Genomic DNA, 56028 nt, shown 5'->3' on the forward strand with positions numbered 1-56028 from the left:
CATCGGCCGCCGCCGGAAACGCCGCCACAACCTGCGCCTGCGGGCGGCCCGGCCGGCCGCGACGGCCTGCTCAGTCATGGGAGCCTCCCGACAGCCTGATCCGCGGGTTGAGGAAGGCGTAGGCGATGTCGACCAGCAGGTTGACGACGACGTAGCCGATCACCGTGATCAGCACGACGGCCTGGATGACCGGGTAGTTCCTGGTCAGCACCGCGTCCACGGTCAGCTTGCCGAACCCGGGGATCACGAAGATCTGCTCGGTCACCACGGCGCCGCTGATCAGGGCGCCGAGCTGGAGGCCGAGCACGGTGACGACGGTCGTCAGGCTGTTGCGCAGCGCGTGCGCGCCGACGACCTTGGCCTCCGACAGGCCCTTGGACCGCGCGGTCCTGACGTAGTCGGCCGACAGCGCGCCCAGCATGGCAGAGCGGGTCTGCCGCATCAGGATGGCCGCGAAGCCGGTGCCGAGCACGAGGGCGGGCAGGATCATGCGCTGCAGGTTCTGGGCCGGGTCCTGGGTGAAGGGCACGTATCCGGAGGCGGGCAGCACCCGCCAGGTGACCGCGAACAGCAGGATGGCGAGCAGGCCCAGCCAGAAGTGCGGCACCGACAACCCGGCCAGGCCGAAGCCGGTGGCGACGTAGTCGGCGATTTTGCCGCGGCGCACCGCCGCGACGATGCCCGCGCCCACGCCGATGACGATCGCGACCAGCATGGCCAGGGCGGACAGCTCCAGCGTCACCGGCAGCCGTTCGGCGATGATGTCGATCACCGGGAGCTGGTCCTGCGTGGAACGGCCGAGGTTGCCGGTCAGGGTCTGGCCGATGTAGTCGACGTACTGTGCGGGCAGCGGCTTGTCCAGGCCGAACTCCTGCCGGATGGCCTCGACCACCTCGGGCGAGGCCTCCTGTCCTGCCATGACGGTGGCCGGGTCGCCGGGCAGCGCCCTGATCCCCAGGAAGATCAGGACACTGCCCAGGAACATGACGATCACCGCGGATCCGCAGCGCCGGAGGATGAACCAGACCATCAGGCGGTGAACCCGGCGGTGACGAAGCGCGGCAGGCCGTCCTTGAAGTACTGGACTCCGGCGACGTTCTTGTTCATGCCCAGGTAGTACTTGTTGTGGTAGAGGTACACGATCCCGCGCAGCTCGGCGATCTTCTTCGTCGCGCTGCTGTAGAGCTCCGCCCGCTTGGCGGTGTCCGACTCGGCGGCCGCCTCCTTGACCGGGTCGTCGATGCCCGGGTCGGACATGCCGCTGTAGTTGTTGGCACCGCGGCTGGTGACCATGCCGGTGAGGTTGCCGTCCGGGTCCACCCGGCCCGACCAGCCGACCAGCATGGCGTCGAAGTCGCCGGCCTTGCCCTGCTCCAGGTTGCTGACGAACTCGCCCGTCTTCACGCTCACGTTGAAGCCCGCCTCCTTGGCCATCTGCTGGATGACCTGCGCCAGGCGGATGTTGGTGGCGTCGTTGGGCGTGTTGAGGCTGACGGGGACCGGCGTCGGCACGCCGGAGGCCTGGACGAGCTGCTTGGCCCTGGCCAGGTCGCGCTTCGAGCACTGCAGGTCCTGCGCCCGGTAGGGGCTGTCCAGCGGCAGGGGGGAGCAGTCGGCCTCGTACAGGCTGTTGTAGACGGTCTTGTTGATCAGCTCGCGGTCGAGGGACAGCTCGAACGCCTCACGCAGCTGCGGGCTCTTGCCCAGCGCCGTGTCCACCTCGCCGGCCTTCTCCGTGGCCCCGTCGGCGTTGCCGACGTTGATCGTGACGCCGTAGTAGCCGAGGCCGCCGCCCGCCACGACCTTCAGGTTGGGGTCGGCCTGCACACCCTTGACCGTGGTGGTGGCGAGCTGGTCGGCCACCTGAACGTCGCCGGACTTCAGGTTGGCGGCCCGTACGTTGGGGTCGATGATGATCTTGTAGACGAGCTTGTCGAGCTTGACCTTGGCCGCGTCGTAGTAGTCGGGCGCCTTCTCCAGCACGATCTGGCTGCCGGAGGTGCGGCCGGCGAACTTGAACGGTCCCACGCACACCGGGCTCGCGCCGAAGTTGTCGCCCGCCTCGTCCAGTGCCTTGGGCGACATGATCATTCCAGCGCGGTCGGCGAGTTGCGCGGTCAGCGGGGTGAAAGCCTGCGAGAGCGTGAGCCTGACCGTGGCGGGGTCGACCACGGTGACCTTGTCGACCGGGGCGAGGTCGGCCTGGCGCGCCGACTTCTTCCAGGTGCGGTGCCGGTCGAGCGATTTCTTGACGGCCTCGGCGTCGAGCGGTGTCCCGTCGTTGAACTTCACGCCCTCGCGCAGCTTGATCGTCACCTCCTTGCCGTCGTCGGAGACCTCCGGCAGCGCGGCGGCCAGTTGCGGCACCAGAGCCGAGGCCGCGTCGATGTCGTAGAGCTTCTCGCACATGTTCGCGAAGACCTCGCGGCCCACCAGCGTGGTCGCGGAGCTCGGGTCGAGTGCGTCGGGGTCGGCGTTGAGGGCGATGTTGAGCGTGCCGCCCGCCTTGACCGGCCGGTTGTCGGTGGTGGCGTCGGCGATGGATGGAGGTGCGGCGGGCGTGCCGGTGGATCCGCCTCCGCCGCATGCCGCCAGGGCCACGGGGAGAACGGCGAGTGCCGCGACGAGCCTGGGGGACGGTCTCATGGGGCCTCCGTAGAACCTTTTAGGAGACTGTATACAAGACCTGACATTTCATAAGTGTTTCATAACGCTGTGTTGTTATCTGACCGTTTTCTAATCGTTCGGGTGTTTCGTTGTGCGGCCCACGGCCACCAGGAACGACCTCCTGGCCGCGGCCACGTGCGCGACCGCCCTGGCCTGCGCCTCGTCCTCGTCGCCCGCGGCGATGGCCTCGTACAGGCTCACGTGTTCTGACCAGGAGTGCGGCCCCCGCGCGGCGGCGGTCTGGCTGAAGACCCACTGCGCCCGCTGGAGCATCGGCTTCATCATCAGGCTCAGGTAGGAGTTGCCCGCGGCTTCGCCCACGGCCAGGTGGAAGGCGGTGTTGAGGTCGGCCACCTGCTCCAGGCGCCCGGCTTCCACCGCCTCCCTGGCCTGCTCGAGCACCTGCCGGAGTCGCTCGGCGGCGGCCGGGTCGCGCTTGCGCGCCGCCAGCCGGGCCGCGAGCCCCTCGATCGCCATGCGCACGTCGAAGAGCTCCTCGCCCTCTTCGGCGGACAGGCGGGCGACCGTGGCGCCGAGCCGGGGGACGACCTCGATGAAGCCCTCGGCGGCCAGCACCCGGATGGACTCGCGTACCGGGTTGCGCGAGACGCCGAGCGCGGCGGCCAGCCGGTCCTCGACCAGCCGTTCGCCCTGGGCGAGCTCGCCGGAGAGTATGCGACGCCGCAGCTCCTCGGTGACCTCGTCGCGTAATGTCTGATGGGCCGCGCCCAGCGTGATACCACTCATTTGACGACTTATCGTATACAGCTCCCTTGCGGGTCAGGCTTCCCCGCGTGGACTCCAGTCCGCCTCCTCCGCCACCCGGCTGACCTCCCACATGCGCTCGAACTCTCCCTTGAAGTGCTCGTACCAGAAGTGGTCGCGGCGCGGGGTGAGCGTGAAGACGGGATCGCGGCCCGCCGACCGGTGAGTCCCGAGCTCGACGTGGATCACCCCGTCGTCGTCGCCGGCGTCCAGGACCACCAGCCCGAACGCGGGCACGAACGGCAGGAACCGCACCTCGACGTCGCCCTTGGCGATCAGATCGCGCAGCAGGTACATCGTGGACCTGACCCGGTGCTCGAAGACGTCGGACCGGCCGGGGATCGTGCTCCTCCTGGCCGCCTCCTCCGGCACCGTGCCCCGCGGATCGATCAGCAGGACCTTGACCGACCCGCCACGCGCCAGGCACTTCTGCAGGTCGTCGACCAGGCCCCGGACGGTGCGGTTGAGCGTCACGCCCGCCAGGCGGACGTCGTCCGCCCGGCGGACCCGCTCGTCGAGCCCCTTCTTGGCGGTGGTCAGGAAGGCGTCGGCGGCCAGCTTCTCCTCGACCAGGCGGTTGAGAGTGACGACCCGCGACTCGAGATCGGTCACCTGGTGCCTCGGGCCCAGCGCGTTCACCGCCACCAGCGCCAGCGTGGCCAGCGTGGCGGCGGCCACGACCTGCGCGTTGACGACGCTGAAGACGCCGAGCACGCCCACCGCCAGCGCGATGAGTGCCGTCAGGTAGATCTCGAGGTTCCTGCCCGTGCTGAGATCGGTGCGTAAACGTTTCAGAGGCCCCATGCGACCCATCTTCCCGGCCCGCGCGAGGCGGGCGGAAGCCTCCCTACCCGGTGACCGTGCCCGCGCGGCGTTTGGCGCGGTAGGAGAGCCACAGGCCCGTCCCGTACAGGGCCACGCCGAGGACGATCATGGCTGCGACGGTCGGCACGCGCAGCCCCGGCGGCATGTACGTGGCCAGGAACCACGAGTGCTCCAGCATGCCGTTGTTCACGAAGATGCCGGCCACGATCCCCTGCGGGAACAGCGGGATGGCGCCGAGCGACCAGCAGGTCATGACGATCACTCGCTGGGCCCTGGGCATGTCCGGCAGTTTGAACGCCGTGCCGGCTCCGCCGTCGGGGCGGCGGCCCGTACGCATCATGTGCAGCAACTCGGGGCCCCGGGCGGCCAGCCGCCGCTCGGCCAGCAGCCCCAGCCCCCAGTGACACAGGACACCGGTGGCCACCCCGGCCGCCACGCCCCACCAGCCGTACAACACCGCCACCACGATGGCGGGCGCGCCCGTCAGCGCGACGAGGGCCATCGCCAGGTACGCCAGGCCGGTCAGCGCGCCGTCGTCCTCGCTCGTCCGCAGGGGATTGCCGCCGCGCTTCTGGGGGTCGGTGCCGGGCACCAGCGCGAACACCGAGAGGAGCGGCACCAGCCCGGCCGCGCCACCGAGCAGCGCGGCCGTGGCCGCCAAGATCAGCGGCATCGTGCCGTCCACGACCAGGGAGAGCGCCACCGCCGCCACCACCGCCACCGGGCCCACGGCCACCAGCCAGGCCCACTGCCGCCCGCGCACGTCGGACCCGCCCGGCGCCATCAGCGACAACCAGAGCGCGGTGCCGTCGGTGCCGTAGAGGTTGGACGTCATCGAGGCCGCCATCACGATGAAGATCGGCGCCGCCCACGGCAACATTTCCGTCCAGCCGAGCACGAGGGGCGCCCCCGCGAAGAACACCGCGTACGCCAGCGCGAACGTCAGCTGGTGGTTGCGCACCAGGTCGCGCGACCACGTACGCAGCTCCTTGGCGACCACCGCCGAGCCCGCCGTGCCCGCCCGCATCGGCCGGCGGCTGCGCGCCGACGGCCGGGTCGCGCCCGCCCGCCGGGTCAGCAGCGCCGCCCACGCGCCGAGCAGCAGCACGATCAGCACCGCCATCGCGGCCAGCGCCCAATAGTCACCGCGTACCGCCAGCAACCCCCACCCCGACGGCAGGTAACGCACGAACTCGGGAATCCGCCCACCCTGCCCGAACGCCACCGCGAACACCCACGCCTGCCCCAGGAACGCCAGCACCGCGCCGTTGACCACCCCCGCGCCGATCGCCCCAACGCGCGAGCGCAGCGCGATGCCCAGCAGCGCCACGGCCACCTTCGACAGCAGCACGAACATCGCCAGCTGCAACACCATCGCGGGCGCCGCCACCAGCGCCGCCACGGCGCTCTCCCGCGCGCCCGCCACCACGAGCCCCGACAGGGCGATCAGGCTGATCGCCGGCGCGACGCCCACGAACGCCGACACCAGCAGCCCGCCCGCCAGCCGCGCCGGCGGCAACCCCACCAGCGAGAAGAACTCGGGCCGCAGCGTCTCGTCGCCGCCGCCGGAGAAGACGGGGCCGATGATCCAGCCGAGCATCCACACGGCGTAGGCGGCGGCCGCCCAGTCGCCGTCAAGGAAGGTCAGATAGATCGTGCCCGCCGCGAGCACCAGCCCGAGCACGCCGCCCGTCGCCATCGTGCCGCCGCGCTGCCCCGTGACCGAATGGCGGAGGATCGCGACCTTCATCCGGACCAGAGTGACGGCTACAACCATGACAATCCCTTGGTGCCGGTGGAGCCCGCGCCGACCAGCTCCACGAACCGGTCCTCCAGCGTCGCCGCGCCGCGCACCTCGTGCAGCGGGCCCGCCGCCGCCACCCGGCCCTTGTCGATCACGCACACGTGGTCGCAGAGCTGCTCGACCAGCGCCATCACATGGCTCGACAACACGATCGAACCGCCGCCCGCCACGAACCCGCGCAGGATCATCTTGATCGTGGCAGCCGACACCGGGTCCACCGCCTCGAACGGCTCATCCAGCACCAGCAGCTTGGGAGCGTGCAACAACGCCGTGGCCAGGCCGATCTTCTTACGCATGCCGGTCGAGTATTCGATCACCAGCGTCTTCTCAGCCTCGTCCAGCTCCAGCACCGACAGCAACTCCTCGGCCCGCTCGGCCACCACCTCCTTGCCCAGCCCGCGCAGCAGCCCGAGATAGGTGAGAACCTCGCGGCCGGTGAGCCGCTCCGGCATGGCCAGCCCGTCGGGGAGCACGCCCACCAGCTGCTTGGCCCGGCCGGGATCGGACCACACGTCGGCGCCCAGGATCCGCGCCGTTCCGGCGTCCGGCCTGAGCAGGCCGACCGCCATGGACAGCGTGGTCGTCTTGCCCGCGCCGTTCTGCCCGACGAGGCCGTAGAACGACCCCTGGGGAACGGTCAGGTCGACGTGGTCGACGGCGACGTTCTCGCCGAACGTCTTGGCCAACCCCTTGATCTCCAAGGCGGCTGTCATGGGTCTCTCCTGGTGGCGAGGGTGAACAAGGTGACGAGTTCGCGGGTGTGCAGGTCGAGGTCGAAGCCCGGATCGTGCAGGAGGCGGCCGGGCACCGCGTCGATCGCGCCGCGAATGCTGATGGCCATGCTGCGCTGGTCGAAGTCGCGGAACTCGCCCGTCCGCTTGCCCCAGCCGAGCACCTTCTCCAGGTCGGCGATCGCCACCTCGGCCTGCGCCGCGTACGGCCCGGGGCCGCCCTCCTCGCCCGGGGTGTGCGTGATCACCTCCACCAGCGCCAGCAGGGGCTTGCGGTGCAGCCGCATGAACTCCATGTTGCCCTCGATGTAGGCGCGCAGGCCGTCGCTCGCCGTGGACTGGGCGAGGATGCGGGGGACCATCAGGTCGGTCGCCACCCTGGCGACCTCCGCGACGACCGCCTCGATGAGCTGCTTCTTGCCGCCGAAGTGGTACGAGATCACGCCGGTGCTGATCTTCGCCTGCTCGGCGATCCTGGCCAGGGTCGTGTGGGCGTACCCCTGGTCGGCGAGCACCTCGACGGCGCACGCGATGATCTGGGCCCGGCGCGCCTGTTCAATGAACGTGCGACTTTTTGGCGACACGACCAGAATTTTAAACGACCATTCAACCGTCGCCTGGCCGTCACCAGGGGCGCTGCGCCCGAAGGATGCCGGAGCTCGGTCAGGCGCGCAGGCGCAGGCCACGGGGTGTCGGGTGGAAACCGGCCGCCTCCAGCGCGGCCGCCAGCGGTGAGTCGACGATGGAGGCCCCGTCGGCCCGTTCCACGGTCAGCTTGCCCAGCGCGCCGTCGCGTACGGCCAGTGCCAGGGCGTCGACGGCCGGTTGCAGGCGCGTGTCGTCGGCGAACGACAGCAGGGTCTTGCCACCCCGCTCGACGTAGAGCACCAGATGGCCGTCGACCAGGACCACCAGGGACCCGGCCTTCCTGCCCGGCTTGTGCCCGACGTCGCCGGGGTGTTGCGGCCAGGGGAGCGCGGCGCCGTACGGGCTGGCCGGGTCGGCGGCGGCGAGCACCACGGCCCGCCGCCCAGAGCCGCCAGACCGCCCGGAACCCGCAGAAGCGCCCTCGTATCCGGCCCTCGGCGCGACACCGGCTCCTGGCGCGACCCCGGCTCCCGGTCCGAATCCAGCGCCTGGCCCCGGTTCGGTACCGGGCCCGAGCCCGGTTTCCGGCGCGAAGCCGGACGCCCCCGGGGCGATGCCCGGTGCCATGGCGCGCATCCGGTCGACCGCCCCGGGCAGCGCGAACTGGGCGCCGCCCAGCCCTTCGACGAAGTAGCCCCGCCGGCAGCGCCCGCTCTCCTCGTACGCCCGCAACACCTGATAGATCGGCGTGAACCCACCGGGCAAGCGCTCCGAGGTCACCGCCCCGCGCGTCACCACCCCGTGCCGTTCGAGCAGCACTTCGGCCTGGGCGTTGGCCCGCTGCGTCGCGTCGGGCGCGGGGCCGGGCAGCATCCACCACCGCCCGGCCACCGTGGGCGGCCCGCTCCTGCTCGGCAGCACCGCCCGGCGCCGCCGCGTGGTGGCGGGCCGGTGCGCGGGCCGTCCGGTGCCGAGGGTGGCCCGCAGCGGCGCGAGCGTGTCACCCGACACTCGCCCCGCCCACGCCAGGTCCCACAACGCGGCGACGAGCGTCGTGTCGTCGAGCGAGCCGAGCTGGTCGGAGATCCCGCGAAAGAACAGCGCGCCACCTCCGCCCAGCAGCTCCAGCACGCTCTCGTGGACGGGCGTCATGGTGATCTCGGCGGGTTCGGGCAGCAGCAGCGGCGCGGTGTCGGTGAAGTAGAGGGACACCCAGCCGTCACCGCCGGGCAGCGAGCCCTGCCCCGCCCACATCACCTCGCCGGACGACGTCAGCTCGTCGAGCAGCGCCGGATGGTAGCCGGGCACCCGCGCCGGCAGCACCAGCGTCTCCAGCGCGGACGCGGGCACGGCCGCCCCCTGGAGCTGCTCGATGGAGCGGACCAGGGAGTCCATCGCCCTGGCTGCCCCGGCCCGCTCGGCCGAGGCGGGCCCCGAGCCGGTGATGCCGTGCCAGGCCGGGAGAAACACGGCCAGCGTCTCCGGCGCGACCGGCTCGACCTCCTTGCGGAGCCTTGCCAGCGACCGGCGGCGCAACATCCGCAGCACCCCGGCGTCGCACCACTCCTCGCCCCGCCCGCCGGGCCGGAACTCGCCGCTGACGACGCGCCCGGTCACCGCCAGCCGCCGCAGCGCGTCCGTCACCACGGCGACGCCCAGCCCGAACCTCGCCGCGGCCGTGCCGGCGTGGAAGGGCCCGCGCGTGCGGGCGTGCCGCGCGACCAGGTCGGCCAGCGGGTCGGCGACCGGCTCCAGGAACACGTGCGGCACCCCCACCGGCAGGGGCACGCCGAGCGCGTCACGCAACCGCGCCGCGTCCTCGATGGCCGCCCACTGCTCCTCGCCCGCGACCCGTACTCTGATCGCCCGCCGCGCGCGCTCCAGCTCCCCCAGCCAGGCCGGGTCGCCGCCACGCACGCTCACGTCGGGCGCCAGCAGCGGGCCGTGCGAGCGCAGCAGGTCGGCGAGGTCTTCCGCGTCGCGCAGCGGCCGGTCGAGCCGGGCCAGCTCGCGCTCGCTGTCGGAGATCACGTCGGGGTCGAGCAGCTCGCGCAGGTCGGCCTGCCCGAGCAGCTCGGACAGCAGCGTGGTGTCGAGGGCCAGGGCCTGCGCCCGCCGCTCGGCCAGCGGCGCGTCGCCTTCGTACATGAACGCGCCCACGTAGTGGAACAACAACGACGCCGCGAACGGGGAGGCCTGCGAGGTCTCCACCTCCACCAGCCGCACCCTGCGCGCCGCGATGTCGCGCATGAGCTGGACGAGGCCGGGCACGTCGAAGACGTCCTGCAGGCACTCGCGCATCGTCTCCAGCACGATCGGGAACGAGGCGTATCGGGAGGCCACGCCCAGCAGGTGGGCGGCCCGCTGGCGCTGCTGCCACAGCGGGCTGCGCCTGCCCGGCGTGCGGCGCGGCAGCAGCAGCGCCCGCCCCGCACACTCCCTGAACCGGGAGGCGAACATGGCCGACCCGCCCAGCTCCTCGGTGACGATCTGCTCGATCTCCTCGGCGTCGAACGCCGCAACGTCGGTGGGAGGCTCGGCCAGCGTGTCGGGGATGCGCAGCACGATGCCGTCGTCGGAGTGCACGGCCTGCACGTCGACGCCGTAACGCTCGCGCAGCCGCCGGTTGACGGCCAGCGCCCACGGCGCGTGCACCCGCGCGCCGTAGGGGGAGTGGATCACCACCCGCCAGTCGCCCAGCTCGTCGTGGAAGCGCTCCACCAGCAGTGTGCGGTCGTCGGGGACGTAGCCGGTGGCCTCGCGCTGCTCGTTGAGGTAGGCCAGCAGGTTGCCCGAGGCGTAGGCGTCGAGCCCCGCCGCCCGCATCCGGTCGGTCGAGCCCTGCTGGGCCTGCTCGCGCAGGAACCGCCCGATCGCCCGGCCCAGCTCGGCCGGACGGCCGGGCGCGTCGCCGTGCCAGAACGGCAGCTTGCCCGGCTGCCCCGGCGCCGGTGAGACGAGCACCCGGTCGGCCGTGATGTCCTCGATCCGCCAGGACGTCGCGCCCAGCACGAACACGTCGCCCACCCGCGACTCGTAGACCATCTCCTCGTCGAGCTCGCCCACCCTGGAGGAGCGCTCGCCCACCAGGAACACCCCGAACAGGCCGCGGTCGGGGATGGTGCCGCCGTTGGTGACCGCCAGCCGCTGCGCCCCTGGACGCCCCTGCAGGGTGCCGGTCACGCGGTCCCACACGATGCGGGGGCGCAGCTCGGCGAACTCCTCACTCGGATAGCGGCCGGCCAGCATGTCGAGCGTGGCCTCCAGCGCGCCGCGCGGCAGCGTGGCGTAGGGGGCGGCGCGCCTGACCACGGACTCCAGCTCGTCGACCGTCCACTCGTCGAGCGCCGTCATGGCGACGATCTGCTGGGCCAGCACGTCGAGCGGGTTGCGCGGATAGCGCAGCTCCTCGATCTCGCCGCTCTTCATCCGCTCGGCCACCACGGCCGTCTGCACCAGATCGCCGCGGTATTTCGGGAAGATCACTCCTTTGGACACCGCCCCCACCTGGTGGCCCGCCCGGCCGATGCGCTGCAGCCCGCTGGCCACGCTCGGCGGCGCCTCCACGCACGCGACCAGGTCGACCGCGCCCATGTCGATGCCCAGCTCCAAGCTGGAGGTGGCGACCACGGCGGGCAGCCGGCCCGACTTGAGCGCCTCCTCGATCTGCGCCCGCTCCTCCTTGGAGACCGAGCCGTGGTGAGCGCGTACGATCTCCGTCACGACGCCCTTGGCGGATCCGGCCTGCGCCATCATCTCGGCGGGCGTGCGCTGGGCGGACCCGGCCTCGGCGGGCGGCCGATCGGGCGGACCCGTCTCCCAGATGGACAGATCGACGGTCTCCGTGCCGTGCTCGCGCTCGTATGCCAGCTCGTTGAGCCGGGTGCACAGCCGCTCGGCCAGCCGCCGCGAGTTGGCGAAGACGATCGTCGAGCTGTGCGCCCCGATCAGGTCGAAGAGCCGGTCTTCGACATGCGGCCAGATCGACCTGCCGCTCGGCTCGGGCGCGAACTCCTCGCCCTCCTGCGGCTTGCCGCCCTCCATCTCCGTCATGTCCTCGACCGGGACGACGACCTCGACCTCGATCTGCTTGTCCGACGGCGGCTGCACCACGGTGGCCGGGCGAACCCCGCCCAGGAACGTCGCCACCTCGCTCACCGGGCGCACGGTCGCCGACAACCCGATGCGCTGCGCGGGCCGCTCGAGCAGGGCGTCGAGCCGCTCCAGGGTGAGCGCCAGATGCGCCCCGCGCTTGGTGGCCGCGACCGCGTGCACCTCGTCGACGATCACCGTCTCGACCTCGCGCAACGCCTCGCGAGCCTGGCTGGTGAGCAGCAGGAACAGCGACTCGGGCGTCGTGATCAGGATGTCGGACGGCCTGGCGGCGAACCGCCTGCGGTCTTCCGCCGGGGTGTCGCCCGAGCGGATCGCCACCGAGATCTCCGGCACCGGCAGCCCCAGCCGCCGCGCCGTCTGCCTGATGCCCGCCAGCGGCGCGCGCAGGTTGCGCTCGACGTCGACGGCCAGCGCCTTGAGCGGCGACACGTAGAGCACGCGCGTGCCCTTGCGCCCGGCCTGCTCCCGGGCCCGCTCCCTGGTCCGCTTGTGAGCCCGCTCCTGGGCCCGCTCATCGACCGGCGTCGCGGCGAGCCGGTCGAGCGACCACAGGAACGCCGCCAGCGTCTTGCCCGACCCGGTGGGCGCGACGACCAGGGTGTTGTCGCCGCGCGCGATCGACTCCCACGCCCCCTCCTGGGCGGCGGTGGGATCCTGGAATGCTCCGGCGAACCATTGCCTGGTCACCTGGCTGAAGTGGTCTAGCGAGCTCACCAGCACATACTGCCTCGCGTCACCGACAGAAACCGCATTCGCACGACAGCGCGTGATTGAGCGGGCGCCATGGCGGACATACAGCGACCGTGACCATTGACTACGCGTCCATCGAAGCCCGCCGTGCGGAGCTCAGGCGGCGTCACGTCTTACCGCACCGGCCGTCCAGCAGCGCGCGGGGCCTGCACCACGTGGCCCTGCTGTCGTCCGACGTGGAACGGACCATAACGTTCTACCAGGAACTCCTGGAGTTCCCGCTCACCGAGATCATCGAAAACCGCGACTACAAGGGCTCCAGCCACTTCTTCTTCGACATCGGCAACGGCAACCTGCTCGCCTTCTTCGACTTCCCCGGCCTCGACCTCGGGCCGTACCAGGAAGTGCTCGGCGGGCTGCACCACATCGCGATCTCCGTCGATCCCGCCACGTGGGAACGACTGCGCGGGAAGCTGGAGATGGCCGGCGTGCCGCACCAGATCAGAGCGGCGCCTCCATCTACTTCAAGGACCCCGACGGCGCCCGCCTGGAGCTGCTCGCCGACCATCTCGGTGAGATGTACGGCGCGCGGGTGATGTGACCTAGCGGCGCGACGCCCTGCGCGTTCGCGGCCTGCCCGCACGCGGTAACCGCCTGATGCCCGCGTGCCCTCGGCGCGCTCCTCCTTCTCCTTCCGTACGGCGAGGCGCAGCGCGAGCTGCAACCGGCGGCGCCTGGCCCTGTTGGCCCTGGCGACGGCTGACTTCGGGGGTGAAGACTTGGGGGTCTTTGGCATGGGGATGTCCTACCCACCCGTGGCGGGCTTCCATACTTGAGTGCATGCGCCTGACCGAGTTCTGGAGACGGATGAACGCTCACTTCGGTGAGACCTACGCCGAGTCATGGGCGCGCGACTACGTGCTCGCCCCGCTCGGCGGGCGCACGGTGACGCAGGCGCTGGCCGACGGTGAGAGCGCCAAGACCGTCTGGCGCGCCGTGTGCCAGGTGGAGGACGTCTCGCCCAAGCTGCGCTGAAGCGGCTAGGGCTGGGCCGCGTCCAGCGCCCGGCGCAGCGCGGCGGCCGTGCTCTCCAGGTCGTCGGCGCTGCCCAGCCCGCCGGGAGACCACAGGAAGAGCCAGCCCTGGCCGGACGGCGTCGCGAAGATCATCGTCTGGCGGCCGGTGTGCGGATGCCACACCCACAACACCGGATCGTCCTCGCCGACCAACCGGCTGACCAGGCCCACGTCGGGCAGCAGTTCGGCGAGCGACTCCAGACGGACGCGCCGTTCCCCGGTGAAGCCGCTCGCCACGTCGCCGCCTCCAAGCCCTCGCCCTGCAGTGAGTCTCCCCAGCTCACCGCGCATGACAACACGCCGGGACCGACCTTCGTGAACATCACGTGGCGAGATCGCGGAGTCACGCGGAGCGCGTGCTTCCAGCGCTCTGGATCCACGAGGATCCGGGTGGGCAGAGCCGAGGTCGCCTCTTCGACGATCCAGTCCTGGCGGACTCCCCGCGGCGATGCTGGAAACCCTGCCACCGCCGGAACGTCCTGGCGTACCTTGGGTCACCTGTGCTGATCGACTTCACAGCGGGCGCGGCTCGTGGCGTGTTCCCGCTGTGCTCGAACAGTCGTTCGGCTACGATGGAAGCGCGCCGAGCCACGTCTTCCCCGGCAGTCCCAGAAAATGTCGGTGGCAGGCCGTAGCTTTCACTCGACTGACCGGACCACGATCCTCCAGGGGGAGTTCCATGGCTATCAACGACCGCGAGAAGGCCCTCGAGACCGCGCTCGCTCAGATCGAGCGGCAGTTCGGCAAGGGCTCAGTGATGCGCCTGGGCGACGACGCCCGAGCTCCCATCGAGGTGGTCCCTACCGGGTCGATCTCCCTCGACGTGGCCCTCGGCATCGGCGGCCTGCCGCGCGGCCGCATCGTCGAGGTCTACGGCCCCGAGTCCTCGGGCAAGACGACCATCGCCCTGCACGCGGTGGCCAACGCCCAGCGGGCCGGCGGCATCGCGGCGTTCGTCGACGCCGAGCACGCCCTCGACCCCGAATACGCCAAGAAGCTCGGCGTCGACACCGACGCCCTGCTGGTCTCCCAGCCCGACACCGGTGAGCAGGCGCTCGAGATCGCCGACATGCTCATCAGGTCCGGCGCCGTCGACATCATCGTCATCGACTCGGTGGCCGCGCTCGTGCCCAAGGCCGAGATCGAGGGCGAGATGGGCGACAGCCACGTCGGCCTCCAGGCCCGCCTCATGTCCCAGGCGCTGCGCAAGATCGCCGGTGCCCTGAGCAGCACCGGCACCACCGCGATCTTCATCAACCAGCTCCGCGAGAAGATCGGTGTGATGTTCGGCTGCATGTCGTACGGCACGCGCGTCACGCTCGCCGACGGCACACAGGAGAAAATCGGCAAGATCGTCAATCAGAAGATGGACGTCGAGGTTCTCTCCTACGACCCGGAGACCGACAAGCTCGTTCCCCGCCGCATCGTCAACTGGTTCGACAACGGCAACGCCGAGCGGTTCCTGCAGTTCACTGTGGCCAAGTCGGGCGGAAACGGAAAGGCCCAGTTCGCTGCGACGGAGAACCACCAGATCCGCACCCCGGGCGGCTGGCGTGACGCTGGTGAGCTGATCGCGGGAGATCGCGTCATGCTCACGGAGACCCACCGCCTGAGCGACAAGCAGTGGCAGGTCATCCTGGGGTCGCTGATGGGAGATGGAAACCTGTCGCCCAATCGCCGTGGCCGCACCGGCGTTCGCTTCCGCATGGGGCATGGCGCCAAGCAGGAGGATTATCTGTCCTGGAAGTGCTCGATGCTGGGCAACATCACCCACAGCCGCAGCACCAATGCCAAGGGCGCGGTCTTCGCCGACTTCACTCCTCTTCCCGAGCTTGAAGAGCTGCGCCAGGTGGTCTATCTCGGTGGCGGCAAGAAGCACATCACCTCGGAATACCTCAAGGCGCTGACACCGCTGGCTCTGGCGGTGTGGTACATGGACGATGGCTCGTTCACGCTCCGTTCGAAGGGGCTCCAGCAGCGCACCGAAGGCGGTTCCGGTCGCATCGAGATCTGCGTCGAGGCGATGAGCCAGGGCTCCCAGGAGCGTCTTCGTGACTACCTGTGTGACACCTATGGCCTCAACGTGAAGGTTCAGCATCGCGGGGCCCGAGGTGTGGCCGTCCTGCAGTTCGACACGGAATCGTCGGCCACGTTCCAGAAGCTGGTGGCGCCCTACGTCCACCCCTCGATGGCCTACAAGCTCCTGCCTCGCTACCGCGGCCAGTTCGCGGTCGAGCCGGAGTTCACCGACCCCGAGCCGCGGCTTGTGCCCTCACGGATCCTCGACATTCGCATCAAGCCGAAGACCCGCTCGATGAGGAAGTTCGACCTCGAGATCGAGGGGACGCACAACTACTTCGTCGACGGTGTCATGGCCCACAACAGCCCCGAGACGACGACGGGTGGCAAGGCGCTCAAGTTCTACGCCTCGGTCCGGATGGACATTCGCCGCATCGAGACGCTCAAGGACGGCACGGAGGCGGTCGGCAACCGCACCAGGGTCAAGGTCGTGAAGAACAAGATGGCCCCGCCCTTCCGGGTCGCCGACTTCGACATCCTCTACGGCGTGGGCATCTCCCGCGAGGGCGGCCTCATCGACATGGGCGTGGAGCACGGCTTCGTGCGCAAGTCCGGCGCCTGGTACACCTACGAAGGCGACCAGCTCGGCCAGGGCAAGGAGAACGCGCGCAACTTCCTGCGCAACCACCCCGACATGGCCAACGAGATCGAGAAGAAGATCAAGGACAAGCTGGGTGTCGGTCCACGCCTCGACACTCCGGCCGAGCCCGCCGCTCCGGCCCCGGCGGCCGCTCCTTCCGGCCGGGGTTCCAAGTCCACCCCCAAGCCGGGTGACGTCTGATCGTTGACCTATGAATAACCCCGACCGGTCGCAGGCGCCCCAGCCGGGCAACCGGGGCGCCTGGCCGAACACCACCTCGCCGCGCGGTCGCGACCTCGCTCTCTCGGCGGCGGACGGCTGGCCGTCGCTCGACCAATGGCGCAACCGCCTGCGCACCCCCGACACCGAGCCCGGCAACGCCCCTACGGGTTCCGGGAGCCCGGCTGCGGATTCCACCGTGCCCGGATCCCCGCCTCCGCCGCCGGGCTGCTCCCGCCCGGACGGCGATGGTCCGGGGCGTGATGACCAGCGTGTCCGGGATGCCCCGGAAGAGCCGGGGCGAGGTGCGACCCCGCCTCCGGGACCTGACGGCTCTGGTGCGCGTGATGGCGGTCGGGCGGAGCAACCTTCGCCCTCCGGCGACGGAGACGGCGGATGGCATTCCGAGGTGCTGGCCGGGAGCAGTTGGTTCGCCGGGGAGCAGGCCGAGGGCGGTAAGAAACGATCGGGCGGGGAGCGCCGGTCCAGCAGGTCCGGCAGGCGCGGTGAGAAGAGGGCGAAAGGATGGTTGCCCGAGGGCCCTGACGCCGAGAGCCCGGCCGGTGCCGCTCCGGCCGCCGACCCGGAGTCGGTGGCCCGGGCCATCTGCCTGCGCCTTCTCACCATGGCTCCCAAGACCCGAGCCCAGCTCGCCGAAGCTCTGCGCAAGCGGGAAGTGCCGGACGACGCCGCGGAGGCGGTGCTCAGCCGGTTCTCAGAGCTGGGGCTGATCGACGACGAGGCGTTCGCCGCGGCCTGGGTCGACTCCAGGCACCACGGTCGGGGCCTGGCCAAGCGCGCCCTGGCCGCCGAGCTGCGCCATCGGGGCGTCGACACCGACACGGTCAAGGAAGCCGTCGACCGCCTCGAGCCCGACCAGGAGGCGGAGACCGCTCGCCGGCTGGTGGAGCGCAAGCTGGCCGCGACCCGATCCCTCGACCCGCGCGCCCGCACCCGCCGCCTCGCCGGCATGCTCGCCCGCAAGGGCTACTCCTCGGGCCTGGCCTTCCGGGTCATCCGGGAAGCCCTGGAACAGGAGGGCATCGACATGGAAGAAGACTTCCCCTGACGTGACCCGCCGTCAGCCTGGCGGAGTGCCGGGCGCCGTCAACCGGTCCACCTGAGGGACGTCCGCTCCCGGCACGGGGAGGCTCCCGGATTCCGGCGGTTTCCGGGAGCAATGGCGGATCTTGTGGTGGATGTGGCGATGCGGGTCGGTAAGACACGCTTGGAGACGCGTTTGCTTGCTCGTGACCTGTTCGACGCATAACCTCGACGGCAGTGAGGAGTTACTCCGCGCAGTGCGGATTGCCATACCGGTGAACGACGGACGAGCGAGCTTGGGCGATCGAGGCGGGCGAGGTGTCGGCTTTCCGAGCCGACGCCCGGTCAGCCTTGGCTGGGCATCGACCCAGGTGATGACCGGGCTGTCCGTGGCGTGCTTGTGACCCCTCCCGTTTTGTGGCCGCGTTATGAGGTGTTGACGACGCGAGGAGGGCGGGGCGCACATGGGGCCGCTGGTCGTGGTGCTGATGGTGGCGGTGCTCGTGCTCGCGTTCGGGATGATCGTCGCGCTCCTCGTCGTCATACGCCGCACGTCCGGCCCGCTGCCACGTTCCGGCAAGCCGAGCTCCGAGCAGATGCAGGCCGTTCACGAGGAGCTCGAGCAGGCGCGTGAGGAGGCGCAGGAGATCCGCCACAAGGCGGAGACCGACGCCGAGGAGATTCTGCGCAGGTCGGAGAGCGCTGCCGAGAGCGCGGCGCAGATGCGGCGGGAGGTCGAGGAGGAGGCCCGGATCCTCAAGTCCGAGCTCAAAGAGCTACGGGCCGATCTGGAGCGCAGGGAGGCCAGGCTGGCCGAGCGCGAGCAGCGGCTGGACGAGGAGGCCAGACGGCAGTCCGAGCGTGACAGGAAGCTCGCCGAGACCGAGGTCGAGCTGGCCGACCGGCGTGAGGAGCTGCTCCAGGTCGAGCAGGAGCGGCGGGTCATCCTGGAGCGGGTCGCCGGGTTGACCGGCGCGCAGGCCAAGGCGGAGCTGGTCAGGGAGATCGAGAACCAAGCCAAGCGCGAGGCCGCCCTGATCGTGAGGGAGATCGAGGGGGCCGCCCGCAAGGAGGGCGAGAAGCGGGCCACCAAGATTGTGACGCTGGCCGTGCAGCGGGTGGCGGCGGAGCAGACGGCGGAGTCGGTCGTCAGCGTGTTGCACCTGCCGGGCGATGAGATGAAGGGCCGGATCATCGGGCGCGAGGGGCGTAACATCCGCGCCTTCGAGTCCACGACCGGGGTCAACCTGATCATCGACGACACGCCCGAGGCGGTGTTGCTGTCGTGCTTCGACCCGGTGCGGAGGGAGACCGCCAGGCTGACGCTGGAGAAGCTGGTGCTGGACGGCCGCATCCATCCCCAGCGCATCGAGGAGGCCCATGACCGCAGCCGCCAGGAGGTCCAGGACCTGTGCGCGCGGGCCGGCGAGGACGCCCTGGTCGAGCTGGGCATCACCGACATGCATCCCGAGCTGACGCTGCTGCTCGGGCAGTTGCGCTACCGCACCTCTTATGGACAGAACGTCCTCAAGCACCTGATCGAGTCCGCGCACATCGCCGGCATCATGGCCGCGGAGCTGAAGATGAACCAGCGGCTGATGAAGCGTTGCGCCCTGCTCCACGACATCGGCAAGGCTCTCACGCACGAGGTCGAGGGCAGCCACGCGCTGATCGGCGCGGAGATCGCCCGCCGTTACGGCGAGGAGGAGGACGTGGTGCACGCCATCGAGGCGCACCACAACGAGGTCGAGGTCCGCACCGTCGAGGCGGTGCTCACGCAGGCCGCCGACGCGATCAGCGGCAGCCGTCCAGGGGCCCGCCGTGAGTCCCTGGAGGCGTACGTCAAGCGGCTGGAGCGGCTGGAGGAGATCGCGCAGTCGCACGACGGGGTGGAGAAGGTCTTCGCCATGCAGGCCGGCCGGGAGATCCGTGTCATGGTCAAGCCCGACGCGGTCGACGACATCCAGGCGCAGGTGATCGCCCGCGACGTGGCCAAGCAGGTGGAGGAGGAGCTGACCTACCCGGGGCAGATCCGCATCAGCGTGGTCAGGGAGTCGAGGGCCACAGAGTTCGCCCGTTAGGCGAAGAGCTGCTGGTAGAAGGCGAGCTCGGCGGCGAGCGCCGCGGCCCGCGTCTCGGTGCGGCGGAAGCCGTGCGACTCCCCGTCGAAGGAGAGATAGGTGCACGGGATGCCGCGTTCGGAGAGCGCGTCGGCGAAGGCCACCGACTGCTGGGGCGGCACCACGGGGTCGTCGAGCCCCTGCAGGAGCAGCATGGGGCAGGTCACGCCGTCGACGAGTCCGAGCGGCTCGCGGGCGGCGTAGACCTGCGGGTCTTCCGGCCCCACCAGCCACTCCACATAGCGTGACTCGAAGTCGTGGGTGTGCTCGGAGAGGGGCGCGAGCGCGCTGATGCCGTAGTAGGAGACGCCGCCCGCGAACACGTCGGACCGGCAGCACGCGGCCAGCACGGTCCAGCCGCCCGCGCTGCTGCCGCGTACCGCGATCTTGGCGGGGTCTGCCAGGCCTTCGGCGGCCAGCCACCGTGCGGCGGCTATCGTGTCGGCGACGTCCACCAGGCCCCACTGCCCTTTCAGCCGGTCGCGGTAGGGCCTGCCGTAGCCGGTGGAGCCGCCGTAGTTGACGTCGAGCACGCCGATGCCGCGCGAGGTCAGGAACGCCTTCTCCAGGTCGAGCGCGCTGTCGGCGCAGGCCGTCGGCCCGCCGTGCACGAAGATCACGTACGGGGGGACGCCGGTGGTCGCCGGTCCGTGCGGCGGATAGAGGAACGCGGGGGCCGGCGTCTCCACCGCGCGGGGAAGCGGCAGGCAGGCGGGGTCGGGCAGGCGCGCGACGTCCTGGCCGAGCGCGACGTGCGTGCCCGCCGCCGTGTCCACCCGGACGACCGACCGGGGGAGCGTGGCGGAGTAGCCGACCCCGACCACCGACATGCCCTCGGCCGCCAGCGCCGCGTCCCATCCCGAACAGGGCACGTCGAGGTCGGTCAGCGTGCCCGACTCGGGGTCGAGCACGCCCATCCGCAGGTCGCCGCGCCCGTGCAGGACCGCGATACGCCCGTCGCCGAGCACGGTGTACGGCCGGCCGCCCAGCTGCCACGGCGGCGCTGCGAACTCCTCCTCGGCGGGATGGACCGCCCGCGTGTCCCCACCCCGCAGACCGCTCTCGTAGAGGTTCCACCATCCTGAGGAGTCGGAGATCAGGTAGAGGTGGGCGTCGTCCTTCCAGGCGGGGGCGAGCACGGATTCGGCGGGCCCGCCGCGCACGGTCCATTCCTCGCCGCTGGAGAGGTGGACGACCCGCAACTCGGTGCCGTCCCAGGGCATGAGCGGGTGGTTCCAGCAGAGGTAAGCCAGGTGCCGCCCGTCAGGGGAGATGGCGGGGGAGGCGTAGAAGTCGCAGCCCGTGACCCAGGTGCGAGGGTCGCCGCCGTCCAGCGGGATCGACACGATGGCCCGGGTCACCTTGCCGTCGTCGCCGTGCCGCTCGCGAACGCCCCACACCTGGCCGTCGTGCACGACCAGGTCGGCGTAGCGGCAGCCGTCGCCGGTGAGCGGCTCGGGCTCACCGCCATCCGCCAGGATGTACAGGCGCTGGTCGTCGAGGTTGGCGAAGACCACCTCGCCGCCGGGGGTCACGGTGTAGGGCCTGCCGCCGTACTCGTGCACCCGGGTGCGCGCGCACCACGGGGCCCGCAGCAGCTCGCGGTGGGTGCCGTCGGCGGTGCGGCACACGATCGTGGTGCGTCCGCCCTCTTCAGGGCGGTCCTCGGTCCACCACACCTTGCCGCCCCGGACGGTGGGCCAGCTCGGACGCACACCTGCGTTCGCCACGTCTCTGGTCGAGATGGGGGAGGGCCAGAAAGGCATACCCGCATCCTGCCGGAAGATCGGCGAGCGTGCTGGCCGGATCTTGGATCAGGGGCAGCCCGCGGGCGGCGGCGGAGCCGTGGGCAGGTCGAGCCCCGTCTTGCCGAACCATTTCTGCAGCAGCCGGGCGGCCGTGCCGTCCCCCCACATCATGGTGATCGCCTCATTGACGGCCTCGCACGTGGCGATCTCGCCCTCCTTGAGGCCGACGGCCCACTGCTCCTCGCTGATCGGGTCGTTGAGCAGCCTGAGCTTCTTGGGGTCCTGCTCGACGTACCCGGCCAGGGACAGGTTCTCGGTGCTCACCGCGTCGAGCCGGCGGTCGAGCAGCTTGCGTACGCACTCGGAGTAGTTGGCCGCGGGCACGAGGATGGCCGGCAGATCCAGCTTGCCGTCCGGCGGCGGGTCGACGATGCGCCGGTAGGAGTTGGAGCCCTTGGCCAGGCAGATGCGCTGGCCCGCCAGGTCGCTCGTCTTCTGGATGGAGGCGTCGTCGGAGCGGACCATCGTGTCCTGGTACGCGGTCACGTACGGGCCCGCGAACGTCACCCGGGGCCTGCGCGACATGGTGATGGAGTAGGAGGCGACGACCATGTCGACGGTGCCGTTCTGGAGCAACGCCTCCCGGGCGGAGGAGGGGGCCTCGCGCCACGTGATGCGTACGTCCTCGCCGTCCGCGAGGTAGCGGACGATGTAGCGGGCGACGTCGATATCGAAACCCTCGGGGGCGCCGGGCCCGGTCTTGAGGCCCACGCCCGGCTGGTCCCACTTGGTGCCGACCGTGACCGTGCCGCCCTCTCTGATCTTCTCCGCGACGGTGGAGTATGAGCCGTTTCCGCCGCACGCTGCCAGGCACACGGCCATGGCCGCCCCTGCGAGCGCCGCCCCACGCATGGTCACCCCGATCATCTCCTATGCAAAGGAGCTTGTCGGCTGAATAACGCGCGCAGGCGGGTCCCGCAACGCCTCTAAACGGAGAAGTGGGGTTTTCTTGGCAATTTATCGGTGTACGGGCAGCGCACGCGCCGCCCGTACACCGTCAGGCGGCGCCTTCGCCCATGCCCACGGCCGGCGTGACCGGCTTGGCCGCGGTCTTGCGGCTGCGCCTGCTACGCCCCTCCAGCCAGGTGGCCAGATAGCTCAGGGCCATGTTGAGCGCGACGTAGATGATGCCGATGACGATCGCCGCCGGGATCAACGAGCCGAAGAACCGGGCAGGAAGGATCTTGAAGCCGGTGTTGAGCAGATCGACGTAGGCGATGATGTAGCCGAGCGCGGTGTCCTTCAGCAGCACCACGAGCTGGCTGACGATCGCCGGCATCATCGCCGTGACGGCCTGCGGCAACAGCACCAGCCGCATCACCTGGTTCTTCCGCATGCCCACCGCGTAGGCGGCCTCCGACTGCCCCTTGGGCACGGCCTGCACGCCTGCCCTGACGACCTCGGCGAGCACCGAGCCGTTGTAGAGCATCAGGCCGACGACCACCGCCATGAACGCGTAGTCGCCGCCGCCCATCAGCAACGGGGCCAGATAGAAGATGAAGAAGATCAGCAGCAGCAGCGGGATGGCCCTGAAGACCTCCACCACCACGCCGGCCGGGACCCTGATCCAGGCATGGTCCGAGAGCCGGGCCAGGCCGAAGATCGCGCCGAAGGCGAGCGCGAGCACCGCGGCCACGGCCGCCGCCTTCAAGGTGCCGATGAGACCCGGGATGATGTAGAACTCCCACGTCTCCCACTGCAGGAACGGCTGCCAGATCTTGCCTTCCCACTGGCCCTTGGCGTCGAAGCCTTTGAAGACGCCGTAGACGACCGCCCCGACGGCGATGAGGCTGACGACGGTGAGGGCGTGGTTGCGCACCCGCCCGCGCGGGCCGGGGGCGTCGAACAGGACAGAAGTGCTCATCGGACCACCGCCAGGCGCCGCGACAACCAGCCGGTGAAGAACCCGATCGGCATGGTCAGCACCATGAAGGCGACGACGATGCCGAGAAAGATGGGGATCGACGCGCCGGTCTGGTCGAACGTCTCCTTCATCACGGCCGCCGCATCGGCGAGGAACCCGCCGGCGGTGGCGACCGTGGTGTTCTTGATCATGGCGATGATCACGCTGCCCAGCGGGGCGACCACGGCGCGGAACGCCTGAGGCAGGATGATCATCGTCAGTGACTGGCTGAACGTCAGGCCGATCGCCCTGGCCGCCTCGGCCTGTCCCATCGGCACCGTGTTGACACCCGAGCGCAGCGCCTCGCACACGAAGGCCGCCGTGTAGAGCGACAGGCCCATCGCGACGAGCCAGAACGAGTTGGACCGCGGCTCGTCGGAGAAGACCAGGCCGAGCTGGTCGCTCAGGCCCAGCGCCGAGAACGCCAGCACCAGCGTCAGGGGGGTGTTACGGACAACGTTGACGTAGGTCGTGCCCGCCGCACGCAGCACCGGCGTGGGGGAGACCCGCATCGCGACCAGGATCGTACCGATGATCAGGGAGGCGACCAGGGCCACGAGCGCGAGCTTGACGTTCTCCAGAAACCCGAGCGCGAGGTCGGGGCCGTACGTGATTAGTTCGTCCATCGTGCTCCACCGCAGGGGCGAAAGGCGGCCGGGGGGCCGGCCGCCGTCGCCGACGTGATCAGCTGCAGCCCTCGGCCGGCGGCGCGGCTTCCGACAGCTTCAGGCCCTGGATGCCGCCGAACCACTTGTCCAGCAGCTGCTTCATGGTGCCGTTGTCCCACAGCTTCTTCACCGCGGTGTTGACGGCCTCGCACGTCTTCGTGTCGCCCTTCTTCAGCCCGACGCCGTATTTCTCGTCGGTGAAGCCCTGGCCCAGCACCTTGAAGTTGCCGCCCGCCTGCTTGGCGAAGCCCGCCAGGATCAGGTCGTCGGTGGTGACGGCGTCGAGGTTGCTGCCGGTCAGCTTCTGCACGCACTCGGAGTAGTTGGCCGCGTCGACGGTCGTGGCGTCGATGTTGAGCTCGCCGTCCGGAGGCCCTTCGGTGATGCGCTTGTAGGAGTTGGAGCCGGCGGCCTTGCAGATCTTCTTGCCCTTGAGCTCCTGCGGGCTGTTGATCGACGTGTCGTCCTTGCGGACCATGACGTCCTGGTGGGCGATCACGTAGGGGCCGCCGAAGGTGACCTTGCCCTTGCGCTCCTCGGTGATGGAATAGGTGGCGACGACCATGTCGACCGTGCCGTTCTGGAGGAACGGCTCACGGTTGGACGAGGCCGACTCCTTCCACTCGATCTCGACCTCCTTGCCGCCGGCCAGCTCCTTCACCAGGGCCTTGGCCACGTCAACGTCGAAACCCTCGGGCTCGGCGCCCATCTTCAGGCCCAGGCTCGGCTGGTCCCACTTGGTGCCGACCACGATCGTGTTGGCGCCCTGGACCTTCTCCAGCACGGTGGCGTACGTCTGGTCGTCGCCTCCACAAGCCGTCAGGCCGGCGGCCAGAGCCGCTACCGAGAGCACCGCTCCCGTTCGACGCATGTGCATGTGTACCTGCCTCATCTCAGTGCGTGAGGATCTTCGAAAGGAAGTCGCGCGCCCGGTCGGTCTGCGCGTTGGTGAAGAACTCGTCGGGGGTGTTCTCCTCGACGATCTGCCCGTCCGCCATGAACACCACGCGGTTGGCGGCGCGGCGGGCGAAACCCATCTCGTGCGTGACGACCACCATGGTCATCCCGTCACGGGCCAGCCCGACCATGACATCGAGCACCTCCTGCACCATCTCGGGGTCCAGTGCCGAGGTCGGCTCGTCGAACAGGATCATCTTAGGGTCCATCGCCAGTGCCCTGGCGATGGCGACCCGCTGCTGCTGGCCGCCCGACAGCTGGGCCGGATATTTGTCCGCCTGTGCCGCGATGCCTACCCGTTCGAGAAGCTCCATCGCACGCTTGTTGGCCGCATCGCGCGCGATGCCGCGCACCTTGATCGGGCCGAGCGTGACGTTCTCCCGGATGGTCTTGTGAGCGAACAGATTGAACGACTGGAAGACCATGCCGACGTCGGAACGCAGCCTCGCCAGGGCCTTGCCCTCCTCGGGCAGCACCTGGCCGTCAAATATGATCTGCCCGTCACTGATCGTCTCCAGCCGGTTGATCGCGCGGCAGAGCGTGGACTTCCCGCCGCCCGACGGGCCGATGACGACCAGAACCTCGCCACGAGAGACGGTCAAGTTGATGTTCTTCAGGACATGCAGCGACCCGAAGTGCTTGTTGACGTTCTCCAGCCGAACCAGTGGAGCGCCGTCGCCGTTCTCCGTCATGGACCAAAACGGTAGAGGGCATTAAGACGCTGGTCACTAACCGGGTGGTACCGATCCGATCACATCGTGCCGTCAAGCTGGACTTTTAGATCGGTACGGGCTGTCTCAAGCCTGACAACGACTACCCTGGAAAGCGCCATGACTGTGACCCAGGAGAGCGCCCGCACCTATGAAGTGCGCACATATGGGTGCCAGATGAACGTCCACGACTCCGAACGGCTCTCCGGCCTGCTGGAGGATGCCGGCTACGTGCCCGCCCCCGACGGCGAGACCGCCGACGTGGTCGTGTTCAACACGTGTGCCGTGCGGGAGAACGCCGACAACCGCCTCTACGGCAACCTCGGCCACCTGCGGCCCGCCAAGGTGAGCAACCCGCGCATGCAGATCGCCGTGGGCGGCTGCCTCGCCCAGAAGGACCAGGGCGAGATCGTCCGCAAGGCGCCATGGGTCGACGTGGTCTTCGGCACCCACAACATCGGCTCGCTGCCGGTGCTGCTGGAGCGCGCCCGCATCGAAGGCGAGGCGCAGGTCGAGCTGAAGGAGTCGCTCGAGGTCTTCCCCTCGACGCTGCCCACCAGGCGCGAGTCCGCCTACGCCGCCTGGGTGGCCGTCTCGGTCGGCTGCAACAACACCTGCACGTTCTGCATCGTCCCCTCCCTGCGCGGCAAGGAGAAGGACCGCCGGCCCGGCGAGATCCTGGCCGAGGTCGAGACCCTCGTCGGCCAGGGCGTCCTCGAGGTCACGCTGCTGGGCCAGAACGTCAACACCTACGGCGTGGAGTTCGGCGACCGGCTGGCCTTCGGCAAGCTGCTGCGCTCGTGCGGCTCCATCGAGGGCCTGGAGCGGGTCCGCTTCACCTCGCCCCACCCCGCCGCGTTCACCGACGACGTGATCGCCGCCATGGCCGAGACGCCCAACGTCATGCACCAGTTGCACATGCCGCTGCAGTCGGGCTCCGACCGGGTGCTGCGCGCGATGCGCCGCTCCTACCGCGCCGAGCGCTACCTCGGCATCATCGAACGCGTGCGCGCCGCCATGCCGGACGCGGCCATCTCGACCGACATCATCGTCGGCTTCCCCGGCGAGACCGAGGAGGACTTCCAGGCCACGCTCGACGTCGTCAGGCAGAGCCGCTTCGCCAACGCCTTCACCTTCCAATACTCCATCCGTCCCGGCACGCCGGCGGCCACCATGGACGACCAGATCCCCAAGGAGGTCGTCCAGGAACGCTACGAGCGGCTGGTGGCCCTCCAGGAGGAGATCTCGTGGGAGGAGAACAAGAAGCAGGTGGGCCGGACGCTCGAGGTGCTGGTAGCCGAGGGTGAGGGGCGCAAGGACGACGCCACCCGCCGGCTGTCCGGCCGTGCGCCCGACAACCGGCTCGTGCACTTCGCCGTGGGCTCGGAGACGCCCCGGCCGGGTGACATGGTGACGGTCGAGGTGACGTACGCGGCCCCGCACCACCTGGTGGCGGACGGGCCCGCATACGAGGTCAGGCGGACGCGGGCGGGCGACGCCTGGGAGTCCCGCCAGGCCGGCCCTTCCACGGGTCCGGGGGTGCTGCTCGGCATGCCCACCGTCGGCCGCCCCGCTCCCACCACCGCCCTGTCGGGCGCCTGCTCGGCCCACTGACCCCGGCGTCAGCGAGTGAGGCGGTCGAGGAAGCTGTAGCAGGGCTGCCGGCGGAAGTCGTCGAACGTGGCGCAGGGGTCGATGCCGCGTGCCGGAGGTGCGGGGACGACCGGGCGCCGGGTCGGCGCGGGCGCGGGGTCGCGGGGAGGCGGCTGAGGAGGCGGCTGCGGAGAGGGCGAGCCCTCCGGGCCGGGCGCCGCGGACCGGACCTGAACGGGTGCCCGTGGCACCGCCGACCGGTCGCGGAAGGGCGGCGGAGGCGCGGCCGTGCGTCCGGGGAAGGGCGCCGGCGAGCCCGGGGGCGCGGTCGCGGCCGGCGGGCCCGTGGCCGGTGACGGGCGGACGGGTCCGAGCGTGCCCCAGGGCGGTGTTCGGGCGCCCGAGGAAGGCGTTCGGGCGCCCCAGGGCGGTGTTCCCGTGATGTCCCAGGGTGGCGGGACGGGTTGGATCCACGGCGGTGCCAACGGCCCCATCACGGCGTCCGCGGTCTGTGCGGACGGTTGCGGGAACGTTCCAGAAAATGGCTCGGAAGATGGGGGCGCGGTCGCACTTTGTGTCATGTTCGACGCCCAGAGTGGCGGTGGAGGTGTTATTGATCTTGAGGAATGCGGAGCTTCCTGATCGAATTCGGCGGAGCTTTGCGGAGACGGTTCTGAGGAGCCGGTGAATGCCAGGAAAATTCCCAGGGTCGCGGTGACGAGTACCCCGGCTGTTCCGGCCAGCGGTGCCAGGTTGGCGCGGCTACCTGGTCTTATGGATCTAAGGGGGGACAAGTCGTGATTCCTTCGTGATTGTTCTGCGAGCATTCCGGTGTTGCGGCTAGTGTGGTCCATCACCCGCGGAAGCCGGTGAGCTTTCCCGATACGACCGCAGGGAGCTGCAGCACCATGCAAGGTTCGCGTGAGCCGGATCACCAGGAGATCCTGGTTGGGCCTGGGGACACCCGCCCGGCTTCGAGAAATGCGCCCCCTGGGCACAAACCCTCGAAGAACAACAAGAAGATCGCCATGATCGTCGCCTCGGTGGCGGTCGCCCTGGTGGCGGCGGCCGGCGGCGGCTACTTCCTGGCGGGAAACCCCGCCGATCCCGCCCAGCCCGGAGGCGCCCAGCCGGGGCCCTCGCAGAGCGTCGGCGGCGACGAAGAACTCCAGGGCGACGACGACGCGACCATGGGTGACGCCAAGACCGACGCTCCTGACGACAACCTGCCGACCGGCGAGGACGACGGCAGCATGGGCGACGCCAGGACGGACAACGACGGCGAGGGCGGCCCCGGCAACCACGACACGGGCTCGACGGGCTCCAACCCGTCCGATGGCACCAAGCAGACCAGCACCGGCAAGAAGCCCGCGACGACGTCCCCGAGCAAGCCTGCGCAGGACGAGGCTGACTCTCCGGCCGACGGCCCGGCGGGCCTGGTCAACGGCCAGTGCGCCACGGGCGGCTGCTGACGGTGTCAGGAAGGGCCGGGGCCGCTCGCCATTGAGCGCCCGGGTGCTCGCGTCCCTCGTCGAGGGCTGGTCGCTCGTTCGGACGCCGGTGAAGTGGCTTGCCGTAATCCGCCGGTATTGGACCTTCGGGTGCTCCGGGGTGCTCCGTAAGGTCGCCGCATGACGACTGACAAGGCGGACGCGCTTCGAGCCCTTCACGTGCCGGGCACTCCGCTGGTCCTGCCCAACGTCTGGGACGCCGCGTCGGCGCGGGCCGTACAGGATGCCGGTTTCCCCGCGGTCGCCACCGGCAGCGCCGCCGTCTCGCGCGTTCTGGGCTACGAGGACGGCGAGGGCACCCCTGCCGAGGAGATGATGGCGGCCGTGGCGCGCGTGGCCAGAGCGGTCGACGTGCCCGTCACCGCCGACGTCGAGCGCGGGTACGCGCTCGAACCGGCCGCGCTCGCCGAGGCGCTGGCGGGCGCCGGAGCCGTCGGGTGCAACCTGGAGGACTCCGTCCCCGGCACCGGCGAGATGGTGGAGACCGGCGTCCAGGCGGACTTCCTCGCCGAGGTGCGCGCCGCCGCGGGCCCTGGCCTGGTGATCAACGCCAGGATCGACCTGTACCTGTACGGCCGCGGCGACCGCGCCGCGGCCGTCGAGCGCGCACGGCGCTATCTGGAGGCGGGAGCCGACTGCGTCTACCCGATCGGCCTGGCGGACGAGGAGGAGATCCGGGCGCTGGCCGGCGAGCTGGGCGGGATGGTCAACATCCTGTTCCGGCCGGGAGGCCCCTCGCCGGCGCGGCTGGCCGAGCTCGGGGTGGCCAGGATCAGCTTCGGCAGCGGGCTGCACCGCGCGTCCGCCGACTACACGCGTGGGCTGCTGGCGAAGGTCAAGGAGGGCCTGAGCCCCTACTGACGGCGGCGCGGCACGGGGATCTTCATCAGGTCGCGGGCGAGCACCACCTCGCCGTCGAAGCTGCGCCGCGCCTCGGCGGCGAAGGCCGGCTCCTCGGCGAACCCGTACCGCTCGGAGAAGTGCGTGAGCACGAGCCTGCGCACCCCCGCGTCGGCCGCCACCATCCCCGCCTCGAACGCCGTCAGGTGCCCGTACTCCTTGGCCAGCGCGCTTTCCGATGACAGGAACGTCGACTCGATCACCAGCAGGTCGGCCCCCGACGCCAGCTCGAAGACGGCGTCGCAGAGCCGGGTGTCCATCACGAAGGCGACGCTCTGCCCCGGCTTGGGCTCGCTGCACTGGTCGATCGTGACACCGCGTACGGAGCCGGTGCGCTGCAGCTCGCCGACCTCGGGGCCGCGGATGCCGTGGGCGGCCAGCCGCGCAGGCAGCATGCGGCGGCCGTCAGCCTCCTGGAGGCGGTAGCCGTAGGACTCGACCGGATGGGACAGGCGGCGCGCGGTCAGCGGGCCGACGGCGGTGAGGTCGCCGTCGAGGGGATGCTCGGAGATGACGGACGTGTCGGCGAAGACGGCGGCGTGGCGGAGCCTGCGCCAGTAGGGTTCGCCGGAGCCGGGGAAGAGCGCCCGCACCGGGTGCCTGACCTTGTCGCGGGCGATGCGCTGCACCACGCCCGGCACGCCGAGGCAGTGGTCGCCGTGGAAGTGCGTGACGCAGAGCCAGTGCACGTCGTGCGCGCTGACTCCGGCGTGCAGCATCTGCCGCTGCGCGCCCTCGCCCGGGTCGAACAGGAAGCCCTGACCGTCCCAGCGCAGGAGGTAGCCATTGTGGTTACGGTGTCGGGTAGGGACCGCGCTGGCGGTGCCCAGCACCACGAGCTCACGTGAGGACATGATGCCCGTCGCCGCAGAGACCGCCGCCTTCGCCGAGGTGCCGACGCCGGTCGGCCTGTTCGTGCTGGCCGTCACCGAGACCGGCCTCGTGGCGTCGGGCTGGGCGTCGGCGCACGGGTCGCGTGCGCGCCTGGCCGACCGGCTCGGCCTGCCTGAGGTTCATGATGCGGATCGTACGGCCTTCGCGGTCGCGGAGCTGAACGCCTACTTCGCCGGCGACCTGAAGGTCTTCGAGACGCCGATCGACTGGCGCCTGATGTCCGGCTCGCGGCTGCGGGTGCTCCAGGCCCTCCACCAGGTCCCGTACGGCACCGCCGTCACCTACGGCGAGCTGGCCCGCCGCAGCGGCTCCAGCGTGCCGGCCCGCGGCATCGGCTCGATCATGGGCTCCAACCCGATCCCGATCTTCGTGCCCTGTCACCGCGTGATCGCGGGCACCGGCCTGGGCGGCTTCAGCGGCGGCGAGGGCGTGGAGACCAAGCGCCGGCTGCTGACCCATGAGGGCTATTTGCAACCGACGCTGCTCGACCTCTAGCAGACTGGTCAGCGTGAGCCAGCAGCCCGTCATCGCCGTCGTCGGCCCCACCGCGGCGGGAAAGTCCGATCTCGCCGTCGACCTCGCGCTCCGGTTGGGGGGCGAGTGCGTCAACGCCGACTCCATGCAGCTCTACCGGGGGATGGACATCGGCACGGCCAAGCTGACCCCGGCCGAGCAGCGCGGGGTTCCCCATCACCTGCTGGACGTCTGGGACGTCACGGTCACGGCCAGCGTGGCCGAATACCAGAAGCTGGCCAGGGCCGTCTTCGACCGCGTCGACGTGCCGGTCCTGGTCGGCGGCAGCGGGCTCTACGTGCGTGCGGCCATCGACGAGCTGGAGTTCCCCGGCACCGACCCGGAGATCAGGGCGAGGCTGGAGGCGGAGCTGGCCGAGCGCGGCGCCGCCGAGCTGTACGAACGGCTGCGAAACCTGGATCCGGCCGCCGCGGCGGCGATCCTGCCCAGCAACGGCCGCCGCATCGTCCGCGCCCTTGAGGTGATCGAGCATTCCGGGCGCCCGTTCTCGGCCACGATGCCCTCCTACGAAGCGGTCTACCCGACCGTGCAGCTCGGGCTCGAGGTGCCGAGGCCGGAGCTGGACGAGCGGATCGCGGTCAGGGTCGAGCGCATGTGGCGGGCGGGGCTGGTCGACGAGGTGCGGGGGCTGCTCGGCGAAGGGCTGGCCGAGGGCCGCACGGCGAGCCGCGCCCTCGGGTACGCCCAGGTCATCCGCTTCCTGGAGGGCGAGTGGAGCGAGGAGCGGGCGATCGCGGAGACCATCCGGCTGACCAGGCGCTTCGCGCGCCGCCAGGAGTCGTGGTTCCGCCGTGATCCGCGGGTGTGCTGGTTCCCCTACGACGCACCGGATCTGCTTGAGCGATCCCTCGATCGGATCGCGGCGAGCCGGTGCGCATAAACTTTCAGAATGCGCTTTCTCAAGGGGCACGGCACCGAGAACGACTTCGTCATCCTGCCTGATCCCGACGGCGAGCTGGACGTCTCAGCCTCGCTCGTCGCGAAGATCTGCGACAGGAGGACAGGCATCGGGGCCGACGGTGTGCTCAGGGTCGCGCGCACCAAGCAGAGCCACGAGGTGGCCGAGCAGGCGTCGGCGGCCGAATGGTTCATGGACTACCGCAACGCCGACGGCAGCGTGGCGGAGATGTGCGGCAACGGCGTGCGCGTGTTCGCCCGCTACCTGATCGACGCCGGGCTGGTGGAGCACGCGGAGTTCGCCGTGGCCACCCGTGGCGGCCTGCGCAAGGTTCGCGTCGAGCCGAACGGCGACGTCACGGTCGACATGGGCCGGCCCGTCGTCCACGGCGAAAGCGTGGCCACCGTCGGCTCACACGAATACACCGGCCTGTACATCGACATGGGCAACCCGCACCTGGCCTGCGCCATCGGCGATCCCGTCGCCCAGCTCGACCTCGCCCACCAGCCGGGCTTCGACACGGGGGTCTTCCCCGGCGGCGTCAACATCGAGCTGTTCAACCCGGTGGGCACCAGCCGCGCGGTGATGCGCGTGTTCGAGCGCGGCTCCGGTGAGACCCGGTCGTGCGGCACCGGAGCGGTTGCCACGGCCGTCGCCGCCGCGAGCCTGTCGGGCGACAGCACGGGCACCTGGACGGTCGAGGTGGTCGGCGGCACGCTGACCGTCATCCTCGACGAGGACACCAGCTACCTTTCCGGTCCTGCGGTCATCGTGGCGAGTGGCGAACTGATGCTTGCAGAATGATGTTCTCTTGAGGAATGCTGGGTTCACTTCGCGAACTGAGAGGTGGACATGGCGGACCCACGCACGACCGCGACACAGGTCAGGGCCCCGATCGGCCAGTTCGGCGGCGGTTTCACGATCTCCAGAGAGGCCAAGGCCGTCTGCGACGAGTACGCCCTCGGCCCCCGCGAGCTGTACTTCCGCGGCCGCTGCGGCGTGCTCGGCGAGTGCGACGCCGACGTGGTCAGCGCGGTCGTCGTCTTCTTCCCGCCCGAGCACGTCGAAGAGAGCTGGAACGGCGGCCGCAAGGTGGCCACTGAGCAGGCCGTCGAGCTCTACGCCGAGGTGTGCAGGGCCTGGGGACGGCGCAAGCTGGGCGGCCACGACGGCTGCGCCAGGATCGCCGAGCTGCTCCAGCGGGTCGTCGAGGAGGCCTCGCCCGTCGGCGCGCCGCTGTTCGCGGGCTGGCGGGCGGTGCCGCTGCCCGACGACCCACCGGCGCGTGCCGTGCAGCTCATGCACGTCGTACGCGAGCTGCGCGGCGGACTGCACGCCAACGCCGTGATCGCGGCAGGCCTCGACCCTCTGGAGGCGACGCTCGCCGCCGGCCACGACTCGACCCCGCTCGGGCGCACGACGGGGGAGCAGATCGCCCGGTTCTTCACCTGGCCGGAGCCCTACCCGCAGCCCGGCCCCGACGTGGTCGAGCGGCGCGCCGCCGTGGAGGAGACGACCGACGATCTCATGGCACGCGCCTTTTCGGTCCTGAGCGACAGTGAATCGGACGAGCTGATCGGGCTTCTGCGTTTTGGGGACGCTCGTTGACCTGGCAGACTGGCTGCCCATGGACGTGGACATCTGGGCCTGGGTCGGCGAAACCCAGCAGCAGCTTTCTGAGGCGGGCAACGTTGGCCTCGCCATGGCGCTGGGAGACCTTCCCGCACAGGCCTATGAGGGCCGTAACCCGCAGCTCGACGTCATGGCTCCGGCCATCGCGCAGCAGGCAGAGGCCCTGGAGCTGCCCTGGCTCGAGTTCTACGCCCGCTACTGGCACCTGATCGGCCGCATCGGCGACCGGGCGCAGGGCGCGGTCGCCATCGACGACGCCCAGCAGCTGCTCGAGTTCGCTCAGCGCGAAGACGTGCGCGAGTGCCCGGCCGTTCCGGCGGCGGTCGAGGCGATGGCCGTCGCATGGGCCAACGCCGACGGCCCCGGCCACGCCGCCGAGCGGCTCGAGTTGCTGGGCGCGCAGATCGAGGCGCTGACCCCGGAGAAGCCCGCCTTCACCGGGCTCGTCACGCAACATGTCGCCGCGCTCACCGACGCGGGCCGGCCGGGCGAGGCCGTGACCTATGCCGAGTCGGCCGTCGAGCGGCTGACGGTCGCCGGTCGCGAGGCGAGCTGGGAGCTCGGCGCCGAGAGCGCCCGCGCGCTGCTCGCCGCCGGCCGCGCCGAGGACGCGCTGCAGGCGTTGCAGGCCGCATCGGAGTTCCAGCCGGACGACCCGGTGGCCAAGGAGCACCGCGACGGCGTGCGCAGGGCGCTCATCCTGGCCACGCTCGGTCGCATCGCCGAAGCCGTCGACGCGCTGCCCGACCTCGACGTGGTGGGCGAGCACCCGCGGGTGTTCGTCGAGTGGTCGCAGGCCGTCAGCAAGCTGGCCGGTTCCGCCCAGATCACCAACACCTGGCAGCTGGGCCGCGTGCTGCGCCAGTGGATCGACTACTTCAGCATGATGGGCGGCTACCGCGCCCGCGTCGAGCTCGCGCTGGTCGCGGGCGAGCTGGCCATCGCCAGGCAGGGTGTCTGGCAGGCCAGGCTGCTGGCCGACCTCGCCGAGTCGGGAGTCGCCGAGTTGCGCGAGAGCGAGGGGCTCGCCGAGCGCATCGCCGCCCTGCGGGCCACCGCCGACGCCACGGGCGAGCCCGAGCCGCCCGGCCCGCTGCAGGAGCGGGTCGGCCTCTTCGACGCCGCCGACGGCTTCAACGCCGACCCGGAGAAGTGGGTGGGCTGGCTGGCCCCGCTGTCCGGGCAGGACCTCGAGGCCACCCGCCGCCACACGACCACGGCCGGCTTCCTGGGCTACCCCGCCACCGGCGCCGACATCTACTGGAAGATGCTGGTCGACTCCGGTGACATCGCCACCGCCGACTCCGACGACGTGGCCTACCTCACCACGCTGCTCATCGAGGCCCGCCAGGATGAGCGGCTGGAGCAGATGGCCGCGATGTTGCCGCACGACGCCCAATACCTCGCGCTCGCCAGGCTGCACAGCGCCCGCGAGCGCTGGCCCGAGACGCTCGAAGCGGCCGAGCACGCCGTGGCGGCCGGCGCCGGGCTCGAGGCCCGCCGCCTGCTGTCGGGCGCTGCCCAGCAGCTCGACCAGAACGACCGGGCGGCCGGGGTGCTGCACGAAGTGCTCGACGAGCTCGTCGACGAAGACGTCTGGCGCATGATCGTCATGGCCACCGCCGCCGAGAACTGGGAGATCGTGCACAAGGGCGCGGCCAAGATCGGCATGCCGATCAACTCCAAGGAAGGCCCGATCGAGGAGGAGATGGGCCTCATCAGGGTCATCCTGCCCGCCCCCGACGGTGGCCAGCGCCAGGTCCTGTCGATCCGCACCGGCCCGGCCACCGCCAGGCTGGCGCTGCCCCAGCCGCGCGGCATGGACTACAACGCCGGCGACCTGGTCGTCTTCGACCCGCAGCTGCTGGAGCCGGTGCCCGAAGACCCCGAGGAGCAGCAGAACTTCGTGCCGCCCTTCGCCGCGGTGAGCATCCTGCGGCCCGGCGGCTACACCAGCTACTTCTTCGACGGCGCTGCGCCGAGCGAGGAGGACTGGGCGGAGTTCACCGAGGTCATGGCCGAGCGTGGCTGGCCGATGTGGGTCTACAGCGACGAAAACTACACCGTCTCCCACCCGTCCTCGGGCGAGCGGCTGCCCGGGGTGTTCGGCTGGGTCGCGGTGCCGCCCGACGTGTCGCCCAACGAGGTCGACGCCCTGCTCGACGACGCCACCGAGCGGTGGGTGCACCCGCTGGCCTGGCTCGACCTGGCCCGCGAGATCGACGTCGAGGTCGAGCGGCACGAGCGCATCGTCAAGGAATACGGCCTGTAAGGCTCCCGGGCCGACCGGAAGGACGAAGACCGACGTGCTGGAGCGCTTCCGGCTCGACGGCAAGGTGGCCATCGTCACCGGCGCCTCCGCCGGGCTGGGCGTCGCCTTCGCCCGGGGCCTGGCCGAGGCGGGCGCCGACGTCGTGGTCGCCGCCCGGCGCGCCGAGCGGCTGGAGCAGACCCGGCGGCTGGTCGAGGAGACCGGCCGCCGGTGCCTGGCCGTGCCGGCCGACGTGTCGCGGCCGGAAGACTGCGACGCCGTCGTGGCCGCCGCCGTCGAGGCCATGGGCGGCGTCGACGTGCTGATCAACAACGCCGGCGTCGGCACGGCCGTGCCCGCGCTGCGCGAGACCCCGCAGGAGTTCCGGCGGGTCATCGACGTCAACCTGCACGGCACCTACTGGATGGCGCAGGCGTGCGCGCGGGTGATGCGGCCCGGCTCGTCGATCGTCAACATCGGCAGCGTGCTCGGCGAGACCACGGCAGGGCTGCCGCAGGCCGCCTACAGCGCGTCCAAGGCGGCGGTGACCGGGCTGACGCGCGACCTCGCGCAGCAGTGGACCGGTCGCCGCGGCATCAGGGTCAACTGCCTGGAGCCGGGGTTCTTCGCCTCCGAGATGACCGAGCAGTACAAACCCGGTTATCTGGAGCGGATGGTGGAGTCGCGGGTGGTCATGGACCGCGCCGGCGACCCGGCCGAGCTGGTGGCCGCCGCGGTCTTCCTGGCGAGCGACGCGGCCTCGTACATCACCGGGGTGACGCTGCCGGTGGACGGCGGGATCCTGCTCACTTAGGCCTCGCCACGAGCGGCGGGTCCAGCTGTGGACGGCGGGATCGCCAGGTGGGCTCCGTCACGACGAGCGCGCGGCGGGGGTCGCTCAGTCGGGGCCCGCCACGAGCAGGTCGTGGCGGGCGGCGAGGAAGCCCGCGTGGAAGCGGGTCCTGGCGCCCAGCCGCTCGCACAACACCTGCACACGGCGCTGCACCGTACGCGGGCTCAACCCCAGCTGCCTGGCGATGGCGTCGTCCTTCATCCCGGCCGCGAGCAGGGCCAGCACTTCGGCGTCGGGGGCCTGCGGCCACATCTCGGGCTCCAGCGCCTCGGCGGAGGTCAGGCGGAGCGGCACGGCGGCCCGCCACAACGTCTCGAACAGCCCCACCAGAGCGTCGAGCAGCGCGGACGGGTGCACCACGAGGGCACTCTCCACGGCTCGGTCATCGTCGGAGACCAGGGGCAGGATGGCGGTGCGGGCGTCGGCGACGGCCAGCTTGACCGGCACCTGGCCGAGCCTGGCCTGCTCGCCGTCGGCGATGGCGCGGCGCGTGTGGGCGAGCATGCCGGGGTGCTCGAACGCCAGCGGGCTGTAGATGCCGCGGGTGGGTGCTCCCTGGCGGGCCGCCCGCTGCCGGTTCTCCTGGTCGTCGCTGATGTCGACCGCGTACGGGGGATGCACGAGCACGAGCATCTCCCGGGTGGCGTTGCGTTCGAGCTGCAGATAGCGGCGGGCCACGGCGTCGCGCCCGGTCACCACCTCCAGGACCTCCTCGGGCTGCGGCCCGCTGCGCTCGGCGACCTCGGTGGCCAGCAGCGCGGCGGCGGCCCTGCTGTGGGCGATCTCCTCCTGGCGGCGGGCGACGAGGATGTCGATGGCGACGTTCGGGGGAGTGGCGACGAGTCTCAGCGGGCGGCCCGCGACGCGGGAGATCAGCCCGAGGTCCTCCAGCCTGGGTAACATGCGGCGGATGGCGGCGGGGGACGACCCTGTTTCCGCGGCGAGCCGGCTCAACGTGGCGGGGCCGTGCCGGAGCAGGGCGCGGTAGGCCGTCTCCTCGGCGACGGTGACGCCGAGCCCTTCCAGCAAGCGCCGCTGCGCCATGTCGCCCTCACCCCCAAGATCCCCACAAGCGTAAGGTGGGCCGCGTTCAGCGGTCCACCTCAGGCTGCGGTGTCCGGGTTTCGGGGGGCGGGTTGGCAGTGTTCCGGAAAGCCGCTCTTGTTCCAGAGGTACGCATGGGCCTATGTTCGGTTGCGTAGTGCGGTGCGTGTTGCGTATTAAGGAACAACCGGAGGCGCCATGAGTGGACCCCGTTTGGTGATCGTGGGGGCGGGAATCGTGGGGTGCGCTCTCGCCGACGAGTTCACCGAGCGGGGGTGGAGCGACGTCACCGTGCTCGACCAGGGCCCGCTCTTCGCCGCCGGCGGCTCCAGCTCCCACGCGCCCGGCCTGGTCTTCCAGACCAACCCGTCCAAGACGATGACCGAGTTCGCCTCCTACACCGTGCGCAAGTACACCGCGCTGGGGGAGAGTTGTTTCCGCCAGGTCGGCGGCCTGGAGGTGGCCACCACCCCGGAACGCTGGGCCGACCTGCACCGCAAGCACGGCTGGGCCGAGTCGTGGGGCGTCGGGGGAGAGCTGGTCGACGCCGGGCGGTGCGCGGAGTTGTGGCCGCTGCTGGACAAGGACAGGGTGCTCGGCGGTTTCCACGTGCCGGGCGACGGCCTGGCGGGGGCGGTCGCCTGCGGGCAGGCGCAGGCGGAGCGGGCCACGGAGCGCGGGGCCACGTTCCTGCCCGGCCACACGGTGGTGGGCGTCGAGCAGCGGGGCGGCCGGGTGAGCGGCGTCTCGGTCGTGACCTCGGACGGGCACCGGACGATCCCCGCCGACGTGGTGGTGTGCGCGGCGGGTTTCTGGGGCCCCTCGATCGGCGCGATGGCGGGGCTGACCGTGCCGTTGTTGCCGCTGGCCCACCAGTACGCCAAGTCGGGCCCCCTCGCCCCCCAGCCGGAGGGCCCCATCCTCCGCCACCAGGACCGCGACCTCTACTTCCGGCAGCACGGTGACCGCATCGGCATCGGCTCCTACGCCCACAGGCCCATGCCGGTCACCCAGGAGGAGATCGGCCCCCGGTCGACCACGATGCCGTCGGTGCAGGCGTTCACCGAGGAGGACTTCGACCCCGTCTGGCGCGACGCTGTCGAGCTGCTGCCCGCGCTGGCCGAGACGAAGTACGAGGAGGGCATCAACGGCGTCTTCTCCTTCACGCCCGACGGGTTCCCGCTGATCGGCGAGGCGCCTCACCTCGAAGGTTTCTGGCTGGCCGAGGCCGTCTGGGTGACCCACTCGGCGGGGGTGGCGCGAGCGGTGGCCGAGGTGCTCGTGGACGAACGCTCGCCGGTCGACCTGCACGAGTGCGAGCTGGGCAGGTTCGAGCAGGCGCAGCTGTCGCCGGCGTTCATCGAGGAGCGGGGAAAGCAGAACTTCGTCGAGGTCTACGACGTCATCCACCCGCTGCAGCCGATGGAGTCGCCGCGGCCTTTGCGCACCAGCCCGTTCTACCCGCGCCAGCGCGAACTGGGCGGGTTCTTCCTGGAGGCGGCGGGGTGGGAGCGGCCGCACTGGTTCGAGGCCAACGCGCCGCTGCTGGAAGACCTCGTACGCGGCACGGATGAACACGACGGCGAGGTGCCGGTCGAGCCGTTCATCGGGGCCGAGCAGCGGGACGAGTGGGCCGGTCGCTACTGGTCGCCGATCGCCGCCGCGGAGTCGTACGCGACCAGGGAGCGGGTCGCGCTCTACGACATGACGCCGCTCAAGCGCGTCGAGGTCAGCGGGCCGGGGGCGGCGGCGTTCCTGCAGCGCATGACGACGAACAACGTGGACAAGAAGCCCGGCTCGGTCACCTACGCCCTGCTGCTGGACATCAAGGGCGGCATCAGGTCCGACCTCACGGTGGCGCGGCTGGACGAGGAGACCTTCCAGGTCGGCGCGAACGGCAACCTCGACCTCGAGTGGCTGACCCGGCACGCGCCCGGAGGGGTGCGGGTGCGCGACCTGACGCCCGGCACGTGCTGCGTGGGCGTGTGGGGCCCGCAGGCCAGGGAGCTGGTGCAGGGGCTCACCGACATGGATCTGTCGCACGAGAACTTCCGCTACTTCAGCTGCCGGTCCGGATACGTCGGTCAGGTGCCGGTGCTCGCGATGCGCGTCTCCTACGTGGGCGAGCTGGGCTGGGAGCTCTACACCACCGCCGACATGGGGCTCAAGTTGTGGGACACGCTCTGGTCGCCCGGGGTGACGACCGCCGGCGGGCGGGCCGCGTTCAACAGCCTGCGGCTGGAGAAGGGCTACCGGCTCTGGGGCGTCGACATGACCACCGAGCACAACCCGTACGAGGCGGGGCTGGCCTTCGCCGTCAGGACGGACAAGGACTTCGTCGGCCGGGACGCGCTGACGACCGACGTCACGCGCAGACTGGTGCCGCTGCTCAGCACCGAGGTGGTGATGGGCAAGGAGCCCGTACGGCATGAGGGCCGCACGGTCGGGTACGTCACGAGCGCGGCGTACGGGCACACCATCCAGCGGCCCATCGCGTACGCCTGGCTGCCTGCCGAGATCGCCGAACCAGGGACACAAGTGGATATTTCCTACTTCGGCCGCCGCGTCCCCGCGGAGGTCGCGAAGGAACCCCTGTTCGACCCCGGGATGGAGAAGATCAGACGTTGACCCACCCCGACTTCCTCTGGCGCAATCCGGAGCCCAAGTCCGCCTACGACGTCGTCATCGTGGGAGGCGGCGGTCACGGCCTGGCCACCGCCTACTACCTGGCGAAGAACCACGGCCTGACCAACGTCGCCGTCCTGGAGCGCAGCTGGCTGGCCGGCGGCAACATGGCCCGCAACACCACGATCATCCGCTCCAACTACCTGTGGGACGAGAGCGCCGCCATCTACGAGCACTCGCTCAAGCTGTGGGAGGGGCTGAGGGACGAGCTGGACTACGACCTGCAGTTCAGCCAGCGCGGCGTGCTCAACCTGGCGCACAACCTGGGCGACGTGCGCGAGGGCCGGCGCCGGGTGAACGCCAACCGGCTCAACGGCGTGGACGCCGAGTGGCTCGACGCTGACGAGGTCAAGAAGTTCTGCCCGATCATCAACGTCAGCGACCGGGCCCGCTATCCCGTCATGGGCGCGACCCTGCAGCGGCGCGGCGGCATCGCCAAGCACGACCACGTGGCCTGGGCCCTGGCCCGCCAGGCCGACGCGTACGGCGTCGACCTCATCCAGGGTTGCGAGGTCACCGGCTTCGAGATCACCGGCGGCCGGGTCACGGCCGTCGAGACCTCGCGCGGGCGCATCGCGGCGGGGAAGGTCGCGCTGGCGGCTGCCGGGCACACCTCCGTGCTCGCCGAGCGGGCCGGGATCCGCCTGCCGCTGCAGTCGCACCCGCTGCAGGCGCTGGTGTCGGAGCTGCTGGAGCCGGTGCTCGACTGCGTGGTCATGTCGAACGCCGTCCACGTGTACGTCAGCCAGGCGCACAAGGGCGAGCTGGTCATGGGGGCGGGCATCGACGCGTACAACTCCTACGGGCAGCGCGGCGGCGTGCACGTCATCGAGGCGCAGATGGCGGCGGCCCTGGAGCTGTTCCCGATCTTCAGCAGGGTGCGCGTCCTGCGCACCTGGGCCGGGATCGTCGACGTCTCCCCTGACGCCTCGCCCATCATCGGGCCGACCCCCGTCGACGGCCTCTACATCAACGCGGGCTGGGGCACCGGCGGCTTCAAGGCGACCCCCGGCTCCGGCTGGGTCTACGCCCACACGCTGGCCCACGACCGGCCGCATCCGCTGGCGGAGCCGTTCGCGCTCGACAGGTTCACCACGGGGGCGCTCATCGACGAGCACGGCGCGGCGGCGGTGGCGCACTGATGTTGCTGATCGACTGCCCCAGCTGCGGGCCTCGCGACGAGAACGAGTTCCGCTACGGCGGCCAGGCCGGCATCGCCTGCCCCACCGGCGACATGACGGACGAACGGTGGGCCGCGTACGTGTTCATGCGCGACAACTCCAAGGGCTGGTTCCACGAGCGCTGGTTCCACGTGCACGGCTGCCGGACCTGGTTCACGGTCGAACGCCACACGGTCACCCACGAGATCAGGAAGCCACGATGAGGTTCACGTTCGACGGCCGCCCGATGACGGGCGAGCCGGGTGACACGCTGGCCGCGGCGCTGCTGCGCAACGGGGTGCGGGTGGTCGGCCGCAGCGTCGATCTGGGCCGTCCGCGCGGGATCTTCAGCGCGGGTCCCGAGGAGCCGAACGCGCTGGTCCGCGTGGGCGCCGACCCGATGCTGGCGGCCACCACCGTGGAGCTCCACGACGGGCTGGAGGCGCAGAGCCTGCGCGGCAGGGGCCGGGTCGATCTCGACGCGGTGGACGAGCGCCGCTGCGACAAGGGTTACCTGCACTGTGACGTGCTGGTGGTCGGCGGCGGGCCGGCCGGGCTGGCCGCGACCGTCGCGGCGGGACGGTCGGGGGCGCGGGTGATCCTCGTGGACGACCAGCCAAGGCTCGGCGGTGACCTGCTGAACAGCCGCCTGCTCCTGGACGGCGCTCCCGCGCTCGACTGGGTGGCCGGCCTCGACCTGCCCGCCAGGGTGCTCACCAGGACGACGGCCGTCGGCTACTACGACCACAATTACGTGCTCGCCGTGGAGCGGCGGGCTCGGGGCGAGCGGCTGTGGCACATCAGGGCGCGGCGCGTGGTGCTGGCCACGGGCGCGCACGAGCGCTCGCTCGCCTTCCCCGGCAACGACCGGCCCGGTGTGATGCTGGCCGCCTCCGCCCGGGCCTACGCCAACCGTTACGGCGTGCGCGCCGGACGGCGTGCGGTGGTGTTCGCCTGCGCCGACTCCGGCTACGAGGCGGCCGATGACCTCATGGCGGCCGGGGTCGACGTGCTCGCCGTCGTGGACCCGCGCCCTTCGGGGCTGCCCGCGGACGTGGAGGTGCTCGCCGGCCAGGTGGTGACGGGCACGACCGCGGACGCCGAGGGCGTGCTCACCGGCGTCCAGGCGGGCGCCCGCCACTTCGACGCCGACCTGCTGGCCGTCGCCGGCGGCTGGAACCCGGCCGTGCACCTGTTCAGCCAGTCGGGCGGCCGGACCAGGTTCGACGAGGAGCTCGCGGCCTTCGTGCCCGGCACGTCGGCGCAGGCCGAACGGTCGGCGGGAGCCTGCGCGGGCCTGTACGGCACCCGCGAGGCCATCGCCGACGGCTACGCCGCGGGAGCGGAGGCCGCCGGGCGCAGCGAACCTGGGCTGAGGGTGCCGGAGTGCGACGAACGGTCCCTGCGGCGGCCGGCGGCCCTCTGGCTCGTCGAGAGAGCCCCGGGCAGCGAGCCCGCCTTCGCGGACCTGCACCGGGACGTGACCGTGGCCGACCTCGCCAGGGCCACGGGCACCGGGATGCGCTCGATGGAGCACGTCAAGCGCTACACCACCGCGGGCACCGGCGCCGACCAGGGCAAGACCTCGGGCGCGGTCGTGGTCGGCGTCATGTCCGCGCTGCTCGGCGCCGCCCCCGGCCAGGTCGGTACGACCACGTTCCGGCCGCCGTACACGCCCGTGTCCTTCGCCACCCTCGCGGGACGCGACCGCGGCGCGCTGTCCGACCCCGTCAGGACCACCGCGTCGCACGACGCGCACGTCGCGCGCGGGGCCGTGTTCGAGGACGTCGGCCAGTGGAAACGCCCGTGCTACTTCCCCCAGGACGGCGAGGACATGGAGGCCGCCGTGCGACGCGAGTGCCACGCGGCCCGCACCGCCGTCGCCGCCATGGACGCCTCCACCCTGGGCAAGATCGACATCAGGGGCGCGGACGCCGGCGAGTTCCTCGACCGCGTCTACACGAACATGTACTCCACGCTCGCCGTCGGCGCCTGCCGCTATGGAGTGATGTGCGGGGCCGACGGGATGGTGTTCGACGACGGCACCACGACCAGGATCGCCGACGACCACTACCTGATGACCACGACCACGGGCAACGCCGCCGCGGTGCTCGACTGGCTGGAGGAGTGGCGGCAGACGGAGTGGCCGGACCTGGACGTGTCGTTCACCTCGGTCACCGACCACTGGGCGACGGTCGCCGTCGTCGGCCCCCGCGCCCGCGAGGTCATCGCGGCGGTCGCGCCCGAGGCGGTCGAGCTGGCGTTCATGCGGTACGCGAGCGTGCCCGTGCTGGGCGTGGCGGGCCGGGTCTTCAGGATCAGCTTCTCCGGCGAGCTGGCCTACGAGGTCAACGTGCCGTGGCGGTACGGCAGGGCGCTGTGGGAGGCGGTGCTGGAGCTCGGCGCGGTGCCGTACGGGACCGAGACCATGCACGTGCTACGGGCGGAGAAGGGGTTCGCGATCGTCGGCCAGGAGACCGACGGGACCGTGACCCCGCAGGACCTCGGCATGGGATGGATCGTCTCCAAGCGCAAACCGGACTTCGTCGGCAAACGCTCCCACGCCCGGCCGGACACCGCGCGCCAGGACCGCAAGCGCCTGGTCGGCCTGCTCGCCGACGATCCGGCGGTCCTCGTGGAGGAGGGCGCCCAGCTGACCGCCGCGGGCGTGGCGCCGATGCTCGGCCACGTCACCTCCAGCTACCGCAGCGCCGCGCTCGGCCGCACGTTCAGCCTGGCCATGGCCAGGAACGTGACCCCGGGCGACCGGCTCACGGCGGTGTCGGGGAACGTGGCGCACCCGGTGACCGTCGTGGAGCCCGTCTTCTACGACCCGGACAACGCCCGCCGCGACGGCGACCCCCTGGCGGACGCGCCCGGCCCGTACGTGGGGGAGTGCCGGTCGGAGAGCCCCGCCGCCGCCTTCGCCGCCCGCTTCGAGGCCGCGAGCACCCCGCGGGTTCGCCTGCGTGAGGTGCCGTACGAGCCGATGTGGGAGGTGCGCGGCGCGGACCCGGGCACGGGCCTGCGGCTGGGTCCTGACTGGTGGCTGGTGACCGGGGACGTCCCGCCACGCCCCGGCTGGGTGGACGTGTCGGGCCAGCGTACGGTCCTGGAGCTCGCCGGGCCCGCCGCCCACGACGTGCTCATCACCGGCTGCCCGATCGACCTGGACCCGTCGGTCTTCCCCGGGCACGCCCAGACCCTGCTGGCCAGGACGTCGGTGATCCTGGAACGGCGTTCGCCCGAAACGTACCGAATCTACGTCAGATCATCTTTCGCGAGATACCTGGCAGAGTGGCTGATCGATGCCCTGGAGGCTTCGTAGATCCGTTGATGGGCACTTCTATCCCTAGACTTTACGAAAACCAGGTCTTAGGGGTGTGCGGTGCGGGTTCGGGAATTTGTGGCCGGTCTGGCCATGTCAGGGATGCTGGCCGGCTGTGGCGGGCTGACCGTACAGTCGGCGGGCGGGGACGTCGAGAAGCCGGACTCTGCCTCGGTGTCGGAGGCCCGCGACAAGCTGGCGGAGCTCGACGTCAAGGGCCGCGCCCCGAAGACCGGTTTCGACCGCGACGAGTTCGGCCCCGCCTGGTCCGACGTCGACCACAACGGCTGCGACACCCGTAACGACATCCTCAAACGCGACCTGGAGGGCGAGACCTTCAAGCCCGGCACCCACGACTGCGTCGTCCTGACCGGCACGCTCGACGACCCGTTCAGCGGCAAGACCATCGAGTTCGAGCGTGGCCAGGACACCAGCTCGAAAGTCCAGATCGACCACCTGGTGCCGCTGTCGGACGCCTGGCAGAAGGGCGCGCAGCAGTGGTCGAAGGACAAGCGCAAGGAGTTCGCCAACGACCCGCTCAACCTGCTGGCCGTCGACGGACCGCTGAACGGGCAGAAGAGCGACTCCGACGCCGCCACCTGGTTGCCGCCGCGCAAGGCGTACCGGTGCGCCTATGTCAGCCGGCAGATCGACGTGAAGGCGAAGTACGACGTCTGGGTGACCAAGGCGGAGAAGCAGGCCATGGAGACCGTCCTCGACGGCTGCTGACCCTGTACGCAGAGTCATGATGTGCGTAAGATCCGTGAGCATGCGTGTGACCAGACGGATTCAAGTGATGACAGCGCTCACCGCGCGCGCCCCCGCGATCACCGTGGCACCCGCGCACGCCAGGGCGGTCAACCTCGTCGTGCTCGACTGGAACATCCACGGCGAGAGCGCCGACATCCAGGCCATCGCCTCCTGATCCACCAGAGCGGCGTTTTGCTGGCGAGCAGCAGTAGCGTTTGTCGGTCAGTTTGGACAGCGCTCGAGGGCTGATCGGGCCTGGAATGTCGGTGAGAAGTAGCACGAGCCAGCACGCCGGGTGCAGGGGCTCTGGGCGCAAGCGCGTGCGGCTCCCGGACGCCATCGTTATCTGGGGAGCTGTCAGGCGAATCTGGTGGTCAGTCGCATGAAGGTCGTAAAGGCATGTTGGGCTGTGACTCCCACTTATAGATGTCGGCTCCCGGATTTGTTGGCGGCTGGGGCGGTGGAGGTCACGCTGCGGCTCGTGTCGATCGTCCTCGCCACGCCTGGTGCGACGGAACTGGTCACAAGCCGTCCGTCGGCCGGGAACGGGTGTTCTCGCCGATGGCAGTGTCGTTGAGCCGGTCGCCAAGGCGTTGGAAGCGCTGCTGAGCAGCTTGAGGGCTTTCGAGGGCGAGGGCGTCGGCGAGCTGCCGCCAGGTCAGTCCAGCCTTGCGGGCGACAGCGATGGCGTTGTACTCCATGTTGTCGATGCTGCGCCGGATGGGGACCACCATCTGGAGCGCGTCGGTCAAGTCTTCCTGCCTGACCTCGGGGACGCCGGTGTCGGTGCCACGGGAGGCGTCGAGGACCAACCGCAGCAGCTCCGTGGCGGGTACTCGGGGGCCGGTTGGAAACTCCCCCTGCTGGCGCCGGTGTTCGTCAGTGCCGAAACGGTCGATCAGCCGGGCGCGGGCCGCGTGTGCGGCGACGTGACGCCTGTGGCGATCACGAGAGGTGTCGATGTTCATATCAATAGAACATGCCTTCAACGATAAGTTGTCAACAGATTATTGATAGCGACCCTTCTTTCTCGCCGGCGACAGACCTGGCTGACTTCTCTTCTAGTCGCCAGCTATGGTTGGTGGCCGCATAGGCGACGTCGGGCCCTCAGGTCAGGAGGCCCAGCGTTTCGGGCGTTTCCCAGGCCGTCAGATGCCGGTCGGGGTCAGTTTCCTGCTGCGCGCACTGGTTAATCAGCTCGCGCCAGGCGGGGCCGGCGCCGTCCCAAAACAACTCGTCCTCACCCCGGAGGGCAACGCCCTCCGTGAACGGCTCCTCGAACTCCTTGTCCAGGACTCACCACTGGCCGGCCTCACCACGCAGCAGCAGCGCGCTCTTCAGGACCTGCTCGAACAAGCCCTCAGCCGTTGACGATCGTGGGCCCGCTCGGTCGGAGTCCCGCCCGTATCGGTGGCCCGCCGCGAGAGTGCGTGGGGCGCCCGTGCGCTCACCCGGAACCGTGCCGGCGTACGGCCGCGATGCCCACCGTCTGCGCGATGTGCGCTATCCCCGGAGAACGGTGACGTGGCGGCCGGACGGTGTGGTCGCCTGTTCGAAGGAACCGCGATCCTTCCACGGCGGGGCCTCGGGGCGCCGGTCGAAGATCACCAGTACGCCGGTGGTGAGGCTGAGCCGGTCGAGATACCCGTCGAGCTGGGCGAGGCCGTCGGGCAGCGGGTCGTCCTTGCCGGCGCGCCAGACCTTCAGCTCCATGGCCTCCCGTTGCATCCGTCGTTCGCCGTCCGGACCCGGGTAGGGCCAGCGGATCAGGACGTCGAGGCGTCTGGTGCCGGCGGCGTACTCGCGGTCGAGGTGGCCGCCGCCGTTGACCAGGCGATGCAGGAAGGCCATGAGGATGATCTGGCAGGCGGCTTCGTGGTAGCCCTCCTGCCGGATGAGGACTTCGCCGTGCTCGCGCCAGAACACGACGAACTCCCGCAGCAGGCGCGCCAGGTCGAACCGGCCGTCCGGCAGGACGAAGCTGCGCGGGTCGGCCTTGACGAACCGCTCCGTACGATCGCCCAGGACCCGCAGCAGGACCTCCCGGTAGATCGGGTTGGCGATCTCCAGGTCCCTGGGCCCCCGGATGAGGCCCAGATCGTGAACGTAGGAGACGTCATCGTCGAAAGACGTGTCCGTGCCCGGCCACGTTCCCGCCACGATCGGTTCGATCACTCGTTCCACCCGTGGTTCGTACAGGCGCGCCACGAGGGCGTCCAGGTGGGTGGCGCGCGCCCGGATCAGCCGCTCCTTGGCCTCGTCCACGCGGTCGGCGGTGATGGTGCCGGTCACCCTCATCTCGAAGGTGATCTCGTGGGCGAGGGCGTTGACCAGCCACGGCTGGCCCTGCGTCAGCTCGAACACCCGCTCCACCGCGTCCTTGGCGAACTCCTGGCCGGTGGCCTGCGTGTGCTGGCCGTACAGCTCGGCGATCTGGCCGGCGGTGAAGTCGCCCAGGCGCAGCGACTTGGTGACGATGTTGAACGGGCTGGTGGGAGTGCACCGGTTCGGGTCGGCACCCACAGCGGTCCTGTAGTCACGGATGTCGCGTAGCCCGCACAGGATCACGGACGTGGGGAACGGGTGCCCATCGGGCCGGGCGTTGTGACCGTCACGGAGCTGGCAGAGGAAGCTGATCAGGCTGTCGCCCTGCAGGGCGTCGATCTCGTCGAAGAGCAGCACCACCCGGCGCGGACAGCGACGGCACCACTCGCTCAGCGCGACATCGATGCGGCTGCCCGGCGTGGCCTGCGGCCAGGGGTCAGGCGGGAGCAGTTCGTCCGGCCAGCCCGACCGCTCGGCGGCCGCGCGGATCGAATCCAGCAGCATCGACTCTCCCCAGCCCACGTCGTCGCGGGCCACCTTGGCGCGCTCGCAGGAGAACACCAGAGCCGCGACATCGCCTTCGGCCGTCAACTCGGACGCCAGAGTGCGCAGCGCGGTGGTCTTGCCGGTCTGCCGGGGCGCGTGGACCACGAAGTAGCGGTCCATGTCGATCAGCGCTCGCGCCTCGGGAAGCCGAGGTGTGGGCGGCAGCATGTAGTGCCGCTGGGGGTCGCACGGGCCCGCGGTGTTGAAAGATCTCGCTCGGGGTGGACGCATGGTCACATACTGTCATCGCTCCTGGTCCTGGGTGCGGGATTCCGGATCGCCGAGCCGCGTTCACCGATGAGCGGCCAGCACGGCCGCGAGGCCTTCTCGCAGGTCCTTGACGAAATATTCTGGGACCTCCAGCGACGGGAAATGCCCCCCGCTTTCGGGCGACCTCCATCGGACGATGTGCCGGTACCGCTCCTGCGCCCAGGGGCGCGGATACTTCTCGATGTCGCGAGGATACATAGTGATGGCTGACGGGACGTCGACCCGAAGTTCGGGGTCGAGCGAGTTGTGGCTCTCGTAGTAAATGCGGGCCGACGATGCGCCGGTCCGCGTCAGCCAATACAGGGTGACGTTGTCAAGAACGCGGTCTCTGGAAATCGTCTCGAACGGGCTGTCTTCGGTATCTGTCCACTCGGCGAACTTGTCAAGGATCCAGGCAAGAAGTCCGACCGGTGAGTCGACGAGCGAGTAGCCGATGGTCTGCGGTCGGGTCGCCTGCTGCTTCGCGTACGCCGCGCGGTGGCGCCAGAAATCGCGGGTTTCCTCGGTCCACCTGCGCTCGACCGCCGTGAGCCCGTCCGTGGTCAACCCGGGCGGCGCCTCCGCGAACGTTGTGTGGATGCCGAGAACGTGCGCCGGGAACCTGCCGCCGAGAACCGTGGTGATATTCCCGCCCCAGTCGCCGCCGTGGGCCAGGAACGTGCTGTAGCCGAGCCTTCCCATCAGTTCCACCCATGCGGCCGCGATCTTTTCGGTTCCCCACCCGGTGGTGGCCGGTTTGTCGCTGTAACCGAAGCCTGGCAGCGACGGGACCACGACGTGGAACGCCGGCGCGTCCGCATCTTTCGGATCTGCCAGCTCGTCCACTACGTCGATGAACTCGGCAATGCTGCCCGGCCAGCCGTGCGTCAAAATCAGAGGAGTGGCATCCGCGCGCGCGGATCGGCGGTGCAGGAAATGGATTCCCAGATCGTCAATGGTCGTGCGGAACTGGCCGATCCGGTTGAGGCGCTCTTCGAACGACCGCCAGTCGTACCCGGTGCGCCAGTAGTTCACGACATCGACGAGGTCGGCGAGCGGAACGCCCTGTTCCCATCGGCGAGGATCGGGCGCGGCGCGGTGGACCGTCTCGGCTTCCGGTAGCCGCGCCGCGGCCAGTCGCGCGCGCAGATCGTCGAGGTCGGCGTCGGTTGCGTGGGCTTCACATGCTTGCACGTCGCTGGTCGGGCGGGGCATGAGACCTCCTGGCCATCGCGGAACCGGCTGCGAACCGGCTAAGACGGTTCTAACATGCCTTCGTGCAGCGTGCAACCTGCTAAGGTGGTTCCATGCGTGCTGGGTTCCCTGCCTTCCGCCTCGGCAACGTGCTGGCGACCAGCTTCACGGGGACTCTGTCGGAGCGTCATGGCAAGGCCGTGGAGCGCATTCCCACGCCGCACCGGCTCATCGACTGGCTGGCGGTGAACGGCCTCGCCGTGGACTCCTGCACCACGGCCCAGCTCGACCTCGCTCGGGAACTGAGGGAGTCGATTCACGCCGCCGCTACAGCGGCCGCGATCCAGGACGCTCTCCCCGCGTCCGCTGTCCACGTCATCAATGACCGCAGCGCTCAGGGGCGGGCCGCGGCTGTCCTGACGCCCGAGGGTAAGCGGCGATGGCGGCTCAGCTCGGCTTCCCGCGTGGAAGATGCCCTCAGCGTGATCGCCGCCGACGCGATCAGCATCATCGCAGGTGAGCGAGACGGAAAACTGGCCTTGTGCGCATCGCCGACCTGCCAGGCCGCCTTCTTCGACACCAGCCAAAGTCGCACCCGCAAATGGTGTGACATGAACACGTGCGGGAATCGCCAGAAGAAGGCACGCTTCATTGCCAACCAGCGCAAAAACCCTGAACCAGCGGAGTGATCGTCACCTCGTCTTGGGCGAAGGAGGGCGGCCACGAAGAGGCCTGACGTGGCCGCCGCCCCTTCGACCGCCTGATCGGCACGAACTCGCCGCGGAGCACGCTTAGCACGACCACCGGCGCGACGACGGACGCGGCACGCCTACTTGCTCCGCAGGCTCCCCAGCGGGCCGAGGTCCTCGTCCAGCGCCGCCTTCCAGCCGGCGTCCTCGGAGCAGAGGGCGCCGCGCAGGTAGGCGGTGGTGAGCCGCTGGATCAGGGCGACGCGTGCAGGGTGCTCGTCGGTCGTCTCGGCGGACTCGTACCCGGAGATGCCCCCGAGCGAATGCTCGGCCCCCGACAGCGTGAGCAGGCTCTTGCTCCCGGGACTGTGGACGTAGGGATCGGTGAACCAGTCGGGGCCGCGGGTGGACAGCGCGGACTGGTCCTCGTCCCCCGCGACGATGAGCGCGGGGGTGGTCATGTCGCCGAAGTACGGCCTCATGAAGGGGAAGTGCTCGGCGGCGAACGGGGTGAGGTCGTCGCCGAGGCCCGTAAGGGCGAACAGCACACCCGCCTTGACGCGGGGGTCGGACATGCCCTCCCCGGGACGTCCGTCGGAGCCGAGGACGCGCGCCCCCAGCAGCGTGCTCGCGCTCTGAGCTCCCCAGGAGTGGCCCGACACGGCGATGCGGCCGCGGTCGAGACGTCCGCCGAGGCCCGGTACGGCGGCTTCGAGGAGGTCGAGCCCGTCGAGGGTGCGCTTGAGGTCCTCGATCCGGAAGCGCCAGATTTCCGGCGTGCGGGGGTCCTCGGGCGGGAGGCCGAGCGTCCGGGAGTCGAGGTGGGTGGGCCGCAGGACCACGAACCCGTGAGCGGCCCAGTGGTCGGCCAGCGGGGCGTAGCCGTTCATCGACTGGCCGAAGCCGTGCGAGAACACGATGACAGGCAGGCCGGTGCCGGTCACGGGCGCGGACACGTGGATCTGGAGGTCTTCGCCGCGGCCCGGCGCGGGCAGGACGACCGGCTTGACCGAGACGGCCGGAGTGGGGGAGCCGGCTGCGAGGTCTGTTTCCGTCATGAGACTGATTTCTCTTTCTGGCGATTCTTGGTGATGAGCTGGTCGGTGACCCACCGCGCGACGTTGTCGGGGTAGGGCGCCGACAACCCGAGGACGATGTGCGTGAAGCCGGCGTCGAGCGCTTCGCCGATCGCCTCGCGGGTCATGTCGGGCTGGTCGTAGGAGACGGGCAGGAGGTGGTCGAACAACCATGCGTGTTCGGTGCATGCTGGAGCCGTTCGTCGCGGTCGGCCCGATAGGCGCATGCCGGTCGGCCTCCCTCGAGGCGCTGGGGCAGATGCGCGGCTTGGCCGTACGGGCGGCGCTCTGGCATCATGGGATAAACGGAATCTGGTTCCAGCTACGATACGGATCGTCGTTCCGTTTTGCAAGTCCGGCATGGAGGGAAGCAGCGCGGTGAACGACGGAGGCGCGGGGCGTGCGGCGCCCCGTAAGCGGGCCGATGCCCGGCGCAACGAGAGGACGCTGCTCGACGCCGCCGCGGCCGTCTTCGTGACCTCGGGCGTCGAGGCGCCGGTGCGCGACATCGCGGCCAGGGCGGGAGTCGGGGTGGCCACGATCTACCGCCACTTCCCGACCAGGGCCGACCTCATCATCGCCGTCTACCGGCACCAGGTGGAGGCCTGCGCCGAGGCCGGTCCTGCCCTGCTGGAGAGCGCCGCGAGCCCCTACGACGCGCTGAGGCGATGGATCGACCAGTTCGTCGACTTCCTGGTCACCAAGCACGGGCTCGCCGCCGTGCTGCAGTCGGACAACGCCGGCTTCGACGCGCTGCACGCGTACTTCCTGGACCGCCTCGTGCCCGTCTGCACCCGGCTGCTCGACGCGGCGGCCACCGCCGGTGAGATCCGTACGGACGTCAACGCCCTCGAGCTCATGCGCGGCGTCGGCAACCTCTGCATCGGCGCCGACAATGATCCCCGCTACGACGCGCGGCGGATGGTCGCCCTGCTCATCGCGGGGCTTCGCCCGCAAACGTAGGAAACGCCGGGCCACGGTGGCCCGGCGTTCCTCACGAGATCCGGATCAGTCGTCGTCGTCGTTGTCGTCGTCGTCCTTGTCCGCCCGTTCCGTCTCGTTCTTGGTGACCTTGCCCGTGGCGGCGTCGATCTTCAGCTCGTGCCGCTGCGACCCCTTGGTCAGCTCGATCTCCCACACGTCCGCCCGCGTGCCCTGGGAGTCGAAGTCGAGCTCGCTGACCCAGGCGCCCGCCACCTGCTTGTGCGCGATCTCGATGGCCTGCTCCGCCGTGACCTTCGGGGCGGGCGCGGCGGCGGTGGTGGCGGCGACGGCCGCGCCTCCGCCCGCGACGAGCGTGACGACCCCGGCACCGGCGACGATGAACTTCTTCGTGATTCGCATGACTCCACGGAACCGCGATCGCCGCTAATCGCGCGCTAAGCCGCGGTTAACGCTACGGCTCCAGCGCCTTGGTGTCCCACACCAGCCGGAAGCGGGTGCACGCCTCGGTGCCGCCGTCCCAGCCGGCGGCGACCACGACAGTGTCCAGGTCGCCGTCCGAGGAGTAATCGGTGGGGATCGTGTACGCCCGCCGCCCCTGGAAAGAACCTGCGCCGGCCTCCCGCCCGTTGACGGTGATCCGCCATCGGATCGTACGGTCCGCGCAGCCCGCCGGGACGTACGCGGTCAGCGTGCCCGACACGTCGTCGACATGGCGGAGGTGGGGCACAGAGTACGGCCGCCGGACGCTCAGGGTGCTTTCGAGGCTGTCGCGTACCTGCCAGGTGAAGGTGTAGCGGTGGTCGTCTGTGAGCCCAGCGCCCACGTGACGGAAGCTGAAGTGGATGTCCGGGGCAGGGCCTCCTGCGGGGGAGAGCCTGAGGTTCGCCGTGGCCAGGTGCTGGAAGACCGCATTGACGGACAGCGCCAGGGCGACCGGCGCGAGGCACAGGACAATGACGCGCCACCAGAGCGGCAGAGGCACCGACTCCTCCGGCTCCTTGCCGACCCTTTCATCCTCATCCATGGCACAATCTTCGCCCGATGCGTCGGGACCCCTCCCGCATTGCCGCCAGGGCCTATCGATGAGCTTCAGGCACGGGCGTGGCCAGGACGACCTCCACGCGTGCGCCGCCCCCGGCGGCCGTGGAGACGGACAGGCCGCCGCCGGACGACTCGGCGGTGCGGCGGGCGATGTCGAGGCCGAGCCCGGTCGAGCCGCCCCCGCTGGTGCCGCGCTCCAGCAGCGCCGGGTCGAGGCCGGGGCCGGAGTCCTCGACCACGAGCAGGGCCCCGGCGTCGTGCGGCCCGAGGCGCACCGCCATGGGCTCCCCTTCGGGGGTGTGCGCGAAGACGTTGCCGAGCAGCGCGTCCACGCAGGCGGCGAGCTCCTCGGCCCCCACCGCCACCGGCAGCGGGGCGTCGGGCAGCGAGAGCGACACGTCCCGCCCCTGGTCCTCGGCCAGTACCGACCAGAACCGCACCCGCTCGCGCACGACCGCCGCCGCGTCGCACGCGTCGCGCCCGGCCGAGCGCCGCCGCGCGTCCGTGATGACCGCGCTCACCGCGCGCTGGAGCGCGTCCACCCGGCTCTGCACGCGCGCCCTCTCCTCCGGGTCGCGCAGCGACTCCGCGTCCAGCCGCAGGCCTGTCAGAGGGGTGCGCAGCCGGTGCGAGAGGTCCGCCACCGACTCCCGCTCCGCCGCGAGCAGGTCGTCGATCCGCCCCGCGAGATGGTTGAGCGCCAGGGCCACGGAGCGCACCTCGGGAGGACCGCCGAGCTTCGCCCTGGCGGACAGGTCACCGCCGGCCAGCCGGTGCGAGACCCGGGCGAGCCCGTCCACGGGCCGCGTCACGGCCAGCGCCAGCCGGTCGGCCAGCACGATGCCCAGCACGACCAGGGCGAGCCCGAGCAGGAGCAGCGCCAGCCACGCCTCCCGCACCCCCTTGGTCAGTTCGGTGTCCGGCACGAACACCCTGATCACGGCGGTGCCCTCAGGTGTCTGAGCCGAGACCAGCACCTCCCTGCCTCCGGTGGTCGCGGCGGTGACGCTGCGTCCGGTCGAGGCCAGGCGTACGGCGTCGGAGCGGGGCGCGGGCCCGCCCACCGTGCCGCCGCCGGGCAGGAACACGGTCACGGGCCGCCCCGCCTGCTGCACGGCCAGCGTCAGGTCGGGCGTGCCCACGTTCACGGCCACGTACTCGGCCGCGGCGGTGGCCCTGCTCATGGCGCCGTTCTCGGCCACGGCGCGGATCAGCAGCGCCATCGGCACCAGCAGCGCGATCAGCACGAGAGACGTGGTCGCGGCGACCAGCAGCGCGAGCCACCGCCTCATGACGGCTCGACCAGCTTGACGCCGACGCCGCGCACCGTGTGCAGGTAGCGGGGCTCGGACGCGGTCTCGCCGAGCTTCCTGCGCAGCCACGACAGGTGCACGTCCACGGTCTTGTCGGCCCCGCCGTAGGGGAGTTGCCACACCTCCGTCAGCAGCTCCCGCTTGGTGACCACCTCGCCCGGCCGGGCGGCGAGATAGTGCAGGACGTCGAACTCGCGCGGCGTCAGGTCGAGCGCGGCACCGTCCAGCGTGGCCGTCCGCGCCCGCGGATCCACCCGCAGGGCTCCCACCGCCAGCGGCTCCGGCGCGGAGTCGCCGCCCGAACGCCGCAGCACGGCCCTGATCCGGGCGTCGAGCTGCGCCGCGCTGTACGGCTTGACCACGTAGTCGTCGGCGCCCGCGTCCAGCACCGGCACCATCTCCGCGTCGCCGTCGCGGGCCGTCGCCACGATGACCGGCACCCGGCTGACCGCCCGCACCATGCGCAGCAGCTCCACCCCGTCGAGGTCGGGCAGCCCCAGGTCGAGGACGATCAGGTCGGGACGGTCCTGTACGGCCAGCCGCAGCCCGTCCAGCGCCGTCGGCGAGGAGGAGACGGCGTGGCCGAGCTCGCGCAGCCCGCGGCTGAGCGCCGTGCGGATCGCCACGTCGTCCTCGATGAGCAGGATGTCAGCCATGTACATGAACGTAGACGCTCGATGACGATGCCTCGGGCCGCGTTAAGGTCGCCTTAACCCGGTCTTAGCCGTAGAGGGGGGAGGCTGGGAGCCGATGAAGAGACTCGTCCTGGCCTGGGCCGCCGCCGCCGTCGCCGCCACCGGCGCGGGCGTGGCGGTGCTCGGCCTGCTCGGCAACGGCCTCACCGGCGCCTCCAGCCACGTGCTCAGCGAGCCGGAGGTGCGCGCGGCCCTGGCCACCGCGACCTCGCGCGCGATCGCGACGCCGACAGGCTCACCCGCCAAGCCCCAGCAGGAGAAGCTGATCCGCAGCGCCGGCGGGACCGTGATCGCCTCCTGCGACGCCGACCGGGTGACGCTGCGTTCGTGGAGCCCCGCCCAGGGCTACGCGGTGGACGGCGTCGAGCCGGGGCCCGCCCGGGAGACCAAGGTCGAGTTCGAGCCGGAAGAGGGCGACGAGATCGAGCTCACGATCGCCTGCTCGGGCGGCCGGCCCGTCGCCCGCCCCTCGTCGTAGCCAGGCCGGTCAGCGGCTCCCGCGGACCTGCAACGCCCCCAGCAGCTCCTCGGACGCCCTGGTGATGGTCTCGACGGCCCGGTCGAACGCCTCC

At 70.7% G+C, this 56028-nt stretch carries 52 protein-coding genes and 2 pseudogenes (2 of these 54 cut by a window edge); 26 read left to right on the forward strand and 28 right to left on the reverse strand.

All coding sequences use genetic code 11. The features are described from left to right. The 9 genes from ABGB01_RS01060 to ABGB01_RS01100 all read right to left on the reverse strand — a co-directional run. Positions 1 to 78: the start of an ABC transporter permease gene (locus ABGB01_RS01060; RefSeq protein ID WP_347769285.1), read on the reverse strand. The gene continues 789 nt to the left of window position 1, outside the view; only the first 78 of its 867 coding nucleotides appear in the window; it begins with the start codon at positions 76 to 78; its stop codon lies off the left edge, out of view. Beyond that, positions 71 to 1030: an ABC transporter permease gene (locus ABGB01_RS01065; RefSeq protein ID WP_347769287.1), complete on the reverse strand. Its 960-nt coding sequence runs from the start codon at positions 1028 to 1030 to the stop codon at positions 71 to 73. The genes ABGB01_RS01060 and ABGB01_RS01065 overlap by 8 nt, the downstream gene beginning before the upstream one ends. Continuing rightward, the gene (locus tag ABGB01_RS01070; protein WP_347769289.1) at positions 1030 to 2646 is read right to left on the reverse strand and encodes an ABC transporter substrate-binding protein; all 1617 of its coding nucleotides are present in this window, start codon (positions 2644 to 2646) and stop codon (positions 1030 to 1032) included. The genes ABGB01_RS01065 and ABGB01_RS01070 overlap by 1 nt, the downstream gene beginning before the upstream one ends. 90 nt (positions 2647 to 2736) lie before the next feature. Continuing rightward, entirely contained in the window at positions 2737 to 3414 is a 678-nt protein-coding gene (locus ABGB01_RS01075) for a GntR family transcriptional regulator (RefSeq protein ID WP_347769291.1), read from the reverse strand. Positions 3415 to 3447: 33 nt separating this feature from the next. Then, positions 3448 to 4236, reverse strand: coding sequence for a hypothetical protein (locus tag ABGB01_RS01080; RefSeq protein ID WP_347769293.1), 789 nt, complete (start codon positions 4234 to 4236; stop codon positions 3448 to 3450). 43 nt (positions 4237 to 4279) lie between these two features. Next, the gene (locus ABGB01_RS01085) at positions 4280 to 6007 is read right to left on the reverse strand and encodes a hypothetical protein (protein WP_347769295.1); all 1728 of its coding nucleotides are present in this window, start codon (positions 6005 to 6007) and stop codon (positions 4280 to 4282) included. A 17-nt stretch (positions 6008 to 6024) separates the two neighbouring features. After that, a complete protein-coding gene (locus ABGB01_RS01090) occupies positions 6025 to 6774 on the reverse strand; it encodes an ABC transporter ATP-binding protein (protein WP_347769297.1) in 750 nt (249 codons plus the stop codon). Beyond that, the gene (locus ABGB01_RS01095) at positions 6771 to 7376 is read right to left on the reverse strand and encodes a TetR/AcrR family transcriptional regulator (RefSeq protein WP_347769299.1); all 606 of its coding nucleotides are present in this window, start codon (positions 7374 to 7376) and stop codon (positions 6771 to 6773) included. Before ABGB01_RS01095 ends, ABGB01_RS01090 begins: the two co-directional genes overlap by 4 nt. Positions 7377 to 7455: 79 nt before the next feature. Beyond that, positions 7456 to 12210, reverse strand: a complete 4755-nt coding sequence (locus tag ABGB01_RS01100) for an ATP-dependent helicase (RefSeq protein ID WP_347769301.1) — start codon at positions 12208 to 12210, stop codon at positions 7456 to 7458. An 89-nt stretch (positions 12211 to 12299) separates the two neighbouring features. On the opposite strand from ABGB01_RS01100, the gene ABGB01_RS01105 reads away from it, so the two are divergent. Further along, positions 12300 to 12782: a VOC family protein gene (locus ABGB01_RS01105; protein ID WP_347769303.1), complete on the forward strand. Its 483-nt coding sequence runs from the start codon at positions 12300 to 12302 to the stop codon at positions 12780 to 12782. Positions 12783 to 13026: 244 nt separating this feature from the next. Next, complete coding sequence (locus ABGB01_RS01110) at positions 13027 to 13221, forward strand: DUF3046 domain-containing protein (protein WP_132596118.1); 195 nt, start codon at positions 13027 to 13029, stop codon at positions 13219 to 13221. Positions 13222 to 13226: 5 nt separating this feature from the next. On the opposite strand, the gene ABGB01_RS01115 is transcribed toward ABGB01_RS01110, so the two are convergent. Then, positions 13227 to 13499, reverse strand: coding sequence for a hypothetical protein (locus ABGB01_RS01115; RefSeq protein ID WP_347769305.1), 273 nt, complete (start codon positions 13497 to 13499; stop codon positions 13227 to 13229). A 442-nt stretch (positions 13500 to 13941) separates the two neighbouring features. On the opposite strand from ABGB01_RS01115, the pseudogene recA reads away from it, so the two are divergent. The 5 genes and pseudogenes from recA to rny form a co-directional block, all read left to right on the forward strand. Then, a pseudogene (recA, locus tag ABGB01_RS01120) lies at positions 13942 to 14790 on the forward strand (recombinase RecA); the annotation flags it as partial. A 42-nt stretch (positions 14791 to 14832) separates the two neighbouring features. Then, a pseudogene (locus ABGB01_RS01125) lies at positions 14833 to 15405 on the forward strand (LAGLIDADG endonuclease); the annotation flags it as partial. A gap of 171 nt (positions 15406 to 15576) precedes the next feature. Then, complete coding sequence (locus ABGB01_RS01130) at positions 15577 to 16122, forward strand: hypothetical protein (RefSeq protein ID WP_347770158.1); 546 nt, start codon at positions 15577 to 15579, stop codon at positions 16120 to 16122. A gap of 10 nt (positions 16123 to 16132) precedes the next feature. Continuing rightward, the gene (recX, locus tag ABGB01_RS01135; RefSeq protein WP_347769307.1) at positions 16133 to 17209 is read left to right on the forward strand and encodes a recombination regulator RecX; all 1077 of its coding nucleotides are present in this window, start codon (positions 16133 to 16135) and stop codon (positions 17207 to 17209) included. 439 nt (positions 17210 to 17648) lie between these two features. Then, positions 17649 to 19265, forward strand: a complete 1617-nt coding sequence (rny, locus tag ABGB01_RS01140) for a ribonuclease Y (RefSeq protein WP_347769309.1) — start codon at positions 17649 to 17651, stop codon at positions 19263 to 19265. Here rny and ABGB01_RS01145 read toward each other — a convergent pair. From ABGB01_RS01145 to ABGB01_RS01170, 6 genes are all read right to left on the reverse strand, one after another. Beyond that, complete coding sequence (locus ABGB01_RS01145) at positions 19262 to 21070, reverse strand: prolyl oligopeptidase family serine peptidase (RefSeq protein WP_347769311.1); 1809 nt, start codon at positions 21068 to 21070, stop codon at positions 19262 to 19264. The genes rny and ABGB01_RS01145 overlap by 4 nt on opposite strands. 48 nt (positions 21071 to 21118) lie before the next feature. Beyond that, positions 21119 to 21964 (reverse strand): glutamate ABC transporter substrate-binding protein, encoded by an 846-nt coding sequence (locus tag ABGB01_RS01150; RefSeq protein WP_347770160.1) that lies wholly within the window; start codon positions 21962 to 21964, stop codon positions 21119 to 21121. A 145-nt stretch (positions 21965 to 22109) separates the two neighbouring features. Next, entirely contained in the window at positions 22110 to 22976 is an 867-nt protein-coding gene (locus ABGB01_RS01155) for an amino acid ABC transporter permease (protein WP_347769313.1), read from the reverse strand. Then, the gene (locus ABGB01_RS01160) at positions 22973 to 23641 is read right to left on the reverse strand and encodes an amino acid ABC transporter permease (RefSeq protein WP_347769315.1); all 669 of its coding nucleotides are present in this window, start codon (positions 23639 to 23641) and stop codon (positions 22973 to 22975) included. Before ABGB01_RS01160 ends, ABGB01_RS01155 begins: the two co-directional genes overlap by 4 nt. A 58-nt stretch (positions 23642 to 23699) precedes the next feature. Next, complete coding sequence (locus tag ABGB01_RS01165) at positions 23700 to 24560, reverse strand: glutamate ABC transporter substrate-binding protein (protein WP_347769317.1); 861 nt, start codon at positions 24558 to 24560, stop codon at positions 23700 to 23702. Between the two features lie 16 nt (positions 24561 to 24576). Continuing rightward, positions 24577 to 25332 carry an amino acid ABC transporter ATP-binding protein gene (locus ABGB01_RS01170; RefSeq protein WP_347769319.1) on the reverse strand — a complete coding sequence of 252 codons (756 nt, stop codon included), beginning with the start codon at positions 25330 to 25332 and terminating at the stop codon, positions 24577 to 24579. 138 nt (positions 25333 to 25470) lie between these two features. Here ABGB01_RS01170 and miaB point away from each other — a divergent pair, with 138 nt between their 5' ends. The 3 genes from miaB (at position 25471) to ABGB01_RS01185 (ending at position 29315) form a co-directional block, all read left to right on the forward strand. After that, entirely contained in the window at positions 25471 to 26964 is a 1494-nt protein-coding gene (gene miaB, locus ABGB01_RS01175) for a tRNA (N6-isopentenyl adenosine(37)-C2)-methylthiotransferase MiaB (RefSeq protein WP_347769321.1), read from the forward strand. Positions 26965 to 27971: 1007 nt separating this feature from the next. Next, positions 27972 to 28415, forward strand: a complete 444-nt coding sequence (locus tag ABGB01_RS01180; protein WP_347769323.1) for a hypothetical protein — start codon at positions 27972 to 27974, stop codon at positions 28413 to 28415. A 159-nt stretch (positions 28416 to 28574) separates the two neighbouring features. Beyond that, a complete protein-coding gene (locus tag ABGB01_RS01185; protein WP_347769325.1) occupies positions 28575 to 29315 on the forward strand; it encodes an isocitrate lyase/phosphoenolpyruvate mutase family protein in 741 nt (246 codons plus the stop codon). On the opposite strand, the gene ABGB01_RS01190 is transcribed toward ABGB01_RS01185, so the two are convergent. Further along, positions 29309 to 30208, reverse strand: a complete 900-nt coding sequence (locus tag ABGB01_RS01190) for a ribonuclease Z (protein ID WP_347769327.1) — start codon at positions 30206 to 30208, stop codon at positions 29309 to 29311. The genes ABGB01_RS01185 and ABGB01_RS01190 overlap by 7 nt on opposite strands. Between ABGB01_RS01190 and ABGB01_RS01195 the strand changes: the two genes are divergently transcribed. From ABGB01_RS01195 to ABGB01_RS01220, 6 genes are read left to right on the forward strand one after another with little or no spacing between them, the layout of a single operon-like run. Beyond that, on the forward strand, positions 30207 to 30743 hold the full coding sequence (locus ABGB01_RS01195; protein ID WP_347769329.1) for a methylated-DNA--[protein]-cysteine S-methyltransferase: 537 nt from the start codon (positions 30207 to 30209) through the stop codon (positions 30741 to 30743). The genes ABGB01_RS01190 and ABGB01_RS01195 overlap by 2 nt on opposite strands. A 13-nt stretch (positions 30744 to 30756) precedes the next feature. Further along, positions 30757 to 31662 (forward strand): tRNA (adenosine(37)-N6)-dimethylallyltransferase MiaA, encoded by a 906-nt coding sequence (gene miaA / locus ABGB01_RS01200; protein ID WP_347769331.1) that lies wholly within the window; start codon positions 30757 to 30759, stop codon positions 31660 to 31662. 9 nt (positions 31663 to 31671) lie between these two features. After that, complete coding sequence (gene dapF / locus ABGB01_RS01205; RefSeq protein WP_347769333.1) at positions 31672 to 32484, forward strand: diaminopimelate epimerase; 813 nt, start codon at positions 31672 to 31674, stop codon at positions 32482 to 32484. Positions 32485 to 32532: 48 nt separating this feature from the next. Beyond that, positions 32533 to 33288 (forward strand): hypothetical protein, encoded by a 756-nt coding sequence (locus ABGB01_RS01210; RefSeq protein ID WP_347769335.1) that lies wholly within the window; start codon positions 32533 to 32535, stop codon positions 33286 to 33288. A gap of 19 nt (positions 33289 to 33307) precedes the next feature. Beyond that, positions 33308 to 35584 carry a tetratricopeptide repeat protein gene (locus tag ABGB01_RS01215; RefSeq protein ID WP_347769337.1) on the forward strand — a complete coding sequence of 759 codons (2277 nt, stop codon included), beginning with the start codon at positions 33308 to 33310 and terminating at the stop codon, positions 35582 to 35584. A gap of 34 nt (positions 35585 to 35618) precedes the next feature. Next, a complete protein-coding gene (locus tag ABGB01_RS01220; RefSeq protein ID WP_347769339.1) occupies positions 35619 to 36377 on the forward strand; it encodes a glucose 1-dehydrogenase in 759 nt (252 codons plus the stop codon). Between the two features lie 84 nt (positions 36378 to 36461). Here the strand turns inward: ABGB01_RS01220 and ABGB01_RS01225 are convergent, their stop codons facing one another. Further along, positions 36462 to 37460, reverse strand: a complete 999-nt coding sequence (locus tag ABGB01_RS01225) for a helix-turn-helix domain-containing protein (protein WP_347769341.1) — start codon at positions 37458 to 37460, stop codon at positions 36462 to 36464. Positions 37461 to 37658: 198 nt separating this feature from the next. Between ABGB01_RS01225 and ABGB01_RS01230 the strand changes: the two genes are divergently transcribed. From ABGB01_RS01230 to ABGB01_RS01255, 6 genes are all read left to right on the forward strand, one after another. Continuing rightward, on the forward strand, positions 37659 to 40088 hold the full coding sequence (locus ABGB01_RS01230) for an FAD-dependent oxidoreductase (protein WP_347769343.1): 2430 nt from the start codon (positions 37659 to 37661) through the stop codon (positions 40086 to 40088). Then, positions 40085 to 41287 carry a sarcosine oxidase subunit beta family protein gene (locus ABGB01_RS01235; protein WP_347769345.1) on the forward strand — a complete coding sequence of 401 codons (1203 nt, stop codon included), beginning with the start codon at positions 40085 to 40087 and terminating at the stop codon, positions 41285 to 41287. The genes ABGB01_RS01230 and ABGB01_RS01235 overlap by 4 nt, the downstream gene beginning before the upstream one ends. Then, entirely contained in the window at positions 41287 to 41529 is a 243-nt protein-coding gene (locus ABGB01_RS01240; protein ID WP_347769347.1) for a sarcosine oxidase subunit delta, read from the forward strand. The genes ABGB01_RS01235 and ABGB01_RS01240 overlap by 1 nt, the downstream gene beginning before the upstream one ends. Continuing rightward, the gene (locus ABGB01_RS01245) at positions 41526 to 44633 is read left to right on the forward strand and encodes a 2Fe-2S iron-sulfur cluster-binding protein (RefSeq protein ID WP_347769349.1); all 3108 of its coding nucleotides are present in this window, start codon (positions 41526 to 41528) and stop codon (positions 44631 to 44633) included. Before ABGB01_RS01240 ends, ABGB01_RS01245 begins: the two co-directional genes overlap by 4 nt. Positions 44634 to 44726: 93 nt before the next feature. Continuing rightward, the gene (locus ABGB01_RS01250) at positions 44727 to 45362 is read left to right on the forward strand and encodes an HNH endonuclease family protein (RefSeq protein ID WP_347769351.1); all 636 of its coding nucleotides are present in this window, start codon (positions 44727 to 44729) and stop codon (positions 45360 to 45362) included. Positions 45363 to 45429: 67 nt separating this feature from the next. Beyond that, the gene (locus tag ABGB01_RS01255) at positions 45430 to 45558 is read left to right on the forward strand and encodes a hypothetical protein (protein WP_347769353.1); all 129 of its coding nucleotides are present in this window, start codon (positions 45430 to 45432) and stop codon (positions 45556 to 45558) included. A gap of 346 nt (positions 45559 to 45904) precedes the next feature. Here ABGB01_RS01255 and ABGB01_RS01260 read toward each other — a convergent pair whose 3' ends face one another. Continuing rightward, positions 45905 to 46351, reverse strand: a complete 447-nt coding sequence (locus ABGB01_RS01260; RefSeq protein ID WP_347769355.1) for a hypothetical protein — start codon at positions 46349 to 46351, stop codon at positions 45905 to 45907. A 184-nt stretch (positions 46352 to 46535) separates the two neighbouring features. On the opposite strand from ABGB01_RS01260, the gene ABGB01_RS01265 reads away from it, so the two are divergent. Next, positions 46536 to 46754 (forward strand): hypothetical protein, encoded by a 219-nt coding sequence (locus ABGB01_RS01265; RefSeq protein ID WP_347769357.1) that lies wholly within the window; start codon positions 46536 to 46538, stop codon positions 46752 to 46754. A gap of 132 nt (positions 46755 to 46886) precedes the next feature. Here the strand turns inward: ABGB01_RS01265 and ABGB01_RS01270 are convergent, their stop codons facing one another. Both ABGB01_RS01270 and ABGB01_RS01275 read right to left on the reverse strand, forming a co-directional pair. Continuing rightward, complete coding sequence (locus tag ABGB01_RS01270) at positions 46887 to 48485, reverse strand: AAA family ATPase (RefSeq protein ID WP_347769359.1); 1599 nt, start codon at positions 48483 to 48485, stop codon at positions 46887 to 46889. A gap of 60 nt (positions 48486 to 48545) precedes the next feature. Continuing rightward, positions 48546 to 49718: an epoxide hydrolase gene (locus ABGB01_RS01275; protein ID WP_347769361.1), complete on the reverse strand. Its 1173-nt coding sequence runs from the start codon at positions 49716 to 49718 to the stop codon at positions 48546 to 48548. A 92-nt stretch (positions 49719 to 49810) separates the two neighbouring features. Between ABGB01_RS01275 and ABGB01_RS01280 the strand changes: the two genes are divergently transcribed. Beyond that, positions 49811 to 50386 carry a CGNR zinc finger domain-containing protein gene (locus ABGB01_RS01280; protein WP_347769363.1) on the forward strand — a complete coding sequence of 192 codons (576 nt, stop codon included), beginning with the start codon at positions 49811 to 49813 and terminating at the stop codon, positions 50384 to 50386. Positions 50387 to 50526: 140 nt separating this feature from the next. Here ABGB01_RS01280 and ABGB01_RS01285 read toward each other — a convergent pair whose 3' ends face one another. Both ABGB01_RS01285 and ABGB01_RS01290 read right to left on the reverse strand, forming a co-directional pair. After that, positions 50527 to 51444, reverse strand: coding sequence for a chlorophyllase (locus ABGB01_RS01285; RefSeq protein WP_347769365.1), 918 nt, complete (start codon positions 51442 to 51444; stop codon positions 50527 to 50529). Further along, positions 51441 to 51632 (reverse strand): hypothetical protein, encoded by a 192-nt coding sequence (locus tag ABGB01_RS01290; RefSeq protein ID WP_347769367.1) that lies wholly within the window; start codon positions 51630 to 51632, stop codon positions 51441 to 51443. The genes ABGB01_RS01285 and ABGB01_RS01290 overlap by 4 nt, the downstream gene beginning before the upstream one ends. A gap of 208 nt (positions 51633 to 51840) precedes the next feature. On the opposite strand from ABGB01_RS01290, the gene ABGB01_RS01295 reads away from it, so the two are divergent. Next, complete coding sequence (locus ABGB01_RS01295; RefSeq protein ID WP_347769369.1) at positions 51841 to 52425, forward strand: helix-turn-helix domain-containing protein; 585 nt, start codon at positions 51841 to 51843, stop codon at positions 52423 to 52425. A 45-nt stretch (positions 52426 to 52470) separates the two neighbouring features. Here ABGB01_RS01295 and ABGB01_RS01300 read toward each other — a convergent pair whose 3' ends face one another. From ABGB01_RS01300 to ABGB01_RS01315, 4 genes are read right to left on the reverse strand one after another with little or no spacing between them, the layout of a single operon-like run. After that, a complete protein-coding gene (locus ABGB01_RS01300) occupies positions 52471 to 52806 on the reverse strand; it encodes a PepSY domain-containing protein (protein ID WP_347769371.1) in 336 nt (111 codons plus the stop codon). A gap of 52 nt (positions 52807 to 52858) precedes the next feature. Next, positions 52859 to 53431, reverse strand: a complete 573-nt coding sequence (locus ABGB01_RS01305) for a hypothetical protein (protein ID WP_347769373.1) — start codon at positions 53429 to 53431, stop codon at positions 52859 to 52861. Between the two features lie 52 nt (positions 53432 to 53483). Beyond that, a complete protein-coding gene (locus ABGB01_RS01310) occupies positions 53484 to 54740 on the reverse strand; it encodes a HAMP domain-containing sensor histidine kinase (RefSeq protein ID WP_347769375.1) in 1257 nt (418 codons plus the stop codon). Beyond that, entirely contained in the window at positions 54737 to 55417 is a 681-nt protein-coding gene (locus ABGB01_RS01315; protein ID WP_347769377.1) for a response regulator transcription factor, read from the reverse strand. The genes ABGB01_RS01310 and ABGB01_RS01315 overlap by 4 nt, the downstream gene beginning before the upstream one ends. 94 nt (positions 55418 to 55511) lie before the next feature. Between ABGB01_RS01315 and ABGB01_RS01320 the strand changes: the two genes are divergently transcribed. Further along, a complete protein-coding gene (locus tag ABGB01_RS01320; protein ID WP_347769379.1) occupies positions 55512 to 55934 on the forward strand; it encodes a hypothetical protein in 423 nt (140 codons plus the stop codon). Between the two features lie 9 nt (positions 55935 to 55943). On the opposite strand, the gene ABGB01_RS01325 is transcribed toward ABGB01_RS01320, so the two are convergent. Beyond that, positions 55944 to 56028 carry the 3' portion of a DUF2277 domain-containing protein gene (locus ABGB01_RS01325; protein ID WP_132596886.1) on the reverse strand. The gene runs 128 nt beyond the window's last position, so only the last 85 of its 213 coding nucleotides appear in the window; the start codon falls outside the window, past its right edge; the stop codon is at positions 55944 to 55946.

The organism is Nonomuraea sp. B5E05 (assembly GCF_039880665.1).
GTDB lineage: Bacteria > Actinomycetota > Actinomycetes > Streptosporangiales > Streptosporangiaceae > Nonomuraea.

Coding starts and splice junctions, on each gene's coding strand:
- ABGB01_RS01065 (WP_347769287.1), bottom strand. CDS start 1,030: ATGGTCTGGTTCATCCTCCGGCGCTGCGGATCCGCGGTGATCGTCATG.
- ABGB01_RS01070 (WP_347769289.1), bottom strand. CDS start 2,646: ATGAGACCGTCCCCCAGGCTCGTCGCGGCACTCGCCGTTCTCCCCGTG.
- ABGB01_RS01075 (WP_347769291.1), bottom strand. CDS start 3,414: ATGAGTGGTATCACGCTGGGCGCGGCCCATCAGACATTACGCGACGAG.
- ABGB01_RS01080 (WP_347769293.1), bottom strand. CDS start 4,236: ATGGGGCCTCTGAAACGTTTACGCACCGATCTCAGCACGGGCAGGAAC.
- ABGB01_RS01085 (WP_347769295.1), bottom strand. CDS start 6,007: ATGAAGGTCGCGATCCTCCGCCATTCGGTCACGGGGCAGCGCGGCGGC.
- ABGB01_RS01090 (WP_347769297.1), bottom strand. CDS start 6,774: ATGACAGCCGCCTTGGAGATCAAGGGGTTGGCCAAGACGTTCGGCGAG.
- ABGB01_RS01110 (WP_132596118.1), top strand. CDS start 13,027: ATGCGCCTGACCGAGTTCTGGAGACGGATGAACGCTCACTTCGGTGAG.
- ABGB01_RS01130 (WP_347770158.1), top strand. CDS start 15,577: ATGAGGAAGTTCGACCTCGAGATCGAGGGGACGCACAACTACTTCGTC.
- recX (WP_347769307.1), top strand. CDS start 16,133: ATGAATAACCCCGACCGGTCGCAGGCGCCCCAGCCGGGCAACCGGGGC.
- rny (WP_347769309.1), top strand. CDS start 17,649: ATGGGGCCGCTGGTCGTGGTGCTGATGGTGGCGGTGCTCGTGCTCGCG.
- ABGB01_RS01145 (WP_347769311.1), bottom strand. CDS start 21,070: ATGCCTTTCTGGCCCTCCCCCATCTCGACCAGAGACGTGGCGAACGCA.
- ABGB01_RS01150 (WP_347770160.1), bottom strand. CDS start 21,964: ATGCGTGGGGCGGCGCTCGCAGGGGCGGCCATGGCCGTGTGCCTGGCA.
- ABGB01_RS01155 (WP_347769313.1), bottom strand. CDS start 22,976: ATGAGCACTTCTGTCCTGTTCGACGCCCCCGGCCCGCGCGGGCGGGTG.
- ABGB01_RS01160 (WP_347769315.1), bottom strand. CDS start 23,641: ATGGACGAACTAATCACGTACGGCCCCGACCTCGCGCTCGGGTTTCTG.
- ABGB01_RS01165 (WP_347769317.1), bottom strand. CDS start 24,560: ATGCACATGCGTCGAACGGGAGCGGTGCTCTCGGTAGCGGCTCTGGCC.
- ABGB01_RS01170 (WP_347769319.1), bottom strand. CDS start 25,332: ATGACGGAGAACGGCGACGGCGCTCCACTGGTTCGGCTGGAGAACGTC.
- miaB (WP_347769321.1), top strand. CDS start 25,471: ATGACTGTGACCCAGGAGAGCGCCCGCACCTATGAAGTGCGCACATAT.
- ABGB01_RS01180 (WP_347769323.1), top strand. CDS start 27,972: ATGATCGTCGCCTCGGTGGCGGTCGCCCTGGTGGCGGCGGCCGGCGGC.
- ABGB01_RS01185 (WP_347769325.1), top strand. CDS start 28,575: ATGACGACTGACAAGGCGGACGCGCTTCGAGCCCTTCACGTGCCGGGC.
- ABGB01_RS01195 (WP_347769329.1), top strand. CDS start 30,207: ATGATGCCCGTCGCCGCAGAGACCGCCGCCTTCGCCGAGGTGCCGACG.
- ABGB01_RS01190 (WP_347769327.1), bottom strand. CDS start 30,208: ATGTCCTCACGTGAGCTCGTGGTGCTGGGCACCGCCAGCGCGGTCCCT.
- dapF (WP_347769333.1), top strand. CDS start 31,672: ATGCGCTTTCTCAAGGGGCACGGCACCGAGAACGACTTCGTCATCCTG.
- ABGB01_RS01210 (WP_347769335.1), top strand. CDS start 32,533: ATGGCGGACCCACGCACGACCGCGACACAGGTCAGGGCCCCGATCGGC.
- ABGB01_RS01215 (WP_347769337.1), top strand. CDS start 33,308: ATGGACGTGGACATCTGGGCCTGGGTCGGCGAAACCCAGCAGCAGCTT.
- ABGB01_RS01225 (WP_347769341.1), bottom strand. CDS start 37,460: ATGGCGCAGCGGCGCTTGCTGGAAGGGCTCGGCGTCACCGTCGCCGAG.
- ABGB01_RS01230 (WP_347769343.1), top strand. CDS start 37,659: ATGAGTGGACCCCGTTTGGTGATCGTGGGGGCGGGAATCGTGGGGTGC.
- ABGB01_RS01240 (WP_347769347.1), top strand. CDS start 41,287: ATGTTGCTGATCGACTGCCCCAGCTGCGGGCCTCGCGACGAGAACGAG.
- ABGB01_RS01245 (WP_347769349.1), top strand. CDS start 41,526: ATGAGGTTCACGTTCGACGGCCGCCCGATGACGGGCGAGCCGGGTGAC.
- ABGB01_RS01250 (WP_347769351.1), top strand. CDS start 44,727: ATGTCAGGGATGCTGGCCGGCTGTGGCGGGCTGACCGTACAGTCGGCG.
- ABGB01_RS01255 (WP_347769353.1), top strand. CDS start 45,430: ATGACAGCGCTCACCGCGCGCGCCCCCGCGATCACCGTGGCACCCGCG.
- ABGB01_RS01260 (WP_347769355.1), bottom strand. CDS start 46,351: ATGAACATCGACACCTCTCGTGATCGCCACAGGCGTCACGTCGCCGCA.
- ABGB01_RS01265 (WP_347769357.1), top strand. CDS start 46,536: ATGCCGGTCGGGGTCAGTTTCCTGCTGCGCGCACTGGTTAATCAGCTC.
- ABGB01_RS01270 (WP_347769359.1), bottom strand. CDS start 48,485: ATGCGTCCACCCCGAGCGAGATCTTTCAACACCGCGGGCCCGTGCGAC.
- ABGB01_RS01275 (WP_347769361.1), bottom strand. CDS start 49,718: ATGCCCCGCCCGACCAGCGACGTGCAAGCATGTGAAGCCCACGCAACC.
- ABGB01_RS01280 (WP_347769363.1), top strand. CDS start 49,811: ATGCGTGCTGGGTTCCCTGCCTTCCGCCTCGGCAACGTGCTGGCGACC.
- ABGB01_RS01285 (WP_347769365.1), bottom strand. CDS start 51,444: ATGACGGAAACAGACCTCGCAGCCGGCTCCCCCACTCCGGCCGTCTCG.
- ABGB01_RS01300 (WP_347769371.1), bottom strand. CDS start 52,806: ATGCGAATCACGAAGAAGTTCATCGTCGCCGGTGCCGGGGTCGTCACG.
- ABGB01_RS01305 (WP_347769373.1), bottom strand. CDS start 53,431: ATGGATGAGGATGAAAGGGTCGGCAAGGAGCCGGAGGAGTCGGTGCCT.
- ABGB01_RS01310 (WP_347769375.1), bottom strand. CDS start 54,740: ATGAGGCGGTGGCTCGCGCTGCTGGTCGCCGCGACCACGTCTCTCGTG.
- ABGB01_RS01315 (WP_347769377.1), bottom strand. CDS start 55,417: ATGGCTGACATCCTGCTCATCGAGGACGACGTGGCGATCCGCACGGCG.
- ABGB01_RS01320 (WP_347769379.1), top strand. CDS start 55,512: ATGAAGAGACTCGTCCTGGCCTGGGCCGCCGCCGCCGTCGCCGCCACC.